The sequence below is a fragment of the Dyadobacter jiangsuensis genome (assembly GCF_003014695.1).
Lineage (GTDB): Bacteria > Bacteroidota > Bacteroidia > Cytophagales > Spirosomataceae > Dyadobacter > Dyadobacter jiangsuensis.
On record NZ_PYAS01000024.1, the window covers coordinates 1 to 57,671 of the forward strand.

The 57,671-nt window shown below is 49.7% G+C and carries 49 protein-coding genes and 1 tRNA gene (1 of these 50 running past the window's edge); 20 read left to right on the top strand and 30 right to left on the bottom strand.

The features are described 5' to 3' along the window. Positions 1-163 precede the first annotated feature (163 nt). Positions 164-236, bottom strand: a tRNA-Met gene (locus CLV60_RS31475). A gap of 108 nt (positions 237-344) precedes the next feature. Here CLV60_RS31475 and CLV60_RS31480 point away from each other — a divergent pair. From CLV60_RS31480 to CLV60_RS31495, 4 genes are all read left to right on the top strand, one after another. Continuing rightward, positions 345-2,333 carry an LTA synthase family protein gene (locus CLV60_RS31480; RefSeq protein WP_106599380.1) on the top strand — a complete coding sequence of 663 codons (1,989 nt, stop codon included), beginning with the start codon at positions 345-347 and terminating at the stop codon, positions 2,331-2,333. Positions 2,334-2,378: 45 nt separating this feature from the next. Next, positions 2,379-3,302, top strand: a complete 924-nt coding sequence (era, locus tag CLV60_RS31485; RefSeq protein WP_106599381.1) for a GTPase Era — start codon at positions 2,379-2,381, stop codon at positions 3,300-3,302. A 64-nt stretch (positions 3,303-3,366) separates the two neighbouring features. Continuing rightward, positions 3,367-4,677: a ribosome biogenesis GTPase Der gene (gene der / locus CLV60_RS31490; protein WP_106599437.1), complete on the top strand. Its 1,311-nt coding sequence runs from the start codon at positions 3,367-3,369 to the stop codon at positions 4,675-4,677. Positions 4,678-4,996: 319 nt separating this feature from the next. Next, the gene (locus CLV60_RS31495; protein ID WP_106599382.1) at positions 4,997-5,386 is read left to right on the top strand and encodes a hypothetical protein; all 390 of its coding nucleotides are present in this window, start codon (positions 4,997-4,999) and stop codon (positions 5,384-5,386) included. 62 nt (positions 5,387-5,448) lie between these two features. Here CLV60_RS31495 and CLV60_RS31500 read toward each other — a convergent pair whose 3' ends face one another. The 6 genes from CLV60_RS31500 to CLV60_RS31525 all read right to left on the bottom strand — a co-directional run bounded on the left by CLV60_RS31500 (position 5,449) and on the right by CLV60_RS31525 (position 11,708). Continuing rightward, positions 5,449-6,285, bottom strand: coding sequence for a fumarylacetoacetate hydrolase family protein (locus tag CLV60_RS31500; protein WP_106599383.1), 837 nt, complete (start codon positions 6,283-6,285; stop codon positions 5,449-5,451). A gap of 111 nt (positions 6,286-6,396) precedes the next feature. Then, on the bottom strand, positions 6,397-6,861 hold the full coding sequence (locus CLV60_RS31505) for an RES family NAD+ phosphorylase (RefSeq protein ID WP_106599384.1): 465 nt from the start codon (positions 6,859-6,861) through the stop codon (positions 6,397-6,399). Between the two features lie 11 nt (positions 6,862-6,872). Further along, on the bottom strand, positions 6,873-7,304 hold the full coding sequence (locus CLV60_RS31510; protein ID WP_106599385.1) for an Xre family toxin-antitoxin system antitoxin: 432 nt from the start codon (positions 7,302-7,304) through the stop codon (positions 6,873-6,875). Positions 7,305-7,354: 50 nt separating this feature from the next. After that, entirely contained in the window at positions 7,355-10,279 is a 2,925-nt protein-coding gene (locus tag CLV60_RS31515; RefSeq protein WP_106599386.1) for an excinuclease ABC subunit UvrA, read from the bottom strand. A gap of 75 nt (positions 10,280-10,354) precedes the next feature. Then, positions 10,355-11,149 (bottom strand): cysteine hydrolase family protein, encoded by a 795-nt coding sequence (locus tag CLV60_RS31520; protein ID WP_106599438.1) that lies wholly within the window; start codon positions 11,147-11,149, stop codon positions 10,355-10,357. 7 nt (positions 11,150-11,156) lie between these two features. After that, positions 11,157-11,708: a hypothetical protein gene (locus CLV60_RS31525; protein ID WP_106599387.1), complete on the bottom strand. Its 552-nt coding sequence runs from the start codon at positions 11,706-11,708 to the stop codon at positions 11,157-11,159. 110 nt (positions 11,709-11,818) lie between these two features. On the opposite strand from CLV60_RS31525, the gene CLV60_RS31530 reads away from it, so the two are divergent. From CLV60_RS31530 to CLV60_RS31540, 3 genes are all read left to right on the top strand, one after another. Beyond that, the gene (locus CLV60_RS31530; RefSeq protein ID WP_106599388.1) at positions 11,819-12,796 is read left to right on the top strand and encodes a glycosyltransferase family 2 protein; all 978 of its coding nucleotides are present in this window, start codon (positions 11,819-11,821) and stop codon (positions 12,794-12,796) included. A gap of 21 nt (positions 12,797-12,817) precedes the next feature. Then, the gene (locus CLV60_RS31535) at positions 12,818-13,570 is read left to right on the top strand and encodes a DUF5672 family protein (protein WP_106599389.1); all 753 of its coding nucleotides are present in this window, start codon (positions 12,818-12,820) and stop codon (positions 13,568-13,570) included. Positions 13,571-13,654: 84 nt separating this feature from the next. Further along, positions 13,655-14,914, top strand: a complete 1,260-nt coding sequence (locus tag CLV60_RS31540; RefSeq protein ID WP_106599390.1) for an OmpA family protein — start codon at positions 13,655-13,657, stop codon at positions 14,912-14,914. 156 nt (positions 14,915-15,070) lie between these two features. Here CLV60_RS31540 and tpiA read toward each other — a convergent pair whose 3' ends face one another. Further along, positions 15,071-15,832: a triose-phosphate isomerase gene (gene tpiA / locus CLV60_RS31545; protein WP_106599439.1), complete on the bottom strand. Its 762-nt coding sequence runs from the start codon at positions 15,830-15,832 to the stop codon at positions 15,071-15,073. A 300-nt stretch (positions 15,833-16,132) separates the two neighbouring features. Between tpiA and CLV60_RS31550 the strand changes: the two genes are divergently transcribed. The 5 genes from CLV60_RS31550 (at position 16,133) to CLV60_RS31570 (ending at position 23,313) form a co-directional block, all read left to right on the top strand. Next, complete coding sequence (locus CLV60_RS31550; RefSeq protein WP_106599391.1) at positions 16,133-17,401, top strand: aspartyl protease family protein; 1,269 nt, start codon at positions 16,133-16,135, stop codon at positions 17,399-17,401. A gap of 29 nt (positions 17,402-17,430) precedes the next feature. Beyond that, positions 17,431-18,081, top strand: a complete 651-nt coding sequence (gene mnmC2 / locus CLV60_RS31555) for a tRNA (5-methylaminomethyl-2-thiouridine)(34)-methyltransferase MnmC2 (protein ID WP_229211220.1) — start codon at positions 17,431-17,433, stop codon at positions 18,079-18,081. A 24-nt stretch (positions 18,082-18,105) separates the two neighbouring features. Next, positions 18,106-18,690, top strand: a complete 585-nt coding sequence (gene lpcA / locus CLV60_RS31560) for a D-sedoheptulose 7-phosphate isomerase (RefSeq protein WP_106599393.1) — start codon at positions 18,106-18,108, stop codon at positions 18,688-18,690. Positions 18,691-18,997: 307 nt separating this feature from the next. After that, a complete protein-coding gene (locus tag CLV60_RS31565) occupies positions 18,998-19,441 on the top strand; it encodes an NUDIX domain-containing protein (protein WP_106599394.1) in 444 nt (147 codons plus the stop codon). 89 nt (positions 19,442-19,530) lie between these two features. After that, positions 19,531-23,313: a DEAD/DEAH box helicase gene (locus CLV60_RS31570; protein ID WP_106599395.1), complete on the top strand. Its 3,783-nt coding sequence runs from the start codon at positions 19,531-19,533 to the stop codon at positions 23,311-23,313. 38 nt (positions 23,314-23,351) lie between these two features. Here CLV60_RS31570 and CLV60_RS34825 read toward each other — a convergent pair whose 3' ends face one another. The 8 genes from CLV60_RS34825 to CLV60_RS31610 form a co-directional block, all read right to left on the bottom strand. Then, positions 23,352-23,537: a hypothetical protein gene (locus tag CLV60_RS34825; RefSeq protein ID WP_229211221.1), complete on the bottom strand. Its 186-nt coding sequence runs from the start codon at positions 23,535-23,537 to the stop codon at positions 23,352-23,354. Between the two features lie 258 nt (positions 23,538-23,795). Continuing rightward, positions 23,796-24,179, bottom strand: coding sequence for a RidA family protein (locus CLV60_RS31580; RefSeq protein ID WP_106599396.1), 384 nt, complete (start codon positions 24,177-24,179; stop codon positions 23,796-23,798). A 39-nt stretch (positions 24,180-24,218) separates the two neighbouring features. Next, positions 24,219-24,668 carry a hypothetical protein gene (locus CLV60_RS31585; RefSeq protein ID WP_106599397.1) on the bottom strand — a complete coding sequence of 150 codons (450 nt, stop codon included), beginning with the start codon at positions 24,666-24,668 and terminating at the stop codon, positions 24,219-24,221. A 5-nt stretch (positions 24,669-24,673) separates the two neighbouring features. Next, complete coding sequence (locus tag CLV60_RS31590; protein ID WP_170118919.1) at positions 24,674-25,168, bottom strand: Panacea domain-containing protein; 495 nt, start codon at positions 25,166-25,168, stop codon at positions 24,674-24,676. A gap of 158 nt (positions 25,169-25,326) precedes the next feature. Next, positions 25,327-27,483 carry a DNA helicase RecQ gene (gene recQ, locus CLV60_RS31595; RefSeq protein ID WP_106599441.1) on the bottom strand — a complete coding sequence of 719 codons (2,157 nt, stop codon included), beginning with the start codon at positions 27,481-27,483 and terminating at the stop codon, positions 25,327-25,329. Positions 27,484-27,545: 62 nt separating this feature from the next. Beyond that, a complete protein-coding gene (locus CLV60_RS31600; protein ID WP_229211222.1) occupies positions 27,546-29,585 on the bottom strand; it encodes a ComEA family DNA-binding protein in 2,040 nt (679 codons plus the stop codon). A gap of 101 nt (positions 29,586-29,686) precedes the next feature. Continuing rightward, positions 29,687-30,550 (bottom strand): carboxylating nicotinate-nucleotide diphosphorylase, encoded by an 864-nt coding sequence (gene nadC, locus CLV60_RS31605; protein WP_106599399.1) that lies wholly within the window; start codon positions 30,548-30,550, stop codon positions 29,687-29,689. 17 nt (positions 30,551-30,567) lie between these two features. After that, the gene (locus tag CLV60_RS31610) at positions 30,568-32,337 is read right to left on the bottom strand and encodes a capsule assembly Wzi family protein (protein ID WP_106599400.1); all 1,770 of its coding nucleotides are present in this window, start codon (positions 32,335-32,337) and stop codon (positions 30,568-30,570) included. 126 nt (positions 32,338-32,463) lie between these two features. Between CLV60_RS31610 and upp the strand changes: the two genes are divergently transcribed. After that, entirely contained in the window at positions 32,464-33,108 is a 645-nt protein-coding gene (gene upp, locus CLV60_RS31615) for a uracil phosphoribosyltransferase (RefSeq protein ID WP_106599401.1), read from the top strand. A 12-nt stretch (positions 33,109-33,120) separates the two neighbouring features. Here the strand turns inward: upp and CLV60_RS31620 are convergent, their stop codons facing one another. Further along, positions 33,121-36,204 carry a carboxypeptidase-like regulatory domain-containing protein gene (locus CLV60_RS31620; RefSeq protein ID WP_106599402.1) on the bottom strand — a complete coding sequence of 1,028 codons (3,084 nt, stop codon included), beginning with the start codon at positions 36,202-36,204 and terminating at the stop codon, positions 33,121-33,123. Positions 36,205-36,493: 289 nt separating this feature from the next. On the opposite strand from CLV60_RS31620, the gene CLV60_RS31625 reads away from it, so the two are divergent. The 3 genes from CLV60_RS31625 (at position 36,494) to CLV60_RS35110 (ending at position 38,180) form a co-directional block, all read left to right on the top strand. After that, positions 36,494-37,561: a mannose-1-phosphate guanylyltransferase gene (locus CLV60_RS31625; protein WP_106599403.1), complete on the top strand. Its 1,068-nt coding sequence runs from the start codon at positions 36,494-36,496 to the stop codon at positions 37,559-37,561. Positions 37,562-37,672: 111 nt separating this feature from the next. Beyond that, positions 37,673-37,948 carry a hypothetical protein gene (locus CLV60_RS34415; RefSeq protein WP_170118920.1) on the top strand — a complete coding sequence of 92 codons (276 nt, stop codon included), beginning with the start codon at positions 37,673-37,675 and terminating at the stop codon, positions 37,946-37,948. Further along, complete coding sequence (locus tag CLV60_RS35110; protein ID WP_106599404.1) at positions 37,872-38,180, top strand: type II toxin-antitoxin system RelE/ParE family toxin; 309 nt, start codon at positions 37,872-37,874, stop codon at positions 38,178-38,180. Before CLV60_RS34415 ends, CLV60_RS35110 begins: the two co-directional genes overlap by 77 nt. Positions 38,181-38,183: 3 nt before the next feature. Here CLV60_RS35110 and recF read toward each other — a convergent pair whose 3' ends face one another. After that, positions 38,184-39,281 (bottom strand): DNA replication/repair protein RecF, encoded by a 1,098-nt coding sequence (recF, locus tag CLV60_RS31635; protein ID WP_106599405.1) that lies wholly within the window; start codon positions 39,279-39,281, stop codon positions 38,184-38,186. Positions 39,282-39,405: 124 nt separating this feature from the next. Between recF and pdhA the strand changes: the two genes are divergently transcribed. Both pdhA and tatC read left to right on the top strand, forming a co-directional pair. Beyond that, the gene (gene pdhA, locus CLV60_RS31640) at positions 39,406-40,437 is read left to right on the top strand and encodes a pyruvate dehydrogenase (acetyl-transferring) E1 component subunit alpha (protein WP_106599406.1); all 1,032 of its coding nucleotides are present in this window, start codon (positions 39,406-39,408) and stop codon (positions 40,435-40,437) included. A gap of 105 nt (positions 40,438-40,542) precedes the next feature. Continuing rightward, the gene (tatC, locus tag CLV60_RS31645) at positions 40,543-41,424 is read left to right on the top strand and encodes a twin-arginine translocase subunit TatC (RefSeq protein WP_106599407.1); all 882 of its coding nucleotides are present in this window, start codon (positions 40,543-40,545) and stop codon (positions 41,422-41,424) included. A gap of 14 nt (positions 41,425-41,438) precedes the next feature. Here tatC and CLV60_RS31650 read toward each other — a convergent pair whose 3' ends face one another. From CLV60_RS31650 to CLV60_RS31670, 5 genes are all read right to left on the bottom strand, one after another. Next, positions 41,439-42,533 (bottom strand): pyridoxal phosphate-dependent aminotransferase family protein, encoded by a 1,095-nt coding sequence (locus tag CLV60_RS31650; RefSeq protein WP_106599408.1) that lies wholly within the window; start codon positions 42,531-42,533, stop codon positions 41,439-41,441. A gap of 8 nt (positions 42,534-42,541) precedes the next feature. Then, the gene (locus CLV60_RS31655; RefSeq protein WP_106599409.1) at positions 42,542-43,564 is read right to left on the bottom strand and encodes a dipeptide epimerase; all 1,023 of its coding nucleotides are present in this window, start codon (positions 43,562-43,564) and stop codon (positions 42,542-42,544) included. A 29-nt stretch (positions 43,565-43,593) separates the two neighbouring features. Continuing rightward, complete coding sequence (locus CLV60_RS31660; RefSeq protein WP_106599410.1) at positions 43,594-44,469, bottom strand: NAD kinase; 876 nt, start codon at positions 44,467-44,469, stop codon at positions 43,594-43,596. A gap of 91 nt (positions 44,470-44,560) precedes the next feature. Beyond that, positions 44,561-45,232 carry a CBS domain-containing protein gene (locus CLV60_RS31665; RefSeq protein ID WP_106599411.1) on the bottom strand — a complete coding sequence of 224 codons (672 nt, stop codon included), beginning with the start codon at positions 45,230-45,232 and terminating at the stop codon, positions 44,561-44,563. Positions 45,233-45,321: 89 nt separating this feature from the next. Continuing rightward, positions 45,322-46,095 carry an alpha/beta fold hydrolase gene (locus CLV60_RS31670; RefSeq protein ID WP_106599412.1) on the bottom strand — a complete coding sequence of 258 codons (774 nt, stop codon included), beginning with the start codon at positions 46,093-46,095 and terminating at the stop codon, positions 45,322-45,324. Positions 46,096-46,462: 367 nt separating this feature from the next. On the opposite strand from CLV60_RS31670, the gene CLV60_RS31675 reads away from it, so the two are divergent. Further along, on the top strand, positions 46,463-47,374 hold the full coding sequence (locus tag CLV60_RS31675) for an alpha/beta hydrolase (RefSeq protein WP_106599413.1): 912 nt from the start codon (positions 46,463-46,465) through the stop codon (positions 47,372-47,374). A gap of 40 nt (positions 47,375-47,414) precedes the next feature. On the opposite strand, the gene CLV60_RS31680 is transcribed toward CLV60_RS31675, so the two are convergent. The 7 genes from CLV60_RS31680 to glpK all read right to left on the bottom strand — a co-directional run bounded on the left by CLV60_RS31680 (position 47,415) and on the right by glpK (position 56,926). Beyond that, complete coding sequence (locus tag CLV60_RS31680) at positions 47,415-48,560, bottom strand: SDR family NAD(P)-dependent oxidoreductase (RefSeq protein WP_106599414.1); 1,146 nt, start codon at positions 48,558-48,560, stop codon at positions 47,415-47,417. A gap of 114 nt (positions 48,561-48,674) precedes the next feature. After that, the gene (locus CLV60_RS31685) at positions 48,675-50,069 is read right to left on the bottom strand and encodes an NADH-quinone oxidoreductase subunit N (RefSeq protein WP_106599415.1); all 1,395 of its coding nucleotides are present in this window, start codon (positions 50,067-50,069) and stop codon (positions 48,675-48,677) included. Between the two features lie 9 nt (positions 50,070-50,078). Further along, positions 50,079-51,527 (bottom strand): complex I subunit 4 family protein, encoded by a 1,449-nt coding sequence (locus tag CLV60_RS31690; protein WP_106599416.1) that lies wholly within the window; start codon positions 51,525-51,527, stop codon positions 50,079-50,081. 54 nt (positions 51,528-51,581) lie between these two features. Continuing rightward, positions 51,582-53,501 (bottom strand): NADH-quinone oxidoreductase subunit L, encoded by a 1,920-nt coding sequence (gene nuoL, locus CLV60_RS31695; protein WP_106599417.1) that lies wholly within the window; start codon positions 53,499-53,501, stop codon positions 51,582-51,584. A 53-nt stretch (positions 53,502-53,554) separates the two neighbouring features. Beyond that, positions 53,555-53,890, bottom strand: coding sequence for an NADH-quinone oxidoreductase subunit NuoK (nuoK, locus tag CLV60_RS31700; protein ID WP_374755665.1), 336 nt, complete (start codon positions 53,888-53,890; stop codon positions 53,555-53,557). Positions 53,891-54,010: 120 nt separating this feature from the next. Next, a complete protein-coding gene (locus tag CLV60_RS31705) occupies positions 54,011-54,820 on the bottom strand; it encodes a 3'-5' exonuclease (protein WP_106599419.1) in 810 nt (269 codons plus the stop codon). A 606-nt stretch (positions 54,821-55,426) separates the two neighbouring features. After that, positions 55,427-56,926 (bottom strand): glycerol kinase GlpK, encoded by a 1,500-nt coding sequence (gene glpK, locus CLV60_RS31710; protein WP_106599420.1) that lies wholly within the window; start codon positions 56,924-56,926, stop codon positions 55,427-55,429. A 164-nt stretch (positions 56,927-57,090) separates the two neighbouring features. Here glpK and pbpC point away from each other — a divergent pair, with 164 nt between their 5' ends. Further along, positions 57,091-57,671: the 5' end (the start) of a penicillin-binding protein 1C gene (pbpC, locus tag CLV60_RS31715; RefSeq protein WP_106599421.1), read on the top strand. The gene runs 1,720 nt beyond the window's last position; the window shows 581 of its 2,301 coding nt (coding positions 1-581); it begins with the start codon at positions 57,091-57,093; its stop codon lies beyond the right edge, outside the window.

The following is a 57,671-nucleotide window of genomic DNA, read 5'->3' on the forward strand; positions in this document are numbered from 1 at the left end:
ACTAGGGCTAAATAAGACTCTTGCAATGCATTTAATATTGATTCATCGCAAAACAACTACTTTTTTTATCACCCCCCAACTTTTCGGACTGATCCCAAAATAGTGCAAATAAAGGTCAGAAACACAAAAAAGCCACCTTCTTTCGAAAGTGGCTTTGGCCTAGTAGCGGGAGCTGGACTCGAACCAGCGACCTTTGGGTTATGAGCCCAACGAGCTACCAACTGCTCCATCCCGCGGTGTCGTTGAATTGGAGTGCAAACATACAACAAATGTTTTACAGAAAACAACTATTTTTGTGAAAACTTTTTAAAAAAGTTTGCCTCTAACGTTCTGACATCGATTTTATGAGTTCATATTCAGTCGCTTCCGGTTTCGGGTGGCGCATTCATCAAGTGCTGCTGATCAGGTTGCTCGGCATCATGATTCTGTTTACCGTTTGCCGGATTCTCTTTTATTTCTTCAATCAATCATTTTTTCCGGACGTTTCCTTTGCCTCGGCGCCGCGATTATTTCTCGGTGGATTGCGTTTCGACCTGGTAGCGGTGCTTTACACGAACATTCTTTACGTGTTCCTGACGCTCATTCCCGTCACATTCAAGTACCGCCCGGCTTTCCAGAAATTCCTGGACTATCTTTTTATCATCACCAACAGCATTGCCCTGCTCGGTAACTGCGCCGATTTTATTTACTACCGCTTCACGATAAAAAGGAGCACGTGGTCGGTTTTGCAGGAGTTTTCGCATGAAAACAATATGCACAAGCTGTTCGGCGGCTTTCTGGTGAATTACTGGTACGTGGCGCTCGTATGGGTGTTGCTTGTGGCCGCGTTGGTGTATCTCACCCGACGCTGGCGGGTGGGTACTAAACCCGTGCGCCCGGCCTGGCAGATATTCCTCGTTCATAGTGTATTGATGACCGCCGCAGTTTTCCTTTTTATAGGAGGTGTCAAGGGAGGATTCCGGCACAGTACCCGCCCGATTACGTTGAGCAATGCAGGCGAATACGTCGATAAACCGAAAGAAATGTTCATCGTGCTGAACACGCCGTTCTGCATTTATAAGACCTTGAAAAATAATGATTACCAGCGTGCCAGCTTCTTCAAGTCGGAGCAGGAAATGAATGCGGTGTACTCGCCGATCCATTACCCCGATCCGAATGCGCCGGCGTTCCGCCCGAAAAATGTCGTGATCCTGATCTGGGAGAGTTTCGGAAAGGAAATGGTAGGGACATTCAACCGCGACCTGGAAAATGGCACCTACAAAGGCTATACGCCATTCGTCGACTCGCTCATGCAGCATAGCAAAGTGCATTGGTACTCATTTGCGAACGGCGCGAAGTCAATCGAGGCCATTCCGTCGGTACTTACGAGTATTCCGGGCATTATGGAGCCATTCATTCTGACACGCTACACGGATAACAAACTTCCCAGCCTGCCCGAAATGCTGCAAGCCAAGGGGTACCACACCTCATTTTTTCACGGAGCGCCGAATGGCTCGATGGGTTTCAAGGCATTCACCAACCTGATCGGCATTAAGGATTATTACGGCAAAACCAAATACAATAACGACGCCGATTACGATGGTATCTGGGGCATTTGGGATGAGGAGTTCTTGCAGTTCTGGTCCAAAAAGCTGGATACATTCCAGCAACCGTTCATGAGTACATTGTTTACAGTGTCTTCGCACGACCCGTACAAAGTGCCTGCGCGCTACCAGGGTAAGTTTCCGAAGGGCCCGCTGCCGATTTATGAATGCATGGGTTATACCGACTATGCATTACGTCGGTTCTTCGATTCTGCGAAAACCAAGCCATGGTTCAAGAATACGTTATTCGTAATAACTGCCGATCATTCAGCCACATTTGCGCATTATCCCCAATATCAGACCTCGGTAGGAAATTTCTCGATACCCATTCTTTTCTACGCGCCAGGCGAAGAAATGTCGGGTGGGGCGTCTCCAAGTAGCAACGGCGTTTCGCCAGGCACCGACAGCACCCGCCTCGTCCAGCAAATCGACATTATGCCGTCCATTTTGGGTTATTTGCATTATGACAAACCCTATTTTGGTTTTGGAAAAAATGTATTCGGGAACCCTCCTCTCAACTTTGCTGTCAACTATGACGGTGCCTATCAGTGGTTCAATGGGCCGTATGTTTTGCAATTTGATGGCCGGAAAACCGTAGGTTTGTATAAATATCAGGAAGACAAGCTTTTGAAAAATAACCTTGCAGGCCGGATTCCGGAGGTTCAAGGGCCTATGGAATTGCAGGTTAAGGCATTTATCCAGCAATATTCGAACCGGATGCTGGACGACCGGCTGACGGTAACACCCTAGGTGCCACGTTTTTGCGAAGCTGAAAAAAGTGAAGAAGTAATTTTTATGGAAGAAAAAGCCGAAAATAATACCGAGTTACGCAACCACCGGGCGGGTTTTGTAAGCATTATCGGAAAGCCCAACGTAGGGAAATCGACGCTGATGAACGTACTCGTGGGCGAAAGGATGTCGATCATCACCTCCAAGGCGCAAACGACCCGCCACCGCATTATCGGGATTTTGAATGGGAAACATGAGGATATCCCGTTTCAGCTCGTGTATTCGGATACGCCGGGGGTGATCAAGCCGTCGTACAAGCTGCACGACTCGATGATGACTTTTGTGAAAGGGTCGCTGGAAGATGCCGATGTGGTGCTTTTTGTCGTGGAAATAGGAGAGAAAGCTGCCGAGCACGAGGTACTGCCGTTATTGAAACGCACCGAATCGCCGGTGGTTTTGGTATTGAACAAAATCGACCTGTCGAACGATGAGGAAGTGAAAGCGAAGATGGCCGAGTGGGAGAATGAGATCCATCCCGCAGCCATTATACCGATTTCCGCATTGGAAAAGGCGAATATCGGTACGTTATTCGATGCTGTGGTGACACGTTTGCCGTTCCACCCGCCTTATTTTGATGAGGATGAACTAACCGACAAGCCGGAGCGTTTCTTTGCTTCGGAAATCATCCGCGAAAAGATCTTCTTGAATTACCGCCAGGAAATTCCATACAGCTCCGAAGTAGTAATCACTGAATTTAAGGACAAGGACGACATCATTGTGATCCGTGCAGAAATTCTGGTCGAACGTAAAAGCCAGAAGGGGATCATTATTGGTGAAAAAGGAGAAATGCTGAAAAAAGTCGGGACGCAGGCCCGTCAGGACCTGGAAGATTTCTTTGGCAAAAAAGTTTTCCTCGAACAGCACGTAAAAGTAGAACCGGATTGGAGAAGCAAGGAGAACAAGCTGCGCCAGCTCGGGTACCAGGAATAAATTTTAAATAAAACGAATGAAGAGCAGGTGCCAGACCGGCTCGGATCATATTAATAGTAAGAAAATGGCAAATGTAATATCGATTGTTGGTCGTCCGAACGTGGGCAAATCCACTTTGTTCAACCGCCTTACCGAGAGCCGGAAGGCCATTATGGACAACCAGAGCGGCGTAACCCGCGACAGGCACTACGGTTACGGCGAATGGACCGACCAATATTTCACAGTGATTGACACAGGCGGTTATGTAGTGGGTTCGGAAGATATTTTCGAAGGTGCTATCCGCGACCAGGTGGAGCTTGCGATCGAGGAATCGACCGTGGTTCTTTTTATGGTCGACACCATGACCGGCCTCACCGACCTTGACAAAGACTTCGCGAATGTGCTTCGCCGCTTCCATAAGCCGGTGTACCTGGTAGCCAATAAAGCAGAAACTACGGAGCGTTACCAGTCGGCAGGTGAATTTTATGAATTAGGCTTGGGAGATGAAATTTTCGCGATTTCTGCGCAAACCGGCTTCGGGACAGGCGAGCTGCTCGATAAAGTAGTGACGCATTTTGAAACCGCGGGCGTTGAAAACCCGGAAGAAGGTATCCCGCGCATTGCCATCATGGGTCGCCCGAATGTCGGTAAATCTTCGTTCCTGAATGTACTCACCGGCACTGACCGCAGCATTGTGACCGACATCGCGGGTACTACGCGCGACGCGATCCACACGCACTACAATGCGTTCGGAATGAATTTTATCCTCACCGACACCGCCGGAATCCGCAGGAAATCGCGTGTGAAGGAGGATATCGAGTTTTACTCGACGCTTCGCTCGGTAAAAGCAATGGAAGAATCCGACGTTTGTATCGTTCTGTTGGATGCTACGTTGGGACTTGAAGGCCAGGACCTGAACATCATTGGCCAGGCTGATAAAGCCAAGAAAGGCATTGTGATCATGGTCAACAAGTGGGATTTGGTTGAAAAGGATTCCAAAACGGCCGATCAATACAAAAAAGCGCTGCTGGAAAGACTGGCGCCGATGAACTACATGCCGATCATCTTCGCGTCGGTGGTTGAAAAACAACGCATTCACCAGGTAATGGAGAAGGCAATGGAGGTGTATCAGAACAAAACCAAGAAAATTTCGACTTCGAAACTGAACGAGGTAATGCAGGCCGAGATCGAAAAATATCCGCCGCCGGCACACCGCGGAAAGTATATCAATATCAAATACATGATCCAGCTGCCGACGCCGTCACCGACGTTCGTGTTTTTCAGCAGCCATCCGAAACACGTGAAAGAGCCGTATTTGCGCTACCTGGAAAACCGTTTGCGCGAAAACTTCGATTTTTCGGGTGTACCGATCACGATATTCTTCCGCGAGAAATAGGAAGAAAGTAACAGGAGCAAGAAAGCGCCGGCAGGATTTTTCCTGTCGGCGCTTTTGCAATTTATCCGTAACCAGCTACTGTTCAGCGGGAAAATTTGACGGTTCGTCTTTTTTAGAAAATCTCGAGCAACCTTTTATATTACTTTTACATCTGTTATCCGGCCAGCCACGGTACTTTGAGAGAATCCTGAAAAATTTTCGAAAAAAATGTTAAAAACAAGGTACTATGTATTGCAAGATACCTAATGAAACATATATATTTGTAAGGTCAATTAGTTACACATGATTCCGCAGAATTCTTAACGATTGCATACAAGCCATGAAAACACTCAGAATCTTAATATTACTCACAATAATCAGCCTGCAAGCCAGCGCAACAGGCTACGTGCACAACATGTTTGTAGCACACAGAAAGTTGCAATCAGGCAAGGAATGTGTAACTGAAAAGGCGATTGCAAGAAAGGCCAAGCCTGCTTTGAAAGCGAAAGCACCCGTGCAGGTGAAGCACGCCGGGGTGATCAAAAATACCAGCGCGAGCGCACCAGGTTCTGAAATCATGACATTGAATGCCCGTATCCTGGAAGCAGGGCCGGCGGCATTCTTTGAAAATGAATCCGAAGAAAATGAAGGCGAATCGATGGTAAGCAAGCTGGTGGGCGCGGTGAAATGTGTGATCTTCACCTTCATTCCCAAGTTGGGCCATTCGTAGGCGATACTGTTATTATTTAAGCAAAAAAGCTGCGGGAGTCGATCCCGCAGCTTTTTGTTTTATCAGCCTACCGTGTTGGTCAGTGTGCCAATCGGCTCGATGGTAATGTGGACCACGTCGCCGGCTTGTAACGTAAAATCGGATGACGGTACGATGCCCGTTCCGGTCATGAGATATGCGCCTTGCGGAAATGACATTTCGCGGTAAAGGAAATGCAGCAGTTCCTCGGGCTTGCGCTTCATTTGCGACAATGTAACTTCCCCGTTGAAAACCTCCTCGCCCCCGCGCACGATCGACAGGTCGATCACGGTATCCGCACCGAGTTTTTCCTTAAACACATAAAGACAAGGTCCTAATGCCGCGCTGCCGGTATAGGACTTGGCCTGCGGCAAATACAGTGGGTTTTCGCCTTCAATGCTTCTGGAACTCATATCGTTTCCGATGGTATAACCTACCAATGCGCCTTCGGAAGTAGCGAACAGGGTTAGCTCCGGCTCAGGAACGTCCCAGGTCGAATCTTTACGAATGCGAACGGTCCCGTGATGACCTACCACGCGCCATGCAGTCGATTTAAAGAATAATTCAGGACGTTCCGCTTCATACACGCGGTCGTAGAAACTGCCGCCGCCAGCTTTTTCCGACTCTTCCATCCGTGCTGTACGGCTTTTGAAGTACGTTACGCCCGATGCCCACACTTCCTGGGTACCGATAGGCGCCAATGCTTCGGGCATTGGAAAATCATCGCTGAATGTCAGGGCGATAAGGCTTTGCGTCTGGCCTTCCAGCCATTCGTACAGGTTGTTCCTGTTCACAACCACGTCCCAATCCGTTTCGTGGAGGCGGTAGAAAATGTCCTCGTTTTCAAGGAGGATGCCATTTTCGGTCTTATATAATTTCATGAAATGCAGATTTTGGTTTTGCCTGAATAAGTCCCCCGCGGGGCGTCTTTACTGATGAATACGGGTAGGAAAGTGTTTCAGGCCACTGGATTTTGCCTGAATATAGCGGTATCAGTTGCGCCAAAGGCGTCGGTCGATGGGGATTGGCTCCTGAGCCAGGAGTTTGATGTCACCAAATAGCGGATGGTCGGGATGAAGAATGATATTCGAGGAAAAAGGCACAATGACCGAGGGAATGGCGATCGCCAGCACATCGGGTTTGATGAGCCAGTCTTTAAGCCAGAATTGCGTTCGGCCGTAGGTTTTGTCCTGCCAAAAGTCGGGTAGATCCTTGCGAGTATAATGCCTGATGTTGTCCGGGATTTCGATTGACGATAGCCAGTATTTGGGAAGATCCTCATAGCGTACGCCGGGTGCGTGTGCGAGGGTTTCTACCAGCCCGAGTTCGGGAGTGGAAGTAGTATAAAGTACACCAATACCTTTGGGGTTCCAGCGTGCTCCAAAAAGCCGTGCTCCCTCGCTGGAAAGGGCGTCGTGCCTGAATTTCTCGCGCGTAATCCTGTATACCAATGGCATAGGCGGCGCTGTCAGGCAGGTAAGCCATAATCCAGCCGACCGAGCACATTATCCACCAGCCCGAAGCCCGTTACCGTGTCCATCATCTGCAACGGCGACTGTTCATTTAACTCCACGATTGGCGTCCGTAACCAATGCCTCACCACATTTTCCTTGCCTTCAAATGTATCCAGCGCGTGAATAAGCACATTACGGAGCAGCAAAAGCCGTTCGGAAGCATCGGTACCAAGCCGTTTTTCGCCCTGAATGCGATGCAGGTTACGGGGCGTCATACCCAATACGTAGGCAATTTCATTGTCAGTTAGCCCCACGAGTTCAGAGACGTCATCGGCAACCGACCGCAAGATACCCTCCCGTGATGTTTTCACAACTGCATACTCGGAAGCGGGCTGCCTGCCGTATGGAACGAATTCTTCTTCGAAAAAACGGATGGGTGTTGACATATCCTTTCAAGTGAAGTATGTCACTAAGATAAGTGACATACTTCGAATTTTCAAATCTTTTCCTTCAAAAACTCCGCGGTGTAATTCCCTTCGAGCTTCACCATTTCTTCGGGCGTGCCGGTGAAGGTGAGCTGGCCGCCATTTTCGCCGCCTTCAGGGCCGAGATCGATGATCCAGTCGGCGCTTTTAATGACTTCCATGTTGTGTTCAATGATGATCACGCTGTCGCCTTGTTCTACCAATGCATTGATGGCTTTGAGGAGCTTTTTAATATCGTGGAAATGCAGGCCTGTGGTTGGTTCGTCGAAAATAAAGAGGGTTTTGCCTTTATTTGAAGAACCCTTGCCGAGGAACGAAGCGAGTTTTACACGTTGCGCTTCTCCGCCTGACAATGTGTTTGAAGATTGACCTAACCCTACATATCCCAGTCCTACTTCTTGCAATGGCAGCAATTTATCGGCCAGTTTCGGCTCCGATTCCCTGAAAAACTCGATGGCTTCATCCACCGTCATATCCAGGATTTCGGCCACGTCTTTGTCCTGATATTTCACCTCCTGCACTTCTTGTTTGAAACGCTTGCCATTGCAGCCCTCACAGGTAAGGTAAATATCAGCCATAAACTGCATTTCGATCTTCACCTGACCTTCGCCCTGGCAAATCTCGCAGCGGCCGCCGTCGACATTGAAGGAGAAGTGCGAAGGTTTATAGCCCCGCGCCTTCGAAAGCGGTTGCTCCGACATCATTTGCCGGATATAATCGTAAGCTTTAATGTAAGTAACAGGGTTCGAGCGTGACGATTTCCCGATCGGGTTCTGGTCGATCATTTCAACGGCCTCGATACGGTCGATACTGCCCGTGAGTGCATCGAAACGTCCCACATCCTCGCTGAATTCACCTTTGAGGCGCATTAATGCTGGATAAAGAATCTTCCGGATCAATGTCGATTTCCCCGAACCACTCACGCCGGTCACGACAGTAAGATTATTCAAAGGGATTTTGACATCGAGTTCTTTCAAGTTATTCTCCCGTGCGCCTTTAATTTCCAGGAAATGCAAGGATTTCCTACGCACGGAAGGCACTGGAATAGAGTCATTCCCCAGCAAGAAATCCAAAGTATGCGACTGCACATTGCCTCCCTCACTATTAATGACCTCCTGACTACCCCTGACTTCCTGACTATTCCTGACAACTTGACTACCAATGACCTCCTGACCATTGACTTTCAACGCCTCAATATCTCCCTGGTTACCCTGAAAAACCACATGGCCGCCGCCCGTTCCGGCTTCGGGACCGATATCGATGATCTGATCCGCCGCATGCATGACTTCTTCCTCGTGTTCCACCACAATCACGGTATTGCCCAGGTCGCGGAGCGATTCGAGCACGCCCACGAGCCGTTGCGTATCACGCGGGTGTAAGCCAATGCTCGGCTCGTCGAGAATGTACATGGAGCCTACCAATGCGCTTCCCAATGAAGTGGCGAGCTTAATGCGCTGAAATTCTCCGCCCGATAATGTACTCGTAAGCCGGTTCAAGGTGAGATAGCCGAGTCCGACGCGGTTCATGTAGTCGAGACGCGATTCGATTTCTGTCAGAACGCGCCGGGCAATCTGCCGGTCATGGTCACTGAGTTCGAGCTGTTTGAAAAAAGCCGAAACATCCTGAATCGGCATCAGCACCAGGTCGGTAATGGATTTGCCGCCGATTTTGACATACGAGGCATCCTTACGAAGACGGGATCCGCGGCAATCGGGGCAGGTTGTACGCCCGCGGAAACGCGAGAGCATAACCCGGTACTGGATTTTATGAGTCTGGGACTCGAGTTCGGAAATAAAATCGTTGATACCCTGGAAATATTGGTTGCCGGTCCAGAGCAGCTCTTTTTGCTCGCGTGTCAGGTCTTTATAAGGCCTGTGAATCGGGAAATCGAATTTCACGCCATTGCGGACGAGCGGCACCAGCCATTCACCCATCTTTTCGGTACGCCAGGGCGCAATGGCACCGTCGTATATCGAAAGGTTTTTGTCGGGAATGACCAGGTCGGGGTCAATGCCCAATATTTTTCCAAAACCCTCACACCGTTTACAGGCACCATAAGGGTTATTGAAGCTGAAAAGATTGACGGTCGGCTCTTCGAACGTGATACCGTCCAGCTCAAATTTATCAGAGAAAACCCTCTTCTCACCCCCAACAACATGCACGGTGCAAGTGCCTTCTCCCTCGAAAAACGCAGTTTGTACGGAATCGGAGAGGCGATATTGTGTGTCTTCGTCGTTATGCCTGACCGCGGCACGGTCGATGAGGATGAAAACCTGGTTGCCGGCTTGCGGAAAATGATCCGGTTTTTCTAGAATATCTTCAATCGAAACCACTTCCTCATTCAGCACAATGCGGTTATAGCCCTTGGAAAGGAGAATAGTAAGCTCTTCGATTTGCGAACGGCCGTCGCGGATAAGCAACGGCGCGAGGATCATCACACGCGTGCCCTCGTCGTGCGCGAGCATGTAGTTTACGACATCCGTAACGGAGTCTTTTCGGACAATTTCTCCCGAAACCGGTGAATACGTATGCCCGATTCTCGCAAAAAGCAGTTTGAGATAATCATAAATCTCCGTGGAAGTACCAACAGTCGACCGTGGGTTACGGGTATTCACTTTTTGCTCAATGGCAATAGCCGGCGAAATACCCTTAATATATTCCACTTCCGGCTTCTCCATTCTGCCCAGGAATTGCCGCGCATAACTGCTGAGGCTCTCCACGTACATCCGCTGACCTTCCGCAAAAAGCGTATCGAATGCCAGCGACGACTTCCCGGAGCCGGAAAGGCCGGTAATGACGACCAGCTTGTTGCGCGGGATCGCCACATCCACATTTTTCAGATTATTTACACGGGCACCTTTGATCAGAATGTATTGTCTCGGATCCAGTTCATCGAACTGGTCGGCCTCGATCCGGGGCACTGCTAGTTGCATCATAGCGGGGTTATCGATGGATGATTGATATTAGTTTGAATGATGATGTGATACTATTATAACCAAAAGCCTGCGCATTTAGTTTTCTTTAAAAACCTGGTTCGCTTTGGCAAATTTCATGCCGTTTTGGGCGGCTTCTTCAAATATCGGATCGGCGAAATGACCGAAGTTGGGCACGTCGGACATGCAGTCCGTCAGCGCAATAACCTTTGCGGCTAGTTCCGGGGCATATTTCACGATTTGCCGGATGCTCGTCGCAACACAATGCGAGCGGGCCTCGCCAGCCACGAGTACCTGATCAAACTTATTTAATTCTGCTAAAAAACGTTCATCCAGTTCGGTTTCCGGGGCATTCGCTACCGGCACTTGCGCTTTGAAAACCCCGAAATGCTCGGTAAGCGGGTTAACGCCCTTTGAAACCGTGCGATAGTCGCGGCGGGTGCGGTGCGTCCATGCGAGTACGGCGCGCATGAGCGTATCGTCGATGGTGGCACCTTTGGAGCCGATCAGGCAATGCTCCGGCCAGATGAAATGCTGGAATTCGCCTTCCTTTTCGAGGGTTTGCAGGTATTCCAGTACATATTCGGGCTGGTAACGCGGTACCCATTTGCCCGCTTTCACCGATTGCGCCGATATCAATGTGAACGGCGCGACCGTATTGCCGTTCTGATCCTCCCAGAAAAGCGGATGTGCAATATCCAGGACCTTGTGCGTATCGAGCGTCAGGAATATCGCGTCTATTCGGGTGCCTTCCAGTGCGATGAGGTTGGCAATGCGCTCCACGTCCTTTTCGGCGCCGGGCACATACAGGGTGCCGTTAGGATCACAGAAATCGTACTGGGCGTCGATGATCAGCAATGCGGTCTTTTTCATGGTGTGTTTAAAATTCGAGTTCATGCGGCAGCTCCATTTGCCGCGCGTACATTTTGGAACATAGGCTGAAAACCAGTTGCAGCATCCGGTTCGCGTCTTTGATGTAATCGGTGCGATAATCTTCGTCGAGTTTATTCAGCCCGTTAAGGATTACCTGCGCCTTTTTGGCGATGTACAATGCACAAGTGTCGGCGCGGGAAGAGTAAGTCCGCAGAATATCCGAATAACTTTCCAGAAAGGTATTAAGCAGGAAAAGATTGAGCTCGATGCCGCCGATCTTGTCTTTCGTGACTTTTACATGGTAAGCAATGTCTGCACTGAGGCTCCGCATATCCATCAGGACCCAACCGGGCGTATTCTGGTTGAATTTCGATGTCCGTACAATCCGACCCATGAGCTCTTCCCGCCGCTCGGGAATGGTAGAACTATCTTCGATAAGCTCGAAATGCAGTCGGTCGCTCAGGGTTTTGTCTTTCGTGATCAGTCTCAGGAGCAGTTTATCCTTTTCTTTGGCAGGCATTTGGATAATCGCCTTTTTGAGCTGTTCTGGTAACGCCATTCGGGTGCTTTTAATAACTTTTCGTTTAATTCCCGGCACAACCACGTAACTTTGTGGCTCAAAAACGGGCCGGGAAGCTTTTACAAAAATATAAAATACAGATACACATTATGATTTCAGTGGCTATGTGTACTTACAACGGGGCAAAGTTCCTGCCCGAACAGTTGAAGAGCATTGCTGATCAGACGGTTTCGGTGGACGAATTGGTTGTTTGCGACGACAGATCGAAGGACGACACTATTGAAATCATAAAATCTTTTGCTGCTACCAGCAAATTTCCTGTGCGCATTTATGTGAACGAGCATAATCTCGGCTCGACCAGGAATTTCGAGAAATGCCTTTCCCTGTGTAATGGGGATGTGATCTTTCTCTCCGATCAGGACGACCGGTGGCGGAAGGACAAAGTTCAAAAACAACTTGCTTTCCTGAATGCGCATCCCAATCTGGACGCGGTTTTCAGCGACGCCGATAAGATCGACGACGATTCGCAGCCGACCGGAGGTACCATTTGGGAGGAAATCGAGTTCAATCATGCGCGTCAGCAACTATGGCATAGCGGCAAATCACACGAGATACTTTTCAATGGCTTCGTGGTTACTGGCGCCACACTGGCGATCCGGAAATCCGCGCTCGAACGGCTGATGCCATTTCCAACCCACGTGCAGGACCTGATCCACGATGCCTGGATTGCGATGGTACTGAGTCTCGAAGGAAAGATCGAATTTATAGCCGAACCGCTGATTTCCTACCGCATTCATTCCAGCCAGCAGGTTGGGTTTGGTAATAAGGTGGAGAAAGTGCAGCTGGCCGATCGTTTCAAACGCGACCGGAGATTGAAGTTGATCCCGCTGGAAGAAAAGGCCAACAAGTTGCACGAGCTGTATTTGCTTCTCCGTGCGCTTCCGTTCGTCCCGCGCGAGAAGCTGCTCAAATTGTATCTTTCGCAAAAGCATTTTTACACCCGTGCGGCGTTGCCGGAAAGCCGTTTCAAACGACTTACCCCGGTGTTGGGCCAGCTGTTGCGCGGCTATTACCGGTTTAGCAGCAAAGACTGGTGGTTACCGGCGGTAGGGGATTTATTGGAATAAAGAACTGGATGATTATTGAAAATGGCTGAAAATAAGTCGTTGGTGGCGGTGGTAATACCGGTGTATCAGGCAAACCTGACGGAGGCTGAACAGATGTCGTTGCGGCAATGCATGCATGTATTGGGCAATTACCCGGTAATTATCGTGAAACCCGCTGCGCTGGACCTCTCCGCATTCCAGCAGCAATATCCCTCGCTTAAATTCCAGTCGTTCGACAATAGTTTTTTCACAAATGTCGACGCCTACAACCGGCTGATGGTGTCCATTGATTTTTACAAGACTTTCATCGCCTACGAATACATCCTTATTTACCAGCTAGATGCATTTGTTTTTCGGGATGAATTGAAAGAGTGGTGTGCGAAGGGTTATGACTATATCGGAGCGCCGTCGTTGCATCAGCCTGAGTTCGACACCATTCCGGCAGAATCCGCTCAGGATTTTGCGCATGCGTTATCGACGCAGCGTGTCGTGCTCAACGGAGGGCTTTCGCTGCGGAAGATCCCTTCTTTTTTACGCTATTTAAAGATTTACAATATCTTTTATCCTGCCTGGAAAGGCAATGAAGACATGCTTTTCTGCCAGGAGGCGACGCGCCTCAAACCCATGAAACTTTTCATGAAACTGCCCGAATGGCGGGAGGCGCTGCGTTTTGCGTTCGAGAAGAGTCCGGTGGCGAGCTATGAGCTGACAGGCCATCAGCTACCCTTCGCCTGTCACGCCTGGGAGCGTTACGATGCGGCATTCTGGGCTCCATTTATTACTGTAAACCAGTGACTTCCTGCGTTTAACAATTTTTAACAAACTATCATCGGTTTTCGGACGTTCTTGCTGATATTTAGGTAAAACCCCAATATCACCATGAATTTTAAATTGCTTTCGGCCAGTTTTGGAGCCATTTTACTAACTATCCATACCAGCTTCGGGCAAATTACTGAAAACCCCAAAGTAGAAGAATCGTCGGTTCCTTATGTGAAAATCAAGAAGGTGGAACTGACGGACGTGAATACGATTATTTATCTCCAGTTTGTCGAGCGTCAATCGAAACAACAGCCGCAGTTCCGCTCGCAGCCAAGGATGTCGCCTTTGCCCGACTCGCGCATTCCGCAATTTCCGCAGCAAGGCATAAGCCAGAGTCAGATCTGGCTGGACCCTGAGACACGACTTTACAAGCCCGGTGAAATCGACAAGAAATTCAAGTTCATCAGGGCTGAGAATATTACCACTACCACCAAAACAAGCGTCGCAAATGGCGATACCGTCGATTTTGTGGCCTATTTTGAAAGACTTACACCAGGAATCGAGGAGTTTGATTTCTATGAAGGCCGCAGTTCGAATGGCAATCAGTCGTGGAATTTTTACGGGATTCACGTTAAAAACCCGCTCAAAAAGCAACCCGAAAAGCCATCAAAACCCATAGCGAAAGCGACGGTACCGCCAGCGAAAAAGCCCGCAGCCAAGCCAGCGGCGAAGGCGCCTCAAAAGCCGGCTCCGGCGCCCGCGGCAAAGAAAGAGGCCGAAATAGCTGTTTTGAAAGGCACCGTATACAATGCGAAAACCAAGGAGCCGATCGCGGCACAGCTCTCCTACATCGAAAACGGCGACACGCTGCAAGTCCGGTCGTCGTCGGGAAAATACCGGGTGGGTGTGGATGCGGGTGAGCAATACAAGTTCAGGGTGATGGCGCGCGGTTACTACGGTTCGTCGTTCGGTCTCGCGCCGGGCGATTCGTCCGGAAAATCGTTCGACCAGGATGTTTACCTCACGCCGCTGATCGTCGGGGAAACGATTTTGCTCCCGAATATCTATTTCGAAACCTCCAAATATACGCTGCTTCCCGAGTCCTTCGAAGAACTGAACCGCCTTGTGGATGTGATGCGCGACAGCCCGACCGTGAAAATCCGCGTCGAAGGCCATACCGACAATGTGGGCGATTTTGACAAAAATCTCGAACTATCCCGCCAGCGCGCGGAGTCGGTGAAGAACTATCTGATCGAAAAAGGCATTGAAAGCAGCCGTATTGAAGCAAAAGGCTACGGCGGCACGCGGCCGCTGACGAAAGGCAGCGAAGAAGAGCGGAAAAAGAACCGCCGGGTGGAGTTTGTGATTACGGAAATGTAGTATGGCGACGGTGGTTTTTGTCATTTGTGGTCAGGAGTAGTCAGGTATAGTCAAGTGTTGTCAGATATAGTCAGGAGGAGAATTTTCCAATTAATGACTACACTTGACTATCAATGACAATACCTGACCACAAATGACCACACCTGACGGCGAAGCCTACCGCGCCTTGATAATATTCGTGAACTCACGTGATTTCAACGAAGCACCGCCAACAAGGCCGCCGTCGATATCGGGTGAGGCGAATAGTTCGGGTGCGCTGGCAGCCGTAACGCTTCCGCCGTAAAGGATCGAAATTTCGTCGGCTACTTCCGCTCCATATTTCGATGCGATGTGAGCACGCAATGCCGCGTGCATTTCCTGTGCCTGCTCAGCGGAAGCCGTAAGGCCTGTTCCGATGGCCCAGATGGGTTCGTAAGCAATTACCACTGATTTCAACTGCTCTTCCGAAAGGTGGAAAAGGCTTTCGGTCAGCTGGTTTTTCACGAAACCGATGTAATCCTCATTCTGGCGCTGTTCGAGCGATTCGCCGCAGCAGAAAATCGGGGAAACTCCGAAAGAAAGGGCTGTATTTACTTTTTCAGCCAGCAATGCATTGGTTTCATTGAAATACTGGCGGCGCTCGCTGTGGCCGATCAGCACATATTGTACACCGATCGATTGCAGCATTTGTGCGGAAATCTCGCCGGTAAATGCACCCGAAACTTTATCGGAGCAGTTTTGAGCGGCCAATGCGAAGTTGGGCGCGTCCTCGATATATTTTTGAATCGTAGTAAGGTAAATCGCAGGAGGGCAAAGGATGATTTTTGCGTCATTACGGACCTCATCTTTGGCCATATTAACGAGCTCCGAAGTAAGCGCAACTGCTTCATCCAGAACCTTGTTCATCTTCCAGTTACCGGCAACAATTTTTTTTCGCATGAGAAAATTTTTATTGTGGGAAAAAGTCATTTTACGCAACAAAAGTACCATATTTTCCTCATTTACATGATTATATATATGTGATCAAAAAAATGTCGGAAAATTTGCACATATCGAGATTTTTTTGTGTTTTATTAATGCGAAAACAACTATTTTTACTTGAATTAACCGATTGGACTGAATTCGATACTTAGCGTACACCGAGGAATATAAATAGAGTTTCAAATCATTTATAATCAACGTGTTGAAAAATGTCACCCCGGGATTAGAACATTAGCCATTAAAAGAAAGGAGGCCACGATGAAAACGTCTAAGTGGTTTATAGCAGCGATCATACTTTTTACTCACACCCTGACATTCGGCCATTCCAGCGACGTTCCCCCCGTATCAGAGGAGAAGTATGGTTACTTTTTGGATAAAAACCATAAAACAGCACGCATCCCGTTCGAGCTGCATTCCAACCTGATATTGCTCTACGCGAAGATTAATGACAATGATTCGCTGCGTTTTATCCTCGACACGGGCGTTAGTTCGATCATTATCACTGATCCCAACATTCTCAAGGCCGACAAGCTGCGTTTAACCAGAAAGGTTAACCTCACGGGAGCGGGCGAAGGCGCATCCATTTCCGCGCATGTGGCGATAGACAACAAGTTTTCGATGGGCAGGCTCCGGGCTAATCACCAGAATATCGTGATCCTCGAACAGGATTTCCTGCGGCTATCCGAGTATGTGGGCGTGCCTGTACACGGGATTTTCGGGTATGAAATCTTCAACAACTTTGTGGTAACCATCGACTTTGCCAAAAAAGAAATATTGCTGATGCGGCCGGACAGGTACAAATACAAAACCAGCAAAGGCGACAAACACCCGCTCATTATCGAGGATACCAAGCCATTTACCGACGCCGTGACGCTTTTTGCCGATGGCCGCGAACATCCGATCCGCGTGCTGATAGACACCGGTGCCGGGCATGCATTGCTCTTGAATAACACACCCAAAGAAACATTCCGCTTGCCCGAAAAAGTGATCCGGGCGCAATTGGGCAGGGGGCTTAACGGGGTTATCAACGGAAACCTGGGCCGGGTCGACAAGATGAAACTGGGCCGTTTTGAACTGAATAATGTGGTAGCATCCTTTCCCGATAGCATTGCATTCGGTTCAAAAATTCGGGCCGGGGCCGAGCGGCAGGGAAATATCGGTTGCGAGCTGCTCCGCCGTTTCAAGGTTACATTCAACTACGGCGAGCGCTACATGGTACTCAAACCGATCAGAAGCCGCCTGCGCGAGAAATTCGAGCATGATATGAGCGGCATGGAGATCCGTGCGGAAGGAAGGGATTTGCGCGATTACATCGTCAACCATATTGTAGATGACTCCCCAGCGGCGCATGCGGGCCTGATGGAGGGCGACCAGCTATTGTTTATCGACGACCACTCCGCTGCCGAGCTGAATGTGAGTGAGGTATATAAGCTGATGCAACGCGGCGACGGGAAAAACATCGATCTGCTCGTGAAACGCAAAGGCGATATTTTCTTTACCCAAATCACACTGCGCAGAATGATTTAGTACTTTTGGCCAAACTAATATCCGGCCATTTGGAACGCTTTATCATCACGGAAGACGGCTCGCATTCACTGTTCAGTGCCCAGTTTAACCAGCAATACCATTCCTTGCAGGGTGCCCTGAATGAATCGGAGCATATTTATATCAACCTTGGTTTGAGGCCGGCCCTTGAAAACGGGCCGGTTTCTGTTTTTGAAATGGGTTTCGGCACGGGACTGAATGCCTTTCTCGCATGGAAACTGGCCGATCACCTTCAAAAGCAGGTTTTCTACACTTCCGTGGAGGCTTATCCCGTTTCCCTGCTGGAAGCATCGCAGCTCAATTACGAGGAAGCCACAGGTGAAAAAGGTTTTATGCAGCTGCACCAGGCGCCTTGGGGCGAAGAGAGGGCTATCTCTCCCTATTTCATTCTGCGAAAAGAAAAAGCCACTTTACAAGACTTCGCGCCGGACCGGTTTTTTGACGTCATTTTCTACGACGCATTTGACCCTCAGGCACAGCCTGAGCTCTGGACCAAAGAAATTTTTACCAAAATAGCGGCCCAAACCAAACCTGGCGGCGTATTAGTGACATATTCGTCGAAAGGCATCGTTAAAAGAGCATTGGCGGCCGCAGGTTTCCAGGTAGAGCGGCACAAAGGCCCCGGCCGCAAGGCGCATATACTCAAAGCCATAAAACTCTGACATTCTTTAGCATCTAATACCAATATGAATTACCAAAGCATTATTAGCCAGGAACTGAAAGAAGCACAATCCGTTCTCGACAATTTCCTGAGCGATCCGGAACAAATTGAAAAGATCGAAAAGGCGGCAGGTCTGATGGCCGACGCGATTATCCATAACGGTAAAATCCTTTCGTGCGGCAACGGCGGCTCGCATTGCGACGCTATGCATTTCGCGGAAGAACTTACCGGCCGCTACCGCGACAACCGCCGCGCATTACCGGCCATCGCGATCTCAGATGTGAGCCATTTGAGCTGTGTCAGCAACGATTTCGGCTATGAATATGTGTTTTCAAGATATATTGAAGCATTAGGCCAGCCCGGCGACGTGTTGCTTGGGCTGAGTACGAGCGGGAATTCCGCTAACATCATCCGCGCGACCGAGGCTGCGAAAGCGAAAGGAATGAAGATCATCATCCTGTCAGGCAAGGATGGCGGCAAGCTCGCGGGTATTGCCGACGTCGAGATCCGCGTGCCGCATTTCGGCTACGCCGACCGCATTCAGGAAATCCATATCAAGGTCATCCACATTTTCATGCTGCTGATCGAAAAAATGGTGCTGCGGGATTGACGCGGTGCCGGTTTGGGGCACGTCATGTAATGGTCATTTGTTGTCAGGAAGTAGTAATGTGTTGTCAGACATGGTCATTTATAGTCAGGTGTTGTCACGAAGTAGCAATGTGTTGTCAAGGATGGTCATTTTTGGTCAGGAATAGTCATTTGTTGTCAAGTATTGTTATTTGTCGGTGGAAGTTTGTTTATTGAGAAAAATAATTTTCAACAAATGACCACACCTGACTATAAATGACAAATCCTGACAATACCTGACCACCTCCTGACTAAAATCCAACGATACCATCCAACACACCCGTACCACCGTGAACGTCCGTCCATCCGCTATCATTCTCGACCACGACAAGATCCTCACGCTGCGTTATCAATACGGCGAAAGGGAAGTATTTGCATTGCCCGGCGGTAATCCCGATCCCGGCGAATCGCTCTCGGATGCGCTCGCGCGGGAGCTGATGGAAGAGCTGGGCGTGGAGGTAGCAGTTGGTAAAATGGTCTCCTGCGGGGAAGTAATCTGGCAGGAAGTGCGGAAAGAGACGCTGCATATGGTATTTAACGCAAATATAACAAAGGGCACCCCGGCGCTCGATCCGGCGCATACCACGGCGCTGGAAATCGTGTGGTTACCGGTGGCATCGCTTGCTTCCAGGCATTTGTATCCCAATGTCGGCCCTCAAATCGCTGCATTCTGCAATGATTCACTGCATTCGGGGCATATCGGGGTGATCGACCAGCCCTACGTGCGCTCATAAACCGGTTAGTTGGCGGCAATACTTCTTCCTTCGTTTCTATAAGAGAGAAACATACCGTACTTTTGCGTTTTTAACAGGCAGCAGGGTAAATGGAAAACGAAAAGAAGGAGAAATTATCCAACTTCTTACTAAGACGGGCGGAGCGGGATGTATTGTCAAGAGGGCGTTCCATTTATAGCAGTGGCGGCTTAAAGGTTTCCAAACTCGATTATAATGGCCCCGGTAATGCTGAGTTCAAAGTCAAAAGCGACTATTCGATCCAGTATTACCAGATTTTCATCCGCGATTTTCTCACACCGCAGATAACCACCGAATGTTCATGCCCCGACAAAGCCGGGTTGTGCAAGCACCGCGTGGCCAGTATTTTGTACATTCTCGATAAAATGCCGACGATCAAGCAGGTTGTCCACGAAATGGGCAACACGGTGATCGAGCTGCAAGAAATTCGTGAAATGCAGTTGCGCGGCATGGTACTCGATGAAACCTGGCAAAATCGTGAAAACGTAGGCCCGGTGGAGATCGTATCGGCGAAAGAAGGAGAGGCCGAATGCCGGGTGACGGACAAAGGGCAGGATTATATGACCACTTTCCGGCGTGTGAAAGGCACCCGGCAGGTTCAGACTTCCTGTACTTGTAGCCAGAAACTGTGGGTACCGCTCTGCGAACATAAGCTCGCCGCATTGCTCAAACTCCGTGAGGAGTTGGGTGAAAAAGCATTTGAGGTAATGCGCGACCTGACCGTCGAGAAAAGCAACCTGCTGGCCGAATACGGCTATTCCCTCGAAGATCAGTTTAAAGATAAATTCGAATTCCGGCTGGATGAGGACGGCGGGCTGCATTTGATCAAGCTCGATCCGGCGATTCAGAAAGTGGGCGCCTACCAGGACTGGCAGTCGCTGCGCGAGCGCATATTGCCCGTACAGGAATCGTCATTTGCGGTCACGCTGACTGATAATGGTCAGGACGACGAGGACCGCGTTTCCATTTTTGTGTTCTGGCCAAAAGGGAAAAATCACCTGCTGGATATTGGTTTCGGGGTTTTCTCGGTCAAATTCAGTTCGAAATCCGAGAAGGTTACCAACATCCGCAATATTGCCGGAGGTTCGAGCCACTATTATAATGCGGATGAAATTCCGGTACTCACCGAGTCGGACGCGCGTCTGGTGCGCATGGCGAAGCATTGGGAGGAAGGTTTGCAAAAATTCATCCGTAAGCAAGGCTGGGCTTACAATGCCTACCTGCATTTCGATGATGTGGAGGCCGACCAGCGTTATGAGGCGCGCAACTACGTGGGCAAGCAGCTTACCCGCGTTTTCAACGACCTCGACGGCGACCGGCTTTTCCTGGCAGATGGCGATTACGTCACCAGCAACCACCAGCTCACACAGCTGGAACTGCACCGCGAGCCGGTCAAACTGTTCTTTGTGCTTACCGAAGACAAGGAATTCATTACGCTCAATCCCTACGTTGAAATCAAACCGGGCACGCCGCTGGAATTGCAGAAAGTGGTGTCGCTCGACAGTTTCTGGCTGGGGCTTTACAACGAAAAGACATTATTCCGCTGGGCGGGCATCAGCGAGGCCGAAATGGTCGCTTACCTGGGCCAGAACGGATTTAAAATACGGGTTAAGAAAGACTTTGGCGACGATTTCCTGAAAAACTGGATCATTCCGGTTTCCGAAAAGTTCGATGTCATTTTCCAGACCCGCCACGAAATACAAACTTCGCCGCTGGCATTCCAGAAACCGAAGTTTTACCTGAAAGAAGACGAGGCGAATCTGCTCATCGTACCTTCCTATGTGTATTTGGAAGAAAACAGCGAAGAAGAGCTGGAACTGCTGCACGACCAACGCCGAACCAGAACGAGTTTCGACAACAACCAGATCACCATGCTGGAACGTGACGTTCAGGCTGAGAATGCGATCTGGGATTGGTCAAAGGCATTGCATCCGAGCTTTGAGCATCAAACGGGTCAGCCGTTCTTCTACGTGCCTTTCGAGCAGGTAATGAAAGATGGATGGCTCTTCAATTTTGTGGACGCCGCCAAGAAGAAACACTACGAGATTTTCGGGTTCAAGGACCTGAAAAAAATGAAGTTTAATCCCAACCGGGGTACGGTGAAGGTGCATACTTCATCGGGTATCGACTGGTTCGATATGAAAATCGAGATCAGTTTCGGCGACCAAACGGTATCCCTGGCCGATGCGAAGAAAGCATTGCTCAAAAAGCAGAACTATATTCAGTTGCAGGACGGCTCGTTGGGTGTGCTACCCGACGAATGGATCGCGAAGCTGGAACCGCTTATGCAGTTCGGCCGCGTGAACGACGACCAGCTTCATTTGTCCAAAATCCATTTCTCGCTCATCGACGAACTGGTTTCGGAAATCGATAACGAGGATGTGTTCCGGGAGCTTTGGGAGAAGAAGCAGAAACTCCTCAATTTTAAGCAGATTCCGTCGGTACCACTTCCGCAGAACATCGAGGCGACGCTTCGCCAATACCAGGAGGAGGGTTACAAATGGCTTCATTTCCTCGATGAATTCCAATGGGGCGGCTGCCTGGCGGACGATATGGGTTTGGGAAAAACCCTGCAAATGCTGACCTTCCTGCAAAACCAGAAAAACCTGGATCCGGAATATACGAATCTTGTCGTAGTTCCTACCACCTTGATTTTCAACTGGCAGGCGGAAGCGGCGAAATTCACGCCGGATCTGAAATTGTACGTTCACCGGGGTATGGCCAGAAGGAAGGACATCGAGTTTTTCCGCGAATACGACATTATCCTCACGACATACGGAACGATGCGCAGCGATGTCGAACTGCTGCGGGAGTTCGATTTCAACTACATTATTCTCGACGAGGCACAGGCCATTAAAAACCCCGATTCGCTCACGTCCAAGGCCTCGCGCCTGCTGCGCGCACGCAACCGCCTGACGATGACGGGTACGCCTGTGGAAAACAATACATTTGATCTGTACTCGCAATTCGAATTCCTGAACCCCGGAATGCTTGGCCACGCCGACTTCTTCCGGACGGAATATGCCACGCCGATTGATAAGTACCAGGATAAGGAAAAGGCCGCCGAACTGCGGAAACTCGTGTATCCATTTATGCTCAAACGCACGAAAGAAGAGGTAGCGACGGATTTGCCGGATAAAACCGAGACGATCCTATTCTGTGAAATGGGCAACAAGCAGCGGAAGGTTTACGATACATTCCGCGAGCGTTACCGGCAGGAAATTGCCGAAAAACTGGCAACCGAGGGCCTCAACAAGAGCAGTTTCCTCATTCTGGAAGCCCTATTGAAGCTGCGCCAGATTTGCGATTCGCCGTCTATATTGTCGGGCGACGAAGATTTTGGAAATGAATCGGCGAAGCTCGAAGAAATTACCCGTGAAATCGAAGAGAATGCTTCGAATCACAAAATATTGATATTCAGTCAATTCCTGGGTATGCTGGACCTGATCCGCAAGCATTTGGAAAAAATGAATATCCCCTACGAATACCTCGATGGCCAGACCGTCGACCGGGCGGGACGCGTGAACCGCTTCCAGAACGACTCGACCTGCCGCGTATTCCTGATGAGCCTCAAAGCGGGCGGGGTAGGGCTTAACCTTACCGAAGCGGATTACGTTTACCTCGTCGATCCTTGGTGGAACCCGGCCGTGGAGCGCCAGGCGATCGACCGTACGCACCGCATCGGGCAGACGCGCAAGGTATTTGCCTATAAAATGATCTGTAAGGATACGATCGAAGAGAAAATTCTGCTGTTGCAGCAACGTAAGCAGGACTTGGCGGAAGATTTGGTGGGCGGGGAGTCCGGCTTTATCAAGAAACTGAGCCAGGAAGATATTATGGGGCTTTTCAGCTAATATCGGATGAATGCTAAATTACTGAATCGAATGTAGGTTCAGTAATTTAGCAACTTGCTGCCGGCAGAAATGTGCAGTAATCTTTGGTTAACCAATCGGGCCGTAGGCTCTGATTTCAGCGAATCCGCGGAGGCGAATTCGAACGTCTGCGAGTCGGTCAGTTCGGCATATTCCGGCGCCGAGGTGCCTCCATCCTTTGGAGCAAGTGGTGAAGGATTGTACATTTTTTCTACACCTGTGGGTTGGGCGGTTCCATACCGGGCTTCTTTTTGTATTACACACAGAACCAGTAAAAATGAGGCAGTTAGAAGAGTAATTTTATTTTTCATGTCCAGAGATGTCTATTGTTCAGGGTTCTAAATCAGACAACACTTTCACAAAGAGCAAATTTCGCGCCAGAAGGTTGGAACACAGTTTCAAATGGTGACAAAAAAAGCCCGTTTCCGCTGAGAAACAGGCCTTTTTTGAAATATTCCAATGTGCTACTGCACTATTGCTGTGAATTCAATCTCGACAAGGTAGTCGGCCGATACCAATTTGCTGATTTCGTAGATACCTGTCGTGGGTTTAATGGTGCCAAAATACGCACCATGTGCGCGCGCGATATCCTCAAAAAGGGTAATATCCGTGGTAAAAATGCGCGTGCGGACCACATCTGCCAGGCTGGCGCCCGCATCCTGCAACACCTTCTCGATGCGCTCAATGATATTGTTCGTCTGTGCGTAAGCGTCGTCAGCTTTCACTTTGTCGCCATCCACGATAGCAACCGTCCCGGCCACCTCAATGATATTTCCGATCCGAACCGCCCGGCAATACCCCATTTTGTCTTCCCAAGGGGATCCTGAGAGTATATTTTGTCTTGACATATTAAGTTGTTAAAAATAGAAATTACCCAAAGTTAAGGATCAATCGCTTGCAAGAAGCCTCCTGAACCGGCGTTTTACACTTGCTGAATGACAAAAGCAATCTTTCAAATCCTTGAATTCGGTATCTTTCAGCCGGCCGACAACTTGGTAATCGAGTCCTTCCACCGGATAAATATCCTTCAAGTTTGCGATCTCATACTCATCTATTTGTTGTCCATAAACAAACGTATCAAGCGGGAACGCCCAGTTGTTAGTTGCCACGGGTAAGCCGGCTTTGAAAACGAAGCAGTTAAAACACGCTTCGGGAACTTCAATACAACCGTAGGCTTCAGAAGAAGCTGTTGGCCTGAAATCGCGACTCGACGGCAGGCTTGCAAGTATTGTGCTGGCGCCGATCATTTTCAGGACGATGAAATACTTAGCTTTGGGAGGGTTACTGTTCTTAAAATAGAACAGCTCAAAGTATAGAATATCGCCTTCTCCGCCCATCCTGTTCAGATTTTAAGCGACTTTGTATTTCTTAAATAGCTCAATTGATCCTGATAGATTTCCTTTTTCAATGGCATACTTTCCAGTAATCTTGAAAAATCGATAGGAATCTCGGTAGAGTTCAAATGACCGGTTTCAAGGTGTTCCAACACACCATTTTCCTGTGCGGTAATATACCAAAGCGAATGCTTACGGTGCGTTAGCTGAATAAGATCCGCAGCGGATGAGGCCTGAAACGTTTCAACAATATGTTCCAACAATTTCATTTCGTTGTCAGAAAATTCGTCATCGGAAAATTCCTTTTTAGGCGCGATGAAGACAGAGCCGTCGGCAGTAATCCGCGTAATATAGTCGGCCAGCAAAATAGGTTCGTCGGAAGATAAGTCAACAAAAACATCGCGCGACACCGGCCCGAGCTTCCAGACGGAAAAGTCGAGATTGAAAAACGGCAGACCGTAAGTCCGCACAGCATATTCTTCAATGAGGTAAATCAATTTCAAGAGCTTGGTTTTCGACAACGGCCTAATCCGTTCGGCAAGGTAAACAACCGCATTGCCTAGCTTGTCAATCTCTGAATTTGAAAAGGGGTGAAGCATGTAATTCATGAAACAGTATTGGCTAAATTACACTAACTAAACAGATTACCCAAAAACCTCGTTCACTGAAATTGACGCTCCTCCTCCCAAATCGCCAACGCCAGCCGGATCTGCCCGTAATCGTACCGCTCGTTCAGCAATTCGAACAGCGGCTTCAACGGATCATTTTTTCCGATGTGAATTTCTTCTGCTGCCGCGACGATGGTTTGGTATGCTGCCGGTTCGATGAGTGATTTCAGATCTACGCCATGACCGTCTTCTTTCAGTTTTACCAAATGCGAAATGATAGTCACGGGGTTAAGGTTACGCTTTTCCGCAATCACTTTGACGGAGTAACCCTCCTTGTAAAGATCATAGGTCTCGACGAACGTCATTCCTTTCACGATGCGCGTGCCGGGTGCATTGTTCTCGCGGGCGAAGTTGAGGATTTCGTTGATGAATGCTTCGCCATAGCGACGGAACTTCTCGGCGCCCACGCCGGATACGGCTTTCATTTGCGCTTCGGAAATAGGCTTTTTCTGCGCCATTTCAGAAAGGGAGGCGTCGCTGAAAACAACGTAGGGTGGCACACCGAGGGTGTCGGCCAGCTGTTTGCGAAGCTGACGGAGGCGTTCGAAAAGGGCGTCGCGGATGATTTCCTGCTTGGGTTTTTCCTTTGGTACGAGTTCTTCTTCCTTCGCTTTCCGTTCTGCGAGCGGGATGAATTTCACGAGTTCGATTTGCCGCTCGCCTTTCAGAACCTGCCAGCTTACCGGGTTTAGTTTGAATGAATGTGCCTCATCATAAGCGATATCCATCACACCGGAATTGAGCATTTGGCCCAGGTATTCCGACCATTCGTCGCCGCGCAGCTCGTGGCCAACACCGAACGTAGGAAGCCTTTCGTAGCCGTGTTGCAGGATATTCCGGTTGCGGCTGCCCCGCAGAATGTCGATGAGCATACCCATAGCCACCTTTTGCTCCGTGCGTGCGATGCCCGAAAGCGCTTTTTGTGCGATAATGGTCGCGTCGAAGCGGGTACGCGGATTACGGCACACGTCGCAATTGCCGCAGTCGTGGTCCACCGGCTCATTAAAGTAGCTCAGAAGAATGCGGCGGCGGCAAATATCGGCTTCGGCGTATTGCTTCATGCGGTTCAGCTTGGCATGGAGCAATTCTTTTTGCTCAGCCGACTGGTCCGAATTGTTGATCATATCCTGCCGGGTGATAATGTCCATATAGCTGTAAAAAAGGACCGTATCCGCACTCGCGCCATCACGGCCTGCCCGCCCGATTTCCTGGTAAAAGCTCTCTACGTTGGAAGGTAAGTTGTAGTGGATTACCCAGCGCACATTTGATTTGTCGATCCCCATCCCGAATGCGATGGTGGCGACGATGACTTGAATATCATCCCTCAAAAAATTCTCCTGCACCTGCGAGCGCTTGTCGCCCGTCATGCCTGCGTGGTAGTACGCGACGCGGAAACCTGCTTTTTGCAGACTGGCCGCAACGGTTTCGGTACCTTTCCGGCTGAGGCAATAAATAATGCCCGGCTGGCCGTCGTGCTTGTTGATAAAGCGCTGGATCTGTTCGATGCGCTTTCTTCCGGGCAATACATTGAGGCTCAGATTGGGCCTGTCGAAGCTGGAAATGAATGTTTCGGCGTGCTCGATATTGAGCTGTTTCAAAATATCCCGGCGCGTGACGCGATCAGCGGTAGCGGTGAGTGCTACGATCGGGACGTCGGGGAAGCGTAGTTTCAGCAGGTTCAGCTGGCGGTATTCCGGTCGGAAATCGTGTCCCCAGGACGAAATACAGTGCGACTCATCGATGGCGAAAAGCTGCACGTTCCATTCGCGCAGCAAATCGAATGTATTTCCTGCAAAAAGCCGTTCCGGAGCGATGTAGAGCAGTTTCAGTTCACCCAGCTTGATTTGCCACATGATCTGGTCCTGCTCGGCGCCTGAGATGGTGGAGTTGAGGAAAGCAGCGGTAATGCCGTTCCCGCGCAACGCCTCTACCTGGTCTTTCATGAGGGCGATCAGCGGGGAGATTACAACAGTAAGCCCCTCCCGGAGCACAGCCGGAATCTGGAAACAAACAGATTTGCCACCGCCCGTGGGCATCAGCACCATGCAATCGCGGTTGGCCATGATGGTGTCGATGATTTCGGATTGCTGAGGGCGAAAGGAGTCGTATCCGAAATATTTCTTTAATGCTTCAAGTTTGTTAATGGACATGATGTACTGATTAATGGTATTTACTTCAAAAGAATTTCCTTTCGCGCTGCAAAAGTACGGCTTCAAAACTGATACATCACCTGTACTTTGGCCTCGCTTCGCTTGTTACCGTTAATTTCGTTGAGTCCTGAACTGATTTTTTCAATGTCCGAATACCGCGTTTGCGACCATCGGAGCCATATTTTGAGCTGTTTTGAAATGGTATAGCGCAGCATTAAATAATGCCGCGTACCGGTGTTGTAATAGGCCGGAATCGAGAATGCGTAGAGCATATCTTTCTCATACACATATTGCCGGCTGTCGTAATCGTCGGTTTTGAAAAATGCTGCGCGGCCGCTGATTTCCAGTTTTGAAAAATGCCAGGTCACGTCCTGTACGATTGTGAAGCCGTTGGAGCCTTTGGAATGCTGATTTTTTAAACCACCATATTGCAGCCGCGTCCGGAACGCACATTTGAGCGGAATTTCGTAATCGATATTGAACATAGCTGTCCGTTTAATAGATCGGATCAACGATGGATTATTGTCTTCTGCCACAGGATCATTAACCTGTTTATGCTTCTCATGAAATAGAAGATAGGCATTTGACCGCTTCGAAGGTTTCCATAGCAAATGCAGGAAATAGTCGAATCCGCTGGAAGGTTTATCGATCTGATATTTCAGCCACGGAAACCGGAAATAGTCGAAATAGGCGCTCCATTGCCACTTTCGTGACGGCGACCAGCGGATGCCAGTGTAAGCCCCCCGCTCATTAATAGGCCGTGTAGCCTCGCCGATAGGGTTTCCGTAAAACGTGTGAAAGTTACGTGCATAATGCCGGGCCATGACCGAAACATCGAGCTTTTTGCCAACGCTTACGATCATTCCGCCGATAGCACCCGTTCCGCCACTTTTTGAAATAGCGGTTTCAGTGAAAAAATGCATGTTATGCCAGCGGTAATCGCCGTGCAAACCCGCGACCAGATTGTGCTTGCCAGAAAATTCATACCGGTTATAAGGCAAATCGCGCTTTTGGATAAAAGAATCATAGCCGGTATGAAGCACCGTCAGCCCGATTTGACCTTTTTGTGAAGGCAACTTGTGCAGTAAATGCATGCCGATATTCTGTTCGCGCAGGATATTGTGCTTTTCAATTTCCGAAGGCGTGCGGTGGTAGCCGGTAACGGGTAGCGAGGTGGTGATGCCGGAATGAATGCTGTCCGGTTCCTGGGTCGCGTCGCGTTTTGTTTTGGAGATTAAAATGGTCACGTCGGTGTGTGTGGTAATGCTCCACGTCGCTGCAACGCCCCGGAAAAAGTTGGCTTCGGTAGCGGAAGTGTAAGGTTTGAGGCCGGTTGTGCTTCTGTAAACCGTTCGGATTACCTCCGAGCCTTTACCCAGCGAAAACCCTGCACCGGTAATCATGCCTTGCCCGGCCTGCATTTGAAAGTCGCCGATGGTCAGGTTTTTAAGCCTTCCCCGGTTGAGGATTTGAGCGTGAAATGAAGTGTAATCAATACCAAAAATCTGCCTGCGCGGATTCCAGAGCCATAATTCTTCGCCTGCATCTTTTTCCAGTGTGATCCCGAAGCTGTAAGCGCCGCTTCGTGCATTGCGGTAACGAAGGTAACCATTGAATGGTGGCCCCTGGTAGCGGGCAGTGGAGTTTGAGGTCGAATCCAGCGGTGCAAAACCCTTCTGTCGCTCCATTAACTTAGCTGAACGAAACATCAGAAAATGCTGTCCGGGGTTTTTCAATGCATCCTTCATCGAAACGGATTTGGTGGTGATCGTCACAAAAGGCAATAGCCTGCGAATGGTGTAGATATCGAAGCCGGGAATAGCCTGTAATTCATAAAGTGAGAGCAGCGCGCCGGCTTTTGCGCGATAGTCAAAGAATGCACGGAGCTGTTCTTCACTTAAAATAGATGTAGCAGCAAGGTCGTCGGGTGTGGCGACGTTGAGGTCGAGCGGATTCGCATAGAGCTGCAAAAGTGCCTCGTAAAGGTCTTCCGAATCGTCGGGAGGTATGGGGAAAAGCTCCGAGATAAACTGGTTGATGTCGATATCAGGCCGGGGAGGCCCCTGGGCAACGGAAAGGAATGGAATGCAAATGCCGAGCAATGCGGTTACCCACAGGAGTAGCCGGCAGGAAACCCTTGAAGATCAAAAGCGTATGTGGTTTTCATCGATCTCAGCATACGCTTTTGATATGAATGAAAAGGTTAGAAGGCTTTCAGACTTAAATCCAGACTTCGCGCCTGGTGCGTGAGCGCACCGCTGGAAATTCCATCCACACCGGTTTCGGCCACTGCGCGTAATGTTTTTTCGGTAATGTTGCCCGAAGCCTCCGTCTCGTATCGATCGCCGATCCGCTTCACCGCTTCCCGGAGGTCGTCCAGCGAGAAGTTATCAAGCATGATAATATCGACCTGGCCGACGCGCAGCACTTCGTCCACCTCGGCAAGGTTTCGCGTTTCGATCTCGATTTTCAGCTTCCGGCCGGTTTCTTTCAGGTATTTGTTGGCCCCGGTAATCGCCGCTTCAATGCCGCCTGCGTAATCCACGTGGTTGTCCTTCAACATAATCATGTCGTAAAGGCCCATCCGGTGGTTCACCGCGCCGCCGATTTTCACCGCCATTTTCTCAAACAGCCTGAAATTCGGGGTCGTTTTGCGGGTATCGAGCAGTTTTACAGGCAAATCCTTGATCAGATCCGACATCTGCCGGGCATAAGTGGCGATACCGCTCATGCGCTGCATAATGTTCAGCACCAGCCGCTCGGCTTTCAGGATCAGACGTGCGTTTCCTTCTACCGTAAAAACAATGTCTCCTGTTGATACGACGGAACCGTCAAAAAGTAACACATCAATTTTCGGAAGGGGGTAACCGTAATATTTTGCGGTCTCATCGAATATAATCTGCGCCACTTCCACACCCGCGAGCACGCCGTCCTGCTTCACCAATAGCTTGGCGCGTTTGGTCGCATTTTCGGGAACGCTGGCGAGGGATGAATGATCTCCATCACCGATATCTTCCAGCAATGCAAGCCTGAGAAGATTCCGGAGTTCGTGAGGGTCAGTTTCCATTTTAGTAGAAATTAAAATCAGTAGGTTTGTTGCCGGTACGCCATATTATAGCGGATGGCAATCGAAAAAATGTTGGAGTTGGTAGCCACCTTCGCGTCCTGCGAGGTCACTTTTCGCATCAGGTAGCGGCCGTCGAGGAACAGGTTGTGGGCCAGCGAGTACGACAGGCGCAAGTCTGTAAACAATGTAGTTGCTTTGATGCCCTGACCTATTTTTTGATTCACTTCGCTTTCCCCTTCTCGGTCTATGTGCCGGGTTTCGTAACTTTTCGAAATATCGCCTCCGTAGTTCATCAAAGGCTTGTCAGAAGGATCTTTACCCTGCATGGCCGACATCACGGTACCGTAAATCGACAGCCTCGGCGTGGCTTTGTAGCGTACAATGCCTAAATACTCCCGGAAGTTCGCTCCCAGCGGGTGTGCGAGCGCCTGCCCGTAATGCATGTAATTGCGCCCGCCGTCCTTGTGTGAGTACGTGTAGGGGCGTACGACGTTGTATTCTGCCTGCAAGTCGAGATTGGGTATACCAAATGCATCCACATATTTGGCGCCGAGCTGGAAGCTGTACTTGTTGGTCCAGGATCCGCTGCCGTTGAAAAGGTATTTGGTCAGAAACTCGTCGAGCACAAACTGGCTGTAAATGGAAGCGGTTTTGCCTACGAGCCAGCGGAAATCGAAACCGAGCAATGCATTATCCTGGCTACCGATGTAGGATTCCACATAACGGTAGAAGATAATCGGGTTGAGATAATTGAGGTCGTAACCGCCGCCTACGGAATCGCGGTTGAAAACTTCGGCTTCGAATACCCCGAAATTGATTTTGTCGGTCAGGTTAACACTCAAATGGTGAATAGCCGCGAATTTCTTTTTTCTCAAAAACTCCGAGAAACCATCTTCCGCACCGTCGATCATGCTGGTCCAGAGGTTGGTATAATGGAACCGGCCCAGCTGGGTGTCTAATCTTAAAAACAAATACGGACTGCTGTTGTCGGAAAGGATCAGTGAGCGGTAACCGCTGCCAAATGTGTTGTAGTCGTGACCGAATTTCACATTGACGGCTTTCAGCGGGCGGAAAGTAATGTAGCCGCGGGCCGAAAGGAAGTCGTTGCCGTGGTTGCGCGTTGCCTTCGCCAAACCTTCGCCTGGAAAGCTGTATTTGGGCGCAAATGCATTCACATAGCGTGGGAACCTGCCCTGGTTGTCGGAAACGAATGTGTAAAAACCCAGCTTATCATTGATCATCCCGCGAATCTCCACGCCCCGGCCGGTAAACCATAGCGTCTGATGCGACGTGGTGTCGTAGCTGTTGTCTTTTCCGATGAAATTGGTGGTAGTAAAATTGAAATGCAGGTCGAAGTCTTTGTTGTGAATGCTGTACAGATCGGCAGGGTGGTTGAAAAACTTGCGTTTCTGCCCCGGCGGCGGCGATTTAAACCAGCCCAGCCGGGCGAGCTTATTGTATTTGGCCGAATCGGTGGAGATCATTCCCTTCGTCCATTCCCAACTGTCTTCGCGCATGTAATCGATCGTTTCCCAGTCGCGGTCGGTGAGGTCAACGGTTCCTTCTTTTAATATGGAGTCGGTAAGCGCCACTACCGCTTTGCGTTCGAACGGCTTGGCATTGAAGTGAAAACCTTCGGAAAATTTACCCCTTTTGATTTCCAGACGATCGATGAGATGATAATAGTCGTCGTTTAGCGGAACGAAAGCACTTTGTGCGTGTACGTAAGCCGAGGATACCAGTGTTAAAAACAGTAATTTAAAATGCCGGATAATTCCTTGATACATAGGCAACAAAAATCTACTACGACCGCAATTGGAGCTTTTGCACGTAATTTTTAGAAATGGTGTTCCAAATTACGTCAATGAATTTGTATTATCTTGCATGGAGTAGTCTAAAAAACTGTCACTCCCATGTTTTTACTTTCCCAAAAACCTTCCATAGCAGATCATTATCTGGCCGAATTGCGTGACGTAAATTGTCAGAAAGACCGGATGCGGTTTCGCCGGAATATGGAACGGGTAGGTGAGTTGCTGGCTTATGAAATGTCCAAAACGCTCACTTTCAAAACGGAGAAAGTAGAAACGCCGCTCGGTACCGCACCGTGCCGGTCGATGTTGCAGCCCATCGTGCTGGCTACCATTCTGCGAGCCGGGTTGCCATTCCACCAGGGCTTCCTGAATATTTTCGATAAGGCCGATAATGCATTCATCGGGGCTTACAGGGGGCACCACATTAATGCAGAGGAGGAGTTTACGGTTGAAATGGATTACATCACCAGCCCCGATCTGACGGGTAAAATCCTCGTGATGATCGACCCGATGCTGGCAACCGGCCGTTCCATGGAAAAAGTTTACCATGCATTGCTTCGCTTCGGCATTCCTGCGCAAACCCATATTGCCTCCGTTATCGCCAGCCCCGAAGGCGTTCAGTACCTGCAACAGAGGATCCCGCAATGCCGCCTCTGGCTGGGCGCCGTGGATCAGAAGCTGAACGAACAATATTATATAGTGCCAGGCCTCGGCGATGCCGGCGACCTGGCTTTTGGGGAGAAATAGCTTCTCCGATCCTCAGTTCAGTAATTCATCAAACATAATGGACACATAGTACGTGCTACCCACGTTCGGGCTGCCGTATGACTGGAAGTACGATTTCCCGAACAGGTTCGTACCACCCAGCTTGATAATCGATTTGATCGCCGGCACCTTCCAGCTAACCTGCGCATCGAGGTTGCTGATCGCCGGAACCCTCGTGTTCGAGAATACCGGTACATCGGTGGTGGTAGGGACCACAAAGCTCGATTCCCAAGTAAATGCCTGCTGGTAGCGGTAAACGACATTGAATCCCCACGTGTTGGAGCTCGTAATGCGGCGGCCGAGGCTCACATTATACCGGTATTTGGGTGTATTGAATTGCGAATACTGCACTTCCGGCGACGGTGTAAAATCTTTCAACTCATTGTTCGCGACATTCCCGCCGATATTGAACCCTTTCGGCAATGCATAATTCAGCCCGATCGCGAAGCCGCGCGTGGTAATCGTCTCGGTTGTATTAACGGTCCGCGCGTACCCCTGGTAGCTACCCACCCCAATGCCTGATTCAATCGGCAGGCCCGGCGCGGCGGCGGCCGTCGGTACCACGATCACCGTTCCGCCAATGAGGTTTTTATATTTGCTGATATAGTAATAGGCATCTATGAAGAGCTTTTTCGCGATAATGCCTTTGTAACCAATCTCGTAAGAAGCAATGCGTTCGGGTTTCAGTTTCACCGGCTGGTACTTAGGCAATTTTCCCAGCGCATAGGCCTTCGCCAGGTCGGGTACCAATGCCGGTACCTGCGTTGCGAGAATACCCGGCAACTGTGCCGAAAGTACGCCCGGAAGCGTCTGATTGACGCCCGTCTTAATGGCCGCCTGGATCACTGCCGGGTCATTGGGAATGGTTCCTGCCGCAACTCCCGCATTAACCTGCGCGGTCACCGCCGTGGTGACCTGCTGCGTAATGGCAGCGGTAGCCTGCTGGGTCACGACCACCGTAGCATATTGCTGGGCGCTCTGTACCACCGATGGGTCACTTTGTACTACCGCGGTCACCGCAGCTTCGGAAAGGTTTTGCCGGAGAATGCCGCTCGACAGGTTGTAGCGTGAATCAAACTCAGGCAGGCCGCCTACCAGCGTTCCGGATGGCGTACGAAGGTCGATGTACTGGTTCTGGGTGGTGGGAATGCGGAAGCCGGTTTGGTAGGAGAGGCGTATATTATGCTCGCCAAATGTGGTAACCGCCGACACCCGGGGTGTGAACTGGCCGTCGAAGTTCTCGTTTTTATCATAGCGGATCGAGCCGGTCAGTTTTAAATGGTCGGAAAGCAGGTTTTTACCGGCCTGTACAAATGCACCCCATTCATTAATAGGTATCGTGCCGTCGCGGCCCTCTTTGGTATCGGCAAATAACGTCCCGGCCGAGCGGAGCGTGTAAAGGCGATAGTTGGCCCCCGCGATCAGTTCCAGGAAGCGGATCTGGTTTTTGAAATTATAAAAACCTTCGGCGTGGTACATATTGGTTTTGTCCGCAAAACCGCCCCCACCGTTTACGATCGGCATATTCCGGTATTTATCCAACAATTGGTTAAAAGTTGCGCTGCCCGGCTGCGGCATATCGCGGTCGGCGGCCTGTCTGCCGATCAAATGCGCTTCTTCCTCCGTTGTACCCCGTGCACGTGCGCCTACGAATGCACCCACGTACTCGCCGAACCAGACATTGTTGGGTTTAATCTCACCCAGCATGGAAACGGCTGCAAGTCCTGTAAGGTACGATTTGCCGGAACGTTCCTGCGTGGTGTAGGCTCTTACCGTGAAATTGTCGGCTCGTAGTTCCAGCTTGGCTTGTGTCAGATTGAAATCCCGCAGCGAATAGCGGCCTGTACCGGTATAAACGGTTGTTCCATAGCCGTAATTAACCTGCGCGATGGCTTCTATTTTTTCATTTAGTCGATAATGTAGTGCGGCATTGGCCTTAAAACTCTTTGTATTATAATCTACAAGGTCTTTTTCACGGAATCCTGTGCGGCTTACAAACGCGTTTGGAACGAAGGCTGCACCTGCCTCGGGTAATTGCCCGGCTGCGACCATTGCTTTCGCTACCGCGTTGATATTGGTCTGGATTTCATCGCCATATACATTAGTCCCGTCATAGTCCAGGTCGGTGCCTTTTCCGCGACCCGGATCGGCATTACCGCCTACGTTCAGGTTCGTATAATTGGTAGCCTCCCAGTCCTTCGCCTGGATGTAGGATAGATTTACCTTGAATGCGAACTTGTTATTGAATGCCTTTGCATAACGTATGGTGGCCTCGGCAAATGGTGTAGTCGCTTTGGAGCGGTTCTTTTCGTGCATAATACCGCCTTTGAGGTTTGCACTCAGTCCCTGGTAGAGGAATGGACTTTTGCTGTTCATTAATACCAAGCCGTTTACCGCATTGGGTCCGTACAGCGCCGATGCCGCGCCGGGAAGCACCTCCACGCTCTCGACATCGAGCTCCGACATACCAATGATATTATCGAGCGGAAAATTGAGCCCGGGTGCCTGGTTGTCCATACCGTCGATCATCTGAACGGTACGCGGGTTGCCCGTCGCACCGAAGCCGCGCATGTTGATGGATTTGAACAAAACACCCTGCGTCGTCATGTCGATACCTTTCAAATTCGCCAACGCGTCGTAAAAATTGGTGGCCGGCGTATCGCGAATGCCCCGGATATCGAGTTTTTCAACGGCTACCGGCGATTTCATCACACTTTCCTCCACACGGGAGGCGGAAACTACGATTTCTTTCCCCAGCACGGGTTGCTCTACCATTTTGATGTCCAGGTTGGACATGCTCGCGGTGACCGCAATTTCCTGGGTTTGAAAACCTACTGAACTGACAATGATGAAAAATGGCGGATTTGATGTGGTACTGAGCGAAAATTCACCTTTCGTGTCGGTGATCGTACCAGCCACTTTACCCTGTATACGAATGCTGACGCCGGCCAGAGGTTCCTGGGTAACCGATTCGGTGACCTTGCCGGTCAAACTAATCTGTGCGAAAGATTGTTGGCAAAACAACAATGCGAGAAGCAAGAAAAGCAGATTTCTGAGGGATGCAGAAGTTCGGATCATGGTTGATTAGTGGGTTGATGTCTGTAACAAGTTACTAAGAAATAGATTTTGTTTACATAATATCCAATTTTTTCTTTGGGTATTTATAAAGCAAAAATACGTAGCATCGAAAGCCAAATAGTTCGACGCTGTGAAAGAAAATTTAATGTAGTGACGAAAGACAGCTATCTGAGCCATGAACTAACTTTCCAGGACTTTTCCGATGCCCGGATTAAGCATACTGACTCTTTATCATTAGTTTTGAGGGATTTTATTTAACGTTATAACAAACATACCTTACACAACACAGATGCAGGACACTTATGTGATAATCATGGCAGGCGGCGTAGGAACCCGTTTTTGGCCGTTCAGCCGGACGGATTTCCCGAAGCAATTCCATGATGTGCTTGGCACAGGAAGGACGCTGTTGCAGCAAACTGTCGACCGGTTCGACGGCGTTTGCCCTATTGAAAACATTTATATAGTAACGAGTCAGGAATACAAGGAACTGATCAAACAGCAGATTCCCGAACTGACCGACGACCAGATCCTCCTGGAACCGCATCGCCGGAACACCGCACCTTGCATCGCTTATGCATGCTACAAAATCGCGGCCCGCAACCCGAACGCGAATGTTGTGGTAGCACCTGCAGACCATATTATCCTGAAAGAAGAGGTTTTCAAGGATACGATCAAGGTGGCATTGGGCGCTACCCGCAATGAAGATATTCTGATCACACTTGGTATCCAGCCCACTCGCCCCGACACGGGTTATGGCTACATCCAGTATATACCGGATAAGCTGACAGTCAAAAAAGTAAAGTCATTTACCGAAAAACCCCATCTGGAATTGGCGTTGCAGTTCCTGGATAGCGGTGATTTTGTGTGGAATGCAGGTATTTTTGTCTGGAACGTCAATGCATTCAAAAAGGCGCTGGCCCAGTTTCAGCCTGATATTGCTGAAATTTTCCAGGGCGGAGTCGAGCATTATTACCTCGATTCGGAGGATTCGTTCATTCAGCGTGCTTACCAGCATTGCGGCAGTATTTCTATCGACAATGGTATTATGGAAAAGGCCGAAAACGTACACGTCGTGTTAGCAAGTTTCGGCTGGTCGGACCTGGGAACGTGGAAGTCGATGTATGAAGTTTCGGAGAAGGATGAAAATCTGAACGTAACAGACGGGAATATGATCCTGCATAATACCACGAATTCGATCATCAAAACGCCGAAAGACAAGCTGGTAGTCGTTAACGGCCTCGATGGTTTCATCGTTGCGGAATTCGACGGAGTGTTGCTGATCTGCAAAAAAGATGATGAACAGAAAGTGAAGGAATTCGTGGCGCAAGCCAAGGAGCTGGATCCTAAATATGTTTAATGCGGTTGATTATTAATGCATACCGCTTGAAAATCCAGGTCTGTTTGGCCTGGATTTTTTGTTTTGAATTTGTAAATTCACAGAAAGGTTACATGTCAATCGTAACAGCTCATGTCTAATCGTCGAGAAATAAAAGCAGAATTAATGCAGCTTGTGAACGAGGTCAGTGACGATCGCTTGCATGACTTGCTGCTTACTATCCGTGCATTTGCCGAGCAGGAAGCATATGCAGGAGATACGCATTCTCCTGAATTTTTAGAAAAACTCAACGAATCTCTACGCTCAGCCGAAACAGGTCCTCTTTACTCGAATGAAGAGGTGTTTAACGAAATCAGGCGTGGTATACGAGATAAAATGGAGTCCGCTCGCAAAGAAAGATTACACTGATATTATAAGTTATCTTTATGATGTCGGCGGTGATCGAAGTGCCGAAAGGTTTACAGACAGTCTTCAAGCCAGCTTGCAAAGGTTGGAGCGTTACCCCTTCATCGGCACGGCGGACGAAATGATCCCTTCTATGAGGAAACTGCTACTTCATAATAAGTACCGTTTGGCTTACACGGTGTTTGAAAATACCGTCCTGATTATGAATATAACGCATTCGTCGAAGCGTCGCTAGCGGTTAGCCCTTCAACACCTTCTCAATCTCAAAAAACCGCACATCTGCCTTCACATGCTCTAGAATCCTTTGCGAACGTTCCGGCCGCGCGTCGGTAATGAACACCTGGGCCAGAAAGCCGGTATCGATCAGCTCAATAAGTTTGTGAATGCGCCGGTCGTCGAGCTTGTCGAAAATATCGTCCAGGAGCAAAATGGGCGTTTTGCCTTTTTCTTCTTTTAGTAGTTCGAATTGCGCGAGTTTCAACGCGATGAGAAACGACTTTTGCTGACCTTGCGAGCCGAATTTTTTGAGCGTGACCCCATCGATTTCGAATACATATTCATCCTTATGCACGCCTTTGCCCGTACGCTGCGCATGCAGGTCGCGGCTGCGGTTACGGCGGAATTCGGCCGGGAAATCGGGGGTGGCGACTTCGCTTTCGTAGATTACATCCACTTTTTCGTGCCCGCTGCTGAGGAACTCGTAGTATTTGCAGAACAGCGGGATGAACTTTTGCATGAAGGTCGCGCGGTGCTCGTGAATGCGTTGCGAGAGGACGATCAGCGGTTCATTGTAGGTTTCGAGCAGGTCTTCGTCGAGGTAATTTCTTTCTGCGAACAGTTTTAAAAGACCGTTGCGCTGGGTGAGGATCTTGTTGTAATGCAGGAAATCGCCGAGGTAACCGGGAACGGCCTGGCCCAGTACGCCATCAAAAAAGCGACGGCGTTCCTCGCTGCCGTCGCGGATAAGATCGGTGTCGTCCGGGGCGATGAGTACCACCGGAAAGAGGCCGATATGGTCGCTCAGGCGCTCGTAATGCTTCTTATCGGCCATGAATACCTTCCGCTGGCCGCGTTGCAGGCTGCAAGTGATCTGGATGTGCTTGTCGTACTCGTTGAAAACGCCGTCGATCAGGAAAAAGTCGGCGGTATGACGAATGCCGAGGGCGTCCTGATTATGAAATGCGCTCTTCGTAAGGGTCAGGAAATAGATTGCGTCGAGCAGGTTGGTTTTGCCGCTGCCGTTCTCTCCCACGATACAGTTCACATGTTTTCCAAAAGTGAAGGCCTTCTCCTCATAGCTTTTAAAGTAGGTAAGACGGAGCTTTTCTAGCCACATGAACTTCTTTGTTATTTAGTTTATGCTTATTTTCGCACATCATTGCGTGAGTACGGCAAAACAGACTCTGTTCATACCATAACTTTAAGACAAAGTTCTGTCTTTATAAACGAGAACCAAATACATGGCCACCGTTACTGAGAAAAAGAAAGCATCAGCCCCCAAAAAGTTACAGCATCCGAAGGAGCAATACATGTTCTGGTTCGAGAATATGCTTTTACAACGCCGTTTTGAAGAAAAATCGGGCCAGTTGTACGGTCAACAGAAGATTCGTGGTTTTTGTCACCTGTATATCGGCCAGGAAGCTTGTTCTTCCGGCGCGGTGAGTGCCCTGAAAAAAGGCGACAAGTACATTACCGCCTATCGTGACCACGGTATTCCACTCGCATTGGGTACCAGTCCAAATGCGATCATGGCTGAGCTTTACGGCAAAAAAACCGGTACTACCAAAGGTAAGGGTGGTTCTATGCACATTTTTGACAAAGAAGTGGGTTTCATCGGAGGCCATGGTATCGTAGGCGGCCAGATTCCTCTCGGCGCAGGTATCGCATTCGCTGAGAAATACAATAAAACCGATAACCTGTGTATCTGCTACTTCGGTGACGGAGCGATTCGCCAGGGTTCATTCCACGAAACGCTGAACATGGCGATGAGCTGGAAATTGCCTGTGATTTTCGTCGTTGAAAACAACGGCTATGCAATGGGAACTTCCGTAGCGCGTACTTCCAACGTTACTGAGCTTTACACCCTTGGCGAGGCATATGATATTCCTTCCGAGCCAGTTGACGGTATGAGTGTTGAGGCGATCCACGAAGCGGTTTCCCGCGCTGCGGAGCGTGCACGTAAAGGCGACGGACCTACTTTCCTTGAATTCCGTACTTACCGCTACCGGGGACACTCCATGTCCGATCCTCAGAAATACCGTTCGAAAGAGGAGGTAGAAGAATACAAACACCGTGACCCGATCGAGCAGATCCGCGCGGTGATCCTCGAAAACAAGATTGCTACCGAAGAGGATCTCGAAAACATCGATAAAAAAGTAAAAGAAATCGTTGCGGAATCCGTGCAATTCGCCGAGGAATCGGAGTGGCCGGATCCGAAAGAGGCTTACACCGACGTGTACGTTGAAAGCGATTATCCTTTTGTAATGGATTAATTTGATCCAGAACGCATGAATAAAAAACCCGTCGGATCACTTCGACGGGTTTTTTAAGTAATTTCAGCTTTTCACTTAGATTGAGTTCTAGTAATAATTTAAAATATGTCCCTGGATCAGGATTTTGATAACGAAGAAGAGGAAGGAGAAGGCAAAGAGATGTCGTTTCTATCGCATCTCGAAGAACTAAGATGGCATGTTATCCGCGCGGGTGCTTCGATTCTGGTATTTGCCATTATTGCCTTCATTTATATTCAGGAAATCTACCATTATGTGATTGTAGCGCCTTCTAGGCCTGAGTTCTGGACTTACCGAATGTTATGTAAGCTTTCTGAAATTACGGGTTACGAAGATTTGTGTGTAAAGTCGCTGAATTTCAAATTGCAACTCATTGGAATGGGCGATGCATTCACGATGAGTATGACTTCGTCTGTGATCGCAGGTTTGGTATTCGCGTTTCCTTACGCATTTTGGGAGATCTGGCGCTTCATAAAACCTGGATTGAAGCCATCCGAGCGCAAATCGGCACGGGGCGCGGTGTTTTATGTGACATTCCTGTTCTTCTCCGGAGTCCTTTTTGGTTACTACGTGGTAAGCCCGCTAGCGATCAACTTCCTTGCGAATTATACACTTGATCCTTCAATCATCAACGAATTCAGTCTCGCGTCCTACATTTCGCTTGTAGCGACGCTTACACTGGCTTGCGGTGTGGCGTTCCAGTTGCCGATTGTGGTATATGTTTTGTCAAAAATAGGAGTACTTACACCTTCTTTTATGAGGGAATATCGCAAGCACTCGATGATCGTGATTCTGATCGTAGCGGCGATTATTACGCCTTCGCCTGATATTTACAGCCAGGTACTCGTTGCGATTCCATTGTTCCTGCTTTATGAGCTTAGTATTATGGTTTCTGCGAAGGTGGAGCGTGAAAAGTTGGCAGAAGAAAAACGTCTCGCGAAACTGGGCGGAACGACAACCGAAGATTGATTTAAACAAAGATATTAAGCGATAAACTGCTTACAGACCTCGGCCAACCGGTCGAGGTCTTCTTTTTGGTGCAAGCTACTGATTGCAATGCGGGTAACGGGCGCGTCGGCTGGCGAAGGGTACGGGAAGCAGGAGGCCATAATGCCGTTTGCCAGCAAATGATTAAACAGTGCGGGGTTGGAAGAGCAGAATACCGGGTAACCTGGAATGAAGTCGAACAATCCGATGCTTTCGACAATACGATTGAAATAAGCGATATTATCCAATAGCGCCACGCGTGCGATTTCGTATTTATCTTGTTCCAAAAGCATTTTCATCGCATGCATGTACGCAGGGGCAGGCGGGGACGCGCCCGCGTACCAGGGTGATTTTCGCACTGTTTCAACCACGCTTTCCGAACCCCAAATGGCACCTGCGGGTATACCCAGCGCCTTGTTCAGGGATGAAACGAAAATGGTGTTATCTAAAAGTCCGGAATCGATGCATTCAACAACGCCATTTCCATTTGCTCCGATGACGCCCAGTGAATGCGATTCGTCGATCACAAACCAGGCGTTAACGGGATTTTGAATGGCATTGAAAAGTGTAAAATCAAATGCGCGTACGATTGGTGAGCCTACGGCATCGGTGCAGATGATATGAGCAACGTCCGGCTCGGTCGCGTTAATTTTTCGAACGGTTTGCATGGCCCATTCGCTCCAATCGCCATTGTTTCGATGAAATGCATTGCCCCAAAGCGCCGGATGTACGCCGGGAGCGTAATGGTAAATGATCCTGGTAATATCGGGATCTCGTTGGGAGATGTTTTCAATCACTTTCATCAGTAATTGCCCGGCCCACATGCCTGACGACACAACTAGTGCGGATTCAGTTTGCAGAAAGTCACATAGTTGCAGTTCCGCTTCGTCATAAATACCGAGCCTCAGACTATTGTTTCTGGAACTCCCATAATGCGTTCCGAAAGTTTCCGTAGCTGAATGGATATACCTACGAAGGTCTTCGTTGTGTCCCATGCCTAGGTAATCCGTACCGCTGAACCATAAGAATTCTCGCCCGTCGGTAGTTGTGACGGTCCTGCCGGGAAGTTTGCTGGTGTGGTAGATGCTCACAGCCTAACCTATAAGAATTCGGGTTTCAATGCGGCGCCGGTACCATTGCCCCCGGCATAAATCACCTTGCCGAAATCGAAGGTAACGCCGGTTGCGGGGTCGTTGCGGATAAGCAGGGAGCCGTCCATATCTACGTAATCGAGCAGCGGAAGCAAATGCGCTATGGCCGAAATGCCTACGCTCGTCTCGGTCATGCAGCCGACCATCGTTTTCATCCCTAACGACCGTGCTTCCGCGATCATCCGTAATGCAGCGGTAGGCCCGCCGCATTTGGTCAGTTTTACGTTAATACCGTGAAACAGGCCATGACATTGCTGGACATCCTCCTCGACAATACAGCTTTCGTCCGCGATGACGGGCAATGCATTTGAAGCAAATACCTTTTTCATTCCTTCGATATCGTCCGCAGGTAGCGGTTGCTCGATGAATTCGACGCCTAGCGCGGCCAATTGAGGGGCTATTTCAATGGTTTTTTCTGCTGTCCAGCCACAGTTGGCATCGACGCGGAAAAGTGCGTCGGTGTTTTTCCTTAATTCCTGTACAATGCGCAGGTCTTCATTGGTACCGAGCTTGATCTTGTAAATCGGCCAGGGTAGCTCCCTCATTTTAGCGACCATTTTCTCCACGGTATCGATACCGATCGTAAAGTTGGTCATCGGGATGTGATCAGGCGACAAACCCCAGCTTTCGTAAAGTTTCTGGCCTTTCTTTTTGGCAAAATAATCCTGTGCAGCTTCGTCCAATGCACATTGTGCGAAAGAATTGTCCCGAAGAAGCGGGTGCACCATTGTCCAGAGTTCTTCTGCCGATGCATATTTTCCTTTTTCAACAATATCTTTCACCATATCCAGCGTCCCGATCATATTGCCGATCGTTATACCGTAATACGGGTTGGAAGTCGCTTCACCAAAGCCGGAATGGGTGCCGTCGCTGAGCTGGACGATCAGCGTTTGCTGGACATCGCGCGAGTCGTGCGCGATCGTGAAGGTATGTTTGAGTTGAAGGTCAAAAGTGTGGTACGTAAGGCGCATAGGGTGTCAGAAATGAAAATTTATGGGGCCTAGTTTCGCATATCGAGCCCCCACGATAGTTTGCTTCTCAATGTATTCAAAAAACTGTCGTCTTTCATCTTGATCAGCCGCGCGATGAACCCGGCCTTGCGCACGAGCAGCTGCGTGTTCTCATCCACAATGCGTGATCGGGCGTCGAGCGAGACGAGAAAGTTGCTGCTGCGGCTTTTTACTTCGAGGCGGATTACGGCAGTGTCTTCCACCACCAATGGGCGCACGTTCAGGTTATGCGGGCTGATGGGGGTAACGATGAAATTCTGTGAATGCGGCATGAGTACCGGACCGCCGCAACTTAGCGAATAGCCGGTAGAACCGGTCGGCGTTGATACAATGAGTCCGTCGGCCCAGTAGGAGTTCAGAAACTCGTCGTTCAGGTAAGTATGCACGGTGATCATCGACGACGTATCGGTCTTGGTGATCGTGAAATCGTTCAAACCGAAGTTCAGGCCGTCGAAAAGATCGATGTTGGACTCTACTTCCACCAGCGTACGCTCGTCGATGCGAAACTGGCTGTTTTCGAGCGCGGCGATCATGTCGGTAATGCGTTCCGGCGATACCGTTGCCAGGAAACCGAGGCGGCCCACGTTGATACCGATTGCCGGCGTCTGGCGCTTGCCTACGTGTGAAATGGTTTCAAGCAGTGTGCCGTCGCCACCCATGCTTACGATCAGGCGTGGGTCGAAAAGTTCTTCAGGCTTCTCATAAACCAGTTCGGAATAATGCGAAATGCCGGCCTGGTCCAAAAATGTCCTGAAAGACTTTGAAAGCTGGACTTCAACTTTTCTGCGCGCCAGTTCATCGAACATATTTTCAATGAACGGCCTTGCGGACTCATTAAAGTTGCGTCCGTGAATGGCGATTTTCATGAAGGAAAAATAAAACTTGTGGTTTCAGCCGAAAGATACACGACAAATGGTGCGATTCAAAAGCCGCATGCACATTTGAAGGCGTAGGATGCTAGGTTGCCAGATAGCGTAAAAGCATATCAAGACGCTCCTGATCGAGGCTTTCGATCGGATCGTTGGCATGCGCTTCTTCGATTTCGTAGCCGAAGCGTTCCAGCGTGGCAATAATGGAGGTAATATGGGTCCGGTTCAGCTTCAATGTCAACCGGGCCTCGTTGGTAGGATTGTAAACCTCTCCCGAGGAATAATAGCTGCTCAGAATCTTGACGCCATTGGATTCTATCAACCGGCTTATTTCCGAAAGCGAGTAGCTTCTTTCTGCAATTTTCAGGACAATCACCGCGCCTTTTTCCTGCACGCCCAGCTCATTCACAAAATGCTCTACGAGGTCGTTTACCAGAATGCTGCCGGCAAACGTCCGGTCTTCATGCAGGACAGGGATGATGAGAAGGCCAAATTGGTTGACCAGCCGGAACAGCTCGTAAGGATGCTGATCCTCCGTAGCGAAAATGTCTTTATGCTGGATAATGACTTTCGAAAGCTGTTCGGAAATGTCCGTAATATCGAAGAGGATATCTTCGGAAACGATCCCCTGATAGATGCCGGAATCGGCGATGACCAGTTGCTTTACGCCAAACTCATCCATCCAGTCCAAAGCCGTACCCACCGAATCGTTCGGTTTCAGTACGGGGATCATTGGATTTATCAGATTGGCTGCGAGCATGGGTCAGAACGTCATTTTCCGAAGCTATAAAAAAACAATATATGGATCAACTATCGTAACAAAAGAAATTTTCCCGGAATTCCCGGGTTTTATGCCATTGGAACCGACACATCTTTTTCGAGGAAGCTTTCCAGGATCACGTTGAATTCGTGCGGATGCTCCATCATCGGTGCATGGCAGCATTTATCGATAAAGTACAATTCAGAATTGGCTATCAGGCGATTGAACTCGTAACCTACATGTGGAGGCGTGATGGTATCGTTGAGGCCCCAAACGAGCAGGGTAGGAACCGTGATCTGGTGCAGATCCTTGGCGAGATTGTGCCGCTGAGCGGATTTCGCAATTCCCACGATGCTCATACATTTCGGAATGCTCGAGGTTGTTTCGAACACCTCGTCGATCAGCTCCTTGGTCGCCACTTCCGGGTCGTAGAAAGTATAAGCTACCCGTTCCTTGATATAATCATAACTTCCACGTTTCGGGAACGAGCCGCCCATCGAGTTTTCGAAGAGGCCCGAGCTGCCGGTCAATACCAGTCGCTGCACATTCTCCTGGTTTTTCAGGGTATAAAGCAAACCGATGTGGCCGCCCAGCGAATTGCCGATGGCCGTAACGTTGGTGAGGTTTTTAAACGAAACAAAGTCTTCCAGAAAGGCAAGCAATGCTTCCAGCCCGGCTTCACGCGGTGGAAGCGAGTAAATCGGAAGCAATGGGATAACGACCCTGTAACGGTCTGAAAAATGGTCGATAATACCGTCCCAGTTACTTAATGCACCGAAAAGGCCATGCAAAAGCAGTAATGTTTCGCCCTTTCCCTCGTCGATAAACTGAAACCTGTCCTCTGCATGTACTGTATATTTCATTCTTTTGTGGATTTAAGACGATTTATAACTTATCAAAGAAACTAGTGCATGATTAGGATACTCTACAAAACTAGTTATTTTTTTGATTGTTCAATGGGGCAAAGTAACAAACGGGTTTCGAATTTCTTGTAAATATTATATTAATATTAAAAGAATTAGTCGAATAACACAGAATGGTGCAATTCTGTTCGCTCCATTCGGGAGGTTTTTCCGAGTGCGTTGCGCAGGTATATTTTGCCAGAACGCGTCTTAACCCATTGTTTACCGGGCACTAGCCGCAGCGGAGGGTTCTGCTGGGCCGGGCGGTCAACAGTGTAACCGAAATTTAGCTAGAAATTATATTTAATAGGAATTAGAAAAAAATTAAATGATAAAAATATCCCGCCTCCTGGCCGCCGCAGGCCTTGCTCAGCTATTGGCGATGCCCGTCAGCGCCCAGACAGAAATAGCACTTTACCCGGGCCGTATTCCCAACGCCATCGAAGCAGAAAACCAGGAAACTAATGAGAAAGGGTCTGTCAGGAACGTATCGAAGCCTACGCTGACGGCGTTCCTTCCTCCGGCTGGCACGGGTAATGGTGCCGCGGTCATTGTTTGCCCTGGCGGCGGTTACGGCGGACTGGTAATCGATCGGGAAGGCTACCAGGTTGCCAGGGAGCTGAATAAGTCGGGAATCGCGGCATTCGTGCTGAAATACCGGTTACCCAGCGACCGGATCATGAAGGACAAGGCCATTGGTCCGTTGCAGGACGCCCAGCAAGCGATTAAAACCGTACGTGAAAAGGCAAAGGAATGGCAGATAGACCCGGCGAAGATCGGCATTATGGGTTTTTCGGCGGGGGGGCACCTTGCTTCTACGGCCGGTACACATTATGACAGCAGTTTTGTCGACAACCCTCAGAAAACCAGCCTTCGCCCGGATTTTATGATACTGGTTTACCCGGTGATCAGTTTCGACGGTAAAATCGGGCATAAAGGCTCGTCGGCCAACCTGCTGGGGATGACGCCTTCCCCCGAGCGTGTCAGCTATTTTTCCAACGACATGCAGGTAACGGCCTCGACACCGCCCACGTACCTCACGCACGCGGGCGACGACACAGTGGTGCCGGTGTCGAATAGCATTCGTTTTTACGAGGCTTTACTTGCAAAAGGCATTTCTGCCGATATGCATATTTACTCGGAGGGAAAGCATGGTTATCCCAAAACACCGTCGTTCGACGAGTGGTTTGGCCGATGCCTGCATTGGATGCGGACAACCGGCCTCATCCCCGCGAATTGATGACAAACCCCAACAAACATCGGTGGTCCGCGGTCTGCAGTCAATATACTTTTCCGCCAGGCCCAACATCCAAGGCCTCGTAAGGTGAATTAGCGCTGATGTATTCCGGAATCACCATTTTTAACACACTCACCATTTGCTGAGGCTCGCCGGAGTCGAGCGCTTTTTGCAGCGCTTCCAGCGATGCGCGCATGCACCGGTGCGCCGGGCTTGCAAAGGGCGCAGTGCGGAGCTGCCCGAATGTGGAGGATCCATTTTCACCGGTGTGTAACTCTTCCGTCAGCTTTTCGCCTGCTCGTAGCCCTGTGAAAACAATGGGAATGTCTCTGTCGGGCTCCATTCCGGCAAGCCGGATCATGTCCCGGGCGACGCTGGCAATGCGTACCGGTTTTCCCATGTCGAAGGACAGCACTTCGCTTCCGTTGCTTTGCGCCGCAGCCAGCAGAACCAGCTGACAAGCTTCCGTGACGGTCATCAGGAACCGCTCGGCTTCCGGATGGGTGACGGTAACAGGCCCGCCTTCCCGGATTTGCTGGGCAAAGCGGATCAGGAAGGAGCCATTGGAGCCTAGTACATTGCCGAAGCGGGTGATAGTAAATTGCGTACGGGCCTGATGTTGGCGGCTGAGATATTGTAAATAGAGCTCTCCGAAACGTTTCGTAGCCCCCATGATGCCCGCGGGCCTAACGGCCTTGTCGGTAGAAATGTATACGAATTGGCTGACGCCTCGCGAAACCGCCAGGTCCGCAAGGATGGCGGTGCCGAAGACGTTGGTCTGGATGGCCTCATAGGGATGTCGCTCCATGAACGGCACGTGTTTGTAGGCCGCGGCATGGAAAATGATATCGATCTTATTTTTGGAAAACAGATCAGCCATGCGCCGAGCGTCGGTAATATTGGCGATGAGGCAGGTAATGTGCGTTGCGGGAAATTGTTGTTTCAGCTGATAATCGCGTTCGTAAAGAGCGGTTTCAGCCTGGTCAACTAAAATCACTCGTGCCGGAGCAAAGGCGCATACTTGTGCAGCGAGCTCGCCGCCGATCGTCCCCGAGGCGCCGGTGATTAGGATATTGCGGTGGCGAATCCGGTGAAATGCATTTTGCAGGTCGGGGACGATGGGCTCGCGGCCGAGGAGGTCTTCCGGCCGGAATGTAAATGGCAGATAGGTGTGTCGTTTGGTTTGCATACGGATATCTTTTCTGTTACAGATACCCTTGATACGTGTGTTTAGAGAGTTGGTAACAAAAAAATCGCCGTAGGATATACGGCGATTTTCATAAGGTATTATTGGTAAGTTTTCTTAAATCAATTTCTCAAAGATACCCGGCGCGAGACCGAACAGGATCGTCAGGAATGTGGCCAGTACGAGGATAATCTGGTAAAATGGCGCGACGCGGATCTTAACGGTGTCCCCTTCCTTGAAGTAAGAAGAGATAATCACACGGAAATAGTAGTAAATACCGACGGTCGACATCAGAACAGCGATGACGGTGATCCACATAATACCACGCTCGGCGGCGCTGGTAAAGATGAAGAACTTACCCCAGAACCCGGCTGTGAGCGGGATACCGGCCAGTGAAAGCATCGATACCGCCAGCACGAAAGCCAGCAACGGGTTTTGCTTTGCCAAACCATTGAATGCTTCGTAGCGTTCGTTGGGCTGTCCTTCGATTGTTTTTTCCTTAGAAACGAGCATCAGCACACCAAATGCTGCGATGGTCGACAAGGAATAGGCGAGTGAGTAAAAGATAATAGCGTTTTGAGTAGGCTTGCTCAGGGCTGTGAGGGCGATCAGCAGGTAACCTGCGTGCGAGATACCCGAGTAGGCAAGCATTCTTTTAAAGCTGTTCTGGCTGGTGGCGCCGATATTGCCCACAAGCAATGTAAGCACCGCAATGGCCGCGATCACGATCCACCAGAAATTGTAGATAGCGAAGGTATGGTTCAACAGACGGAACAATGCCGCAAATCCGGCCGTTTTTACGATCGTCGACATGAAAGTGGTGAAGATCGTGGGCGCGCCTTCGTAAACATCCGGCGTCCAGAAATGGAACGGTGCGGCCGACACTTTGAAAAGCATACCAATCAGCAGCAGCAGCAAACCTGCGTAGAAAATGTAGGATTGCGATGCGGCAGACATATTTGATGTGAAACCCTGGATAGCGACGAGCTGGAACGAGCCGGTTGCACCGTACAGCAACGTCATACCGAAAAGCATGAAGCCGGTCGCGAATGCACCCATCAGGAAGTATTTCAATGCAGCTTCGTTCGATCGCAGGTTGCGCTTGTTACTCCCGGTAAGCACGTACATGGCTACGGAAAGGATTTCTACACCAATGAAGAGCATGATCAGGTGATCGAAACCGATCATCATAATGGCTCCCACGAGCGAGAAAAGCATCAACCCATAATATTCAGCAGGCTCGGCATCCGCATTATCCTGAAAACCACCCGAAATCGCGACGATCATGAATGCCGAAATCAGCACGATCCCGTTGAAGGCGAGTGTCAGATTATCGACGCGGAGCATGTCGTAGAAGTACAGGAAAGGCCCTTTACCCCATTCGACGAAGTTGGTCCCCAGCGCGAGGGCCAGGAAAAGCAGGGTAGAGGGCAGGAGGATGTTCTTGGATTTCGAAAAGCCCAGAAATAGCGTTACTACTCCAAAAACCGACAACAATATAATGGGATACATATTCTTAACTTAGTTATTGACCAGTTGCAACAGTTGGCTTACAGCAGGCTCTGTTATTTTCAGGAATGTGCTTGGATAAATACCGATCCAGAATACCATGATTACCAATGGCAGCAGTACCGCGCGCTCGCTGGCAGTCAAATCCTGGAAGCCTTCCACCCATTTCGATTTTGGCCCGAACATGGATTTCTGGAAAAGACGGAGCATGTATACCGAGCCGAGAATGATCGTCAGACCAGCTACGGCACCGAGCCAGCCTTTGTATTGGAATACACTTGAAAGCAACAGGAATTCACCCACAAAACCGTTGGTAAGCGGCAATGCCACACTTCCGAGGAGCAATACCATAAAGTACACGCTCAAATGCGGTGTGCTTTGAGTAATACCGCCGAGCTGGTCGAGGTAGCGGGTTTTGGTTCTCGAATAAATAATGTCGACGATGAAGAAGAGGCCGATCACGTTGATACCGTGCGCGAGCATCTGGATCAATGCGCCTTGCAAGCCATTCAGTGAAGACGAGAATACGCCGGCGGCCATCAGCCCCACGTGTGCGAAGGATGAGTACGCGATGAGCGTCTTCATGTCGCTCTGCTGGATCGCGATGATGGAACCGTAAATGATGCCGATTACCGAAAGGATCATCGCGAGGAAACCCCATTGCTCCATGCCCAGCGGTACGATCGGCAGCAGCAGGCGGATCAGACCGTAAACCCCCATTTTAAGCATAATACCCGACAAGAGCATCGTAGCCGCGGTAGGCGACTCGGTGTAGGTGTCAGGCTGCCAGGTATGGAAAGGAAAAAGCGGCATTTTGATGGCGAATGCAATGAAGAATGCCCAGAACACGTAGCCTTGTGCTGCGGGGCTCAGTTGCAGTTGGTAGAATGCTGCTATTTCAGAAGTATGCGTGCCCGGTGTCTGGTAATAAAGATAAACCAGCGCCACGAACATGAACAAGCTTCCGAAAATCGTATAAATGAAGAATTTGAATGTAACCTTAATGCGGTTCTCTCCGCCCCAGATCGCCGCAAGGAAGTAAACGGGAATCAATGCAGCTTCAAAGAACAAGTAGAAAAGGAATGCATCGGTAGCCGTAAAAACGCCGATCAGCGCCGCTTCCATGAAAAGGATCAGCGAATAGAATGCTGCGGGATTTTTGTACTCGTTTTTAAATGCCGAAAGGATGATCAGCGGAGTCAGGAAGGTAGTCAGCAGGACCAGAAGCATGCTGATGCCATCGATACCAGCGGCGAAGGAAATGCCTCCGGATGCTACCCAGGCATATTTGAAACCAAACTGGGAACCCGCGGCTGGGTCAAATTGCAGCCAGGTGAAAACAGCGACGCCCAATGATGCGAGCCCACCAACCAGCGCGAGCTGCTTCGCCATGCGTTCGCCGGCCAGGAGGGTGATAACGCCTGCCGCTATCGGTAAAAGTATTAAAAGAAGAGTAAGCATATTTTCAAGTCGACGGTCCGAAACTAATAGGCAACGGATTTATGGATGATCGGATCAGAGTAACAGCTTCCAGAATAATATGACCACAATGCCGATTACCATCGCGAAAACGTATTCGCCGGTAGAGCCGGTTTGTGTTTTTCTCAACAGTTTGGCACCCAGGGACACGATTTTCACGAATGCATCGATAATCAGGTCGATGAAGATCTCGCCAAAGCTGTACAGGACGTTGGACAGCGTTTTAATCGGTTTTACGAATACGGCGTCGTACAGTTCGTCGACATAGTATTTGTTATAAACCGCACGCTGCAAGCCTGATTTTTCTTCCGAATCCGGTGCCGGTACGGCGCCTTTCTGCACATACATCACGTAAGCTGCAATGGCGGAGATCAACGCTGCGGCTACTGAAATGGCCATCAGCATATATTCTTCTGAATGCGAGAGGGAAGTATGCTCAAATGCAGCAGGGTTCGCTGTTTTAGCCAGATCATACAACGGGCTCATAAACTGCGCCAACTGGTGCGAGCCGTGCAATGCCTCGGGAACGCCGATGAAACCACCTACTGCCGAGAGAATGGCGAGGATGATCAACGGAATGGTCATCGAAGCAGGCGATTCGTGTAAATGGTGCTCCTGCTCGTGCGTACCGCGGAATGTTCCGAAGAATGTGAGGAACAACAGGCGGAACATGTAGAAGGAAGTCATGATTGAACCCAGCAGACCAATTACCCAAAGCAGTTTGTTGTGTTCAAAAACATGCGCAAGAATCTCATCTTTTGAGAAGAAACCTGCAAAAAACGGTAAACCGGATATTGCCCACGTTCCAATAGCAAATGTGATGAACGTAACAGGCAATTTCTTTCTTAAACCACCCATTGAACGAATATCCTGCTCATCGGACATCGCGTGGATCACGCTACCGGCGCCGAGGAAGAGCAATGCTTTGAAGAATGCATGGGTAATGACGTGGAACATCGATGCCGAATAGGCCATCGCCCCCAGACCCATGAACATATAACCGAGCTGACTCACCGTAGAGTAAGCGAGTACCTTCTTGATATCGTTTTGCAAAAGGGCGATTGAAGCGGCAAACAAGGCGGTAGCACCACCGATAATGCCGACGATTTCGAGCGTCGAGGGCGCCAGGGAATAGAGCACGTTGGAGCGGATTACCATGTAGATACCCGCCGTAACCATCGTAGCGGCGTGGATCAGGGCCGAAACCGGGGTAGGACCAGCCATCGCATCAGGCAGCCAGGTGTACAACGGAATCTGAGCCGATTTACCCATGGCACCTACAAACAGGAACAAGGTAATGGTAATGATCACCGGATCGCCTACCTGGAAACCGGCAGCAGCCTTGCTGAAAACCTCCGAATATTCTACCGAACCAAATGTAGCGATGATCGTGAAGATACCCAGCAGGAAGCCAAGGTCACCCACGCGGTTCATAATAAATGCCTTACGGGCTGCATTGTTGTAGTTGGTGTTCTTGTTCCAGAAACCGATGAGCAGGTAAGAGCAAAGCCCCACACCTTCCCAGCCGATAAACATGATCACGTAGTTGGAACCCAGCACCAGCAGGAGCATGAAGAACAAAAACAGGTTCAGGTAAGCGAAAAACTTGCCGAAACCCGAATCGTGGTGCATGTAGCCGATCGAATAAATGTGGATCAGCGAGCCTACACCGGTGATGATCATCAGCATGAGCAGCGAAAGCTGATCAACCTGGAATGAGAATGGGATGTTGAGGTCGCCGACGGAAATCCAGTCGAAAAGCGGTACGATGAACGGCTGACTGCCGGAAGCAACGAATGCATTGAACGTCATGACCGACAGCACGAAGCTGGCTACAACCGCCAACGTTCCGATAATGCCGACTGCGCCTTTGGGAATATTGGGAAATCCGATTCCGTTGATCAGAAAGCCGGCGAGCGGCAGCAGCGGAATCAGGATGAGTAATGATGCAGACATGTCTATTTATTAATCTTTAATCTCTTGATTGTGTACCGGTTACGCGCCGATAGTTACCATTTCAGCTTGTTCAGGAATCCGATGTCCGTATTTCTGGTGTTGCGGTAAATCATTACGATAATGGCCAACCCGACGGCCACTTCGGCAGCGGCTACGGCCATAATGAAGAATACGAAAACCTGTGCGGAAGGATCAGACCGGTAGGAAGAGAATGCGATCAGCAGCAGGTTAGCGGCGTTCAGCATCAATTCGATCGACATAAATATGATAATGGCGTTCCTGCGTGTAAGCACGCCGATAATGCCGATCACAAATAGTAAGGTGCTGAGAATTAGGTAGCTTTGAAGTGGGATATGTTGAATAACCGCTGGTATGTTAACCTCTGGCATCATTGGGTTTGGGATCATAGCAGGTTTACCTAATGGGATATCCGGTTAAAATAGTCAAAAATAGATTTCTGGCAAAAATAGACATAATTACTACTTACTCAAACCTGAGGTAAGATTATGTCAACGTTGGGTTAATCCCCTTAATTTAATCTCTGTCAATTTGCGTTTGGTGTCGAGCGGAAACTCGCCTTTCATCATCCAGTCGAAGAACGACGGTTCGTTTTTCAGGATGTCGGTGACGCGCTTGCCATTGTGCTTACCAAAGTTGAATACTTCCTCGCCCTTGTCGTTGAACACCATCCGTCCCGCGAAATCCACGATTTTGGAGGCCGTGAGTTCGTGCAATGCTGCGACGTCATTTTTCACCGGCTCGGAAACCTTGCCGTGTGAATCGGTAAGCGTAACGCCCTGATACTTTTCGATTTGTCCTTGCAGTACTTCGAATGTCGCGATGGTATCCGCCTCGGCGCTGTGCGCATTGTCGAGCGTTTTTCCGCAATAGAACTTGTAGGCGGCGCCCAGATTTCGGGGCTCCATCATATGGTAAATGCGTTGCACATCCACCATCCGGCGGTTTTTGATATCGAAATCCACGCCCACACGCAGGAACTCCTCCACGAGCATCGGGATATCGAAGCGGTTGCTGTTGAAACCCGCCAGGTCGCATCCTTCGAGGAAGGACGCCAGGTTTTTGGCAATGCTTTTAAATGTGGGGGCATCCTTTACATCCTCGTCGTAAATGCCGTGTATGAGGCTGCTTTCCAGCGGGATAGGCATTTCGGGATTGATCCTCCGCGTGCGGATCTCGGTTTCGCCATTCACCAATGCTTTGACAACGGAAATTTCTACAATGCGGTCGCGGACAATATTTACACCTGTTGTCTCAAGATCAAAAAAAGCAAGGGGCTTTTTGAGATGGAGGGTATGCATGGGTTACTGAGGTTGATTTGGCACCGCGAAGTTAAGGTGAACGGCGTGACGCCGCAACAATCGCGCTTGTTTAGACACAGTATAAAAAAGGGTTGTCAAGAGTGCGAGTTGTTGTCATGTGTTGTCAGGGGGTGTTATGTATGGTCATATGTAGTCAGGAGTTGTGATGTATGGTTAACGTGCGGCCGAGGAGGGATTGGTTGAGAGATAAATGCCGCCAGGCATATAACATTGGTAGAACATCGGATCGGATCTTGCGTCACAAATGCCGTGAGGCATGCAACAACAATGCATTGCTGTTACATGCCTGACGGCATTTTCGAAATACCTTATTCGGGTACAGCTGCTACCAATATTACATCGCTACGCGATTCTGGAAATGCCTGACGGCATTTGCTTCCCGATCAAAAATGCCTGGTATAGATGACTCATCAAGACGATTTTCTCCTCTCCTGACTTTGAGTGACCACAAATGACAATACCTGACTACAATGACCATACCTGGCTACAATGACCATACCTGACTATTCTTGACTACACCTGACCACTGCTGACTACCAATGACCACACTTGACCATTCCTGACTACACCTGACCATTCCTGGCATCAATCAATCCATTCATAAGATTTCGTGACCGCCTTCTTCCAACCCTTATAGTACGCATCTCGCTTTTCTTCTGGCATATCGGGGTTCCAGGTGTGGGCGATGGCCCAGTTTTTCTTCAAATCGTCGGTGCTTTTCCAATAGCCGACCGCCAACCCTGCTGCATAAGCGGCACCCAACGCGGTAGTTTCCGCGACTGCCGGAGATACAACTTGTGTATTGAGAATATCGGATTGGAATTGCATTAATAGCTGATTGTGTACCATACCACCATCCACACGGAGGCTGGCGAGTTTGATTCCGGAATCCTGCTCCATGGCTTTAACCACATCTGCCGTTTGATAGGCGGTGGCTTCGAGTACGGCACGTGCAATATGTCCCTTGTTCACGTAGCGCGTAAGGCCTGCGACCACGCCGCGCGCGTCGTTGCGCCAGTAAGGTGCGTAGAGTCCCGAGAATGCGGGCACGAAATAGGCGCCGCCATTGTCTTCCACGGTTTGGGCCAGTGGCTCGATGTCGCTGCTGTTCTGGATCAGGCCGAGGTTATCGCGGAGCCATTGCACGAGCGCGCCGGTGACGGCCACACTTCCCTCCAATGCATATTGCACGGGCTGGTCGCCGAATTTGTAAGAAATTGTGGTTAGCAAGCCGTTTTCGGAGGTTTTCAGCTCGGTACCCGTGTTCATCACCAGGAAGCAGCCGGTGCCGTAGGTATTCTTGGCCATGCCGGGTTCGAAGCAGGTTTGGCCAACCAATGCGGCGTGCTGGTCGCCCAGGTCGCCTGCAACCGGCACGCCCGGAAGCACTTCGTGATCGGAATAACCATATATTTCGCTGCTGCTTTTAATGGCGGGCAGCATAATTTCAGGGATATTGTAAGCAGCCAGCATCGATTTGTCCCATTGCAGCGTGCGTAGGTTCATCAGCTGCGTGCGGCTCGCATTGGTAACGTCGGTCACGTGAATGCCACCCTGCGTGCCGCCGGTGAGGTGCCAGATAAGGAATGTATCCATGTTTCCGAAAATCGCCTCGCCTTTTTCGGCGTCTTCGCGGATACCTTCAACATTGTCCAGCAGCCATTTGAGTTTCAAACCACTGAAATAGGTCGAAACGGGCAGACCGGTAATGTCTCGGAACTGGTTGAGGCCTCCTTCTTTTTCATATTTAGCGACCAGATCGGTCGTGCGGGTATCTTGCCAAACCAATGCATTGTAATAGGGCTTGCCGGTGCGCTTGTTCCAGACCACCGTCGTTTCGCGTTGATTGGTGATGCCCACAGCCGCGATGTCCGAAGCGTGTGCCGACACGTGAATGCGCGCCAAAGCGATCACTTCCAGGGTATTTTTCCAGATTTCGGTGGGGTTATGTTCCACCCAGCCCGGTTTCGGGTAAATCTGTTCGTGTTCTTTTTGTCCTACTGAAACGATATTCCCCTGTTGGTTGAAAAGTATGCAGCGCGTGCTGGTAGTACCCTGGTCAATGGCGGCAATGTATTTGGACATAATGGTATTATGATTGATTTTATTTGTAGTAAAGCAAGTAAATAGGGAAAATTAACCGATCAGGACAAATGCGCGGGCAATTTTATTGAACGGGGCACAGTAAAACCGTCTGGCGGCGTTGGCTGTATTATATTGCAGCATAATCGGGTTACAGCACATCCCCCATGAAAAACAGTAAGGTCAGAAAAGGGTTATTGGCATTGATCGGCCTCATACTCCTGCTTTTTGTGCTTGATCTGGCCTTTCCCTTCCGCCCTGAAATCCATTATGCGACGCAGATCACGGATCAGAGGGGGCGGGTAATCCATGCCTTTTTAAGTAAGGAAGATAAATGGCGGCTCTATTCGAATGTGAACGAAATCACTCCGCTACTCCGGAAAACGCTCGTTCATAAGGAGGACCAATACTTTTATTACCATCCGGGAGTGAACCCATTCGCGGTGGTGCGAGCGGCTGTCAGGAATGTGTTTTCAGGAAGAAGAACTTCGGGGGCGTCGACCATCACCATGCAGGTGGTGAGGCTGATGGACCCGCGCCCACGGACCTATTGGAATAAGGTAGTCGAAATGTGGCATGCGGTTCAGCTGGAAATGCATTATTCCAAAGACGAGATTCTTCAATTCTACGTAAATCTGGTGCCTTATGGTGGTAATATCGAAGGGATCAAGGCTGCTTCATTGCTTTATTTCGGCAAAGCGCCGCAACTTCTGAGCCTTGCGGAGATCACCGCGCTCACCATCGTGCC

Excerpts from the sequence above, each read along its gene's own strand:
- CLV60_RS31480 (WP_106599380.1), top strand. The coding sequence starts at position 345 with ATGAGTTCATATTCAGTCGCTTCCGGTTTCGGGTGGCGCATTCATCAA.
- era (WP_106599381.1), top strand. The coding sequence starts at position 2,379 with ATGGAAGAAAAAGCCGAAAATAATACCGAGTTACGCAACCACCGGGCG.
- der (WP_106599437.1), top strand. The coding sequence starts at position 3,367 with ATGGCAAATGTAATATCGATTGTTGGTCGTCCGAACGTGGGCAAATCC.
- CLV60_RS31495 (WP_106599382.1), top strand. The coding sequence starts at position 4,997 with ATGAAAACACTCAGAATCTTAATATTACTCACAATAATCAGCCTGCAA.
- CLV60_RS31500 (WP_106599383.1), bottom strand. The coding sequence starts at position 6,285 with ATGAAATTATATAAGACCGAAAATGGCATCCTCCTTGAAAACGAGGAC.
- CLV60_RS31505 (WP_106599384.1), bottom strand. The coding sequence starts at position 6,861 with ATGCCATTGGTATACAGGATTACGCGCGAGAAATTCAGGCACGACGCC.
- CLV60_RS31510 (WP_106599385.1), bottom strand. The coding sequence starts at position 7,304 with ATGTCAACACCCATCCGTTTTTTCGAAGAAGAATTCGTTCCATACGGC.
- CLV60_RS31515 (WP_106599386.1), bottom strand. The coding sequence starts at position 10,279 with ATGATGCAACTAGCAGTGCCCCGGATCGAGGCCGACCAGTTCGATGAA.
- CLV60_RS31520 (WP_106599438.1), bottom strand. The coding sequence starts at position 11,149 with ATGAAAAAGACCGCATTGCTGATCATCGACGCCCAGTACGATTTCTGT.
- CLV60_RS31525 (WP_106599387.1), bottom strand. The coding sequence starts at position 11,708 with ATGGCGTTACCAGAACAGCTCAAAAAGGCGATTATCCAAATGCCTGCC.
- CLV60_RS31530 (WP_106599388.1), top strand. The coding sequence starts at position 11,819 with ATGATTTCAGTGGCTATGTGTACTTACAACGGGGCAAAGTTCCTGCCC.
- CLV60_RS31535 (WP_106599389.1), top strand. The coding sequence starts at position 12,818 with ATGGCTGAAAATAAGTCGTTGGTGGCGGTGGTAATACCGGTGTATCAG.
- CLV60_RS31540 (WP_106599390.1), top strand. The coding sequence starts at position 13,655 with ATGAATTTTAAATTGCTTTCGGCCAGTTTTGGAGCCATTTTACTAACT.
- tpiA (WP_106599439.1), bottom strand. The coding sequence starts at position 15,832 with ATGCGAAAAAAAATTGTTGCCGGTAACTGGAAGATGAACAAGGTTCTG.
- CLV60_RS31550 (WP_106599391.1), top strand. The coding sequence starts at position 16,133 with ATGAAAACGTCTAAGTGGTTTATAGCAGCGATCATACTTTTTACTCAC.
- lpcA (WP_106599393.1), top strand. The coding sequence starts at position 18,106 with ATGAATTACCAAAGCATTATTAGCCAGGAACTGAAAGAAGCACAATCC.
- CLV60_RS31570 (WP_106599395.1), top strand. The coding sequence starts at position 19,531 with ATGGAAAACGAAAAGAAGGAGAAATTATCCAACTTCTTACTAAGACGG.
- CLV60_RS34825 (WP_229211221.1), bottom strand. The coding sequence starts at position 23,537 with ATGTACAATCCTTCACCACTTGCTCCAAAGGATGGAGGCACCTCGGCG.
- CLV60_RS31580 (WP_106599396.1), bottom strand. The coding sequence starts at position 24,179 with ATGTCAAGACAAAATATACTCTCAGGATCCCCTTGGGAAGACAAAATG.
- CLV60_RS31585 (WP_106599397.1), bottom strand. The coding sequence starts at position 24,668 with ATGGGCGGAGAAGGCGATATTCTATACTTTGAGCTGTTCTATTTTAAG.
- recQ (WP_106599441.1), bottom strand. The coding sequence starts at position 27,483 with ATGTCCATTAACAAACTTGAAGCATTAAAGAAATATTTCGGATACGAC.
- nadC (WP_106599399.1), bottom strand. The coding sequence starts at position 30,550 with ATGGAAACTGACCCTCACGAACTCCGGAATCTTCTCAGGCTTGCATTG.
- CLV60_RS31610 (WP_106599400.1), bottom strand. The coding sequence starts at position 32,337 with ATGTATCAAGGAATTATCCGGCATTTTAAATTACTGTTTTTAACACTG.
- upp (WP_106599401.1), top strand. The coding sequence starts at position 32,464 with ATGTTTTTACTTTCCCAAAAACCTTCCATAGCAGATCATTATCTGGCC.
- CLV60_RS31620 (WP_106599402.1), bottom strand. The coding sequence starts at position 36,204 with ATGATCCGAACTTCTGCATCCCTCAGAAATCTGCTTTTCTTGCTTCTC.
- CLV60_RS31625 (WP_106599403.1), top strand. The coding sequence starts at position 36,494 with ATGCAGGACACTTATGTGATAATCATGGCAGGCGGCGTAGGAACCCGT.
- CLV60_RS34415 (WP_170118920.1), top strand. The coding sequence starts at position 37,673 with ATGTCTAATCGTCGAGAAATAAAAGCAGAATTAATGCAGCTTGTGAAC.
- CLV60_RS35110 (WP_106599404.1), top strand. The coding sequence starts at position 37,872 with ATGAAGAGGTGTTTAACGAAATCAGGCGTGGTATACGAGATAAAATGG.
- recF (WP_106599405.1), bottom strand. The coding sequence starts at position 39,281 with ATGTGGCTAGAAAAGCTCCGTCTTACCTACTTTAAAAGCTATGAGGAG.
- pdhA (WP_106599406.1), top strand. The coding sequence starts at position 39,406 with ATGGCCACCGTTACTGAGAAAAAGAAAGCATCAGCCCCCAAAAAGTTA.
- tatC (WP_106599407.1), top strand. The coding sequence starts at position 40,543 with ATGTCCCTGGATCAGGATTTTGATAACGAAGAAGAGGAAGGAGAAGGC.
- CLV60_RS31655 (WP_106599409.1), bottom strand. The coding sequence starts at position 43,564 with ATGCGCCTTACGTACCACACTTTTGACCTTCAACTCAAACATACCTTC.
- CLV60_RS31660 (WP_106599410.1), bottom strand. The coding sequence starts at position 44,469 with ATGAAAATCGCCATTCACGGACGCAACTTTAATGAGTCCGCAAGGCCG.
- CLV60_RS31665 (WP_106599411.1), bottom strand. The coding sequence starts at position 45,232 with ATGCTCGCAGCCAATCTGATAAATCCAATGATCCCCGTACTGAAACCG.
- CLV60_RS31670 (WP_106599412.1), bottom strand. The coding sequence starts at position 46,095 with ATGAAATATACAGTACATGCAGAGGACAGGTTTCAGTTTATCGACGAG.
- CLV60_RS31675 (WP_106599413.1), top strand. The coding sequence starts at position 46,463 with ATGATAAAAATATCCCGCCTCCTGGCCGCCGCAGGCCTTGCTCAGCTA.
- CLV60_RS31680 (WP_106599414.1), bottom strand. The coding sequence starts at position 48,560 with ATGCAAACCAAACGACACACCTATCTGCCATTTACATTCCGGCCGGAA.
- CLV60_RS31685 (WP_106599415.1), bottom strand. The coding sequence starts at position 50,069 with ATGTATCCCATTATATTGTTGTCGGTTTTTGGAGTAGTAACGCTATTT.
- CLV60_RS31690 (WP_106599416.1), bottom strand. The coding sequence starts at position 51,527 with ATGCTTACTCTTCTTTTAATACTTTTACCGATAGCGGCAGGCGTTATC.
- nuoL (WP_106599417.1), bottom strand. The coding sequence starts at position 53,501 with ATGTCTGCATCATTACTCATCCTGATTCCGCTGCTGCCGCTCGCCGGC.
- nuoK (WP_374755665.1), bottom strand. The coding sequence starts at position 53,890 with ATGCCAGAGGTTAACATACCAGCGGTTATTCAACATATCCCACTTCAA.
- CLV60_RS31705 (WP_106599419.1), bottom strand. The coding sequence starts at position 54,820 with ATGCATACCCTCCATCTCAAAAAGCCCCTTGCTTTTTTTGATCTTGAG.
- glpK (WP_106599420.1), bottom strand. The coding sequence starts at position 56,926 with ATGTCCAAATACATTGCCGCCATTGACCAGGGTACTACCAGCACGCGC.